Annotated in this window: 60 protein-coding genes (1 of these 60 cut by a window edge); 40 read left to right on the plus strand and 20 right to left on the minus strand. The window is 56.4% G+C overall.

Going from position 1 to position 56,071, the window contains the following annotated elements; all coding sequences use genetic code 11:
• Together HFD94_RS22940 and HFD94_RS21075 are read left to right on the plus strand one after the other, a co-directional pair.
• Positions 1-281, plus strand: a 281-nt coding sequence (locus HFD94_RS22940) for a hypothetical protein (RefSeq protein ID WP_207712425.1), incomplete at its 5' end; no start/stop codon positions are given.
• Positions 282-400: 119 nt separating this feature from the next.
• Positions 401-1,408 (plus strand): glycosyltransferase family 9 protein, encoded by a 1,008-nt coding sequence (locus HFD94_RS21075; RefSeq protein WP_158131796.1) that lies wholly within the window; start codon positions 401-403, stop codon positions 1,406-1,408.
• Here HFD94_RS21075 and HFD94_RS21080 read toward each other — a convergent pair.
• The 4 genes from HFD94_RS21080 to HFD94_RS21095 all read right to left on the minus strand — a co-directional run bounded on the left by HFD94_RS21080 (position 1,402) and on the right by HFD94_RS21095 (position 3,752).
• Positions 1,402-1,740 (minus strand): DUF1493 family protein, encoded by a 339-nt coding sequence (locus tag HFD94_RS21080; RefSeq protein WP_050680005.1) that lies wholly within the window; start codon positions 1,738-1,740, stop codon positions 1,402-1,404. The two genes, HFD94_RS21075 and HFD94_RS21080, sit on opposite strands and share 7 nt — an antisense overlap.
• Positions 1,740-2,801: a glycosyltransferase family 9 protein gene (locus HFD94_RS21085; RefSeq protein WP_050680006.1), complete on the minus strand. Its 1,062-nt coding sequence runs from the start codon at positions 2,799-2,801 to the stop codon at positions 1,740-1,742. The genes HFD94_RS21080 and HFD94_RS21085 overlap by 1 nt, the downstream gene beginning before the upstream one ends.
• Before the next feature lie 363 nt (positions 2,802-3,164).
• The gene (locus tag HFD94_RS21090; RefSeq protein ID WP_010246238.1) at positions 3,165-3,335 is read right to left on the minus strand and encodes a hypothetical protein; all 171 of its coding nucleotides are present in this window, start codon (positions 3,333-3,335) and stop codon (positions 3,165-3,167) included.
• Between the two features lie 168 nt (positions 3,336-3,503).
• Complete coding sequence (locus tag HFD94_RS21095; RefSeq protein WP_010246235.1) at positions 3,504-3,752, minus strand: YqjD family protein; 249 nt, start codon at positions 3,750-3,752, stop codon at positions 3,504-3,506.
• Between the two features lie 212 nt (positions 3,753-3,964).
• Between HFD94_RS21095 and HFD94_RS21100 the strand changes: the two genes are divergently transcribed.
• Positions 3,965-4,177, plus strand: a complete 213-nt coding sequence (locus tag HFD94_RS21100) for a DUF2767 family protein (RefSeq protein ID WP_010246232.1) — start codon at positions 3,965-3,967, stop codon at positions 4,175-4,177.
• 20 nt (positions 4,178-4,197) lie between these two features.
• On the opposite strand, the gene HFD94_RS21105 is transcribed toward HFD94_RS21100, so the two are convergent.
• The 3 genes from HFD94_RS21105 to HFD94_RS21115 all read right to left on the minus strand — a co-directional run bounded on the left by HFD94_RS21105 (position 4,198) and on the right by HFD94_RS21115 (position 6,180).
• Positions 4,198-5,208, minus strand: coding sequence for a Ppx/GppA phosphatase family protein (locus HFD94_RS21105; protein WP_167433526.1), 1,011 nt, complete (start codon positions 5,206-5,208; stop codon positions 4,198-4,200).
• Positions 5,209-5,231: 23 nt separating this feature from the next.
• Positions 5,232-5,789, minus strand: a complete 558-nt coding sequence (locus HFD94_RS21110; RefSeq protein WP_022625839.1) for a hypothetical protein — start codon at positions 5,787-5,789, stop codon at positions 5,232-5,234.
• A gap of 61 nt (positions 5,790-5,850) precedes the next feature.
• Positions 5,851-6,180 (minus strand): hypothetical protein, encoded by a 330-nt coding sequence (locus tag HFD94_RS21115; protein ID WP_167433527.1) that lies wholly within the window; start codon positions 6,178-6,180, stop codon positions 5,851-5,853.
• Between the two features lie 214 nt (positions 6,181-6,394).
• Here HFD94_RS21115 and HFD94_RS21120 point away from each other — a divergent pair, with 214 nt between their 5' ends.
• From HFD94_RS21120 to HFD94_RS21130, 3 genes are all read left to right on the plus strand, one after another.
• On the plus strand, positions 6,395-6,574 hold the full coding sequence (locus tag HFD94_RS21120) for a hypothetical protein (protein WP_010246220.1): 180 nt from the start codon (positions 6,395-6,397) through the stop codon (positions 6,572-6,574).
• Between the two features lie 184 nt (positions 6,575-6,758).
• The gene (locus tag HFD94_RS21125; RefSeq protein ID WP_010246217.1) at positions 6,759-7,142 is read left to right on the plus strand and encodes a hypothetical protein; all 384 of its coding nucleotides are present in this window, start codon (positions 6,759-6,761) and stop codon (positions 7,140-7,142) included.
• 14 nt (positions 7,143-7,156) lie between these two features.
• Positions 7,157-7,570, plus strand: a complete 414-nt coding sequence (locus HFD94_RS21130) for an N-acetyltransferase (RefSeq protein WP_010669877.1) — start codon at positions 7,157-7,159, stop codon at positions 7,568-7,570.
• On the opposite strand, the gene HFD94_RS21135 is transcribed toward HFD94_RS21130, so the two are convergent.
• On the minus strand, positions 7,571-8,233 hold the full coding sequence (locus tag HFD94_RS21135; protein ID WP_010246210.1) for an MBL fold metallo-hydrolase: 663 nt from the start codon (positions 8,231-8,233) through the stop codon (positions 7,571-7,573).
• Positions 8,234-8,255: 22 nt separating this feature from the next.
• Positions 8,256-9,179 (minus strand): muramoyltetrapeptide carboxypeptidase, encoded by a 924-nt coding sequence (ldcA, locus tag HFD94_RS21140; protein ID WP_010246207.1) that lies wholly within the window; start codon positions 9,177-9,179, stop codon positions 8,256-8,258.
• A 164-nt stretch (positions 9,180-9,343) separates the two neighbouring features.
• On the opposite strand from ldcA, the gene emtA reads away from it, so the two are divergent.
• Positions 9,344-9,973, plus strand: a complete 630-nt coding sequence (gene emtA / locus HFD94_RS21145; RefSeq protein ID WP_167433528.1) for a membrane-bound lytic murein transglycosylase EmtA — start codon at positions 9,344-9,346, stop codon at positions 9,971-9,973.
• On the opposite strand, the gene HFD94_RS21150 is transcribed toward emtA, so the two are convergent.
• Positions 9,966-10,940, minus strand: a complete 975-nt coding sequence (locus tag HFD94_RS21150) for a sugar-binding transcriptional regulator (RefSeq protein ID WP_010246202.1) — start codon at positions 10,938-10,940, stop codon at positions 9,966-9,968. The two genes, emtA and HFD94_RS21150, sit on opposite strands and share 8 nt — an antisense overlap.
• A 183-nt stretch (positions 10,941-11,123) precedes the next feature.
• On the opposite strand from HFD94_RS21150, the gene HFD94_RS21155 reads away from it, so the two are divergent.
• The 8 genes from HFD94_RS21155 (at position 11,124) to HFD94_RS21190 (ending at position 20,177) form a co-directional block, all read left to right on the plus strand.
• Entirely contained in the window at positions 11,124-12,065 is a 942-nt protein-coding gene (locus tag HFD94_RS21155) for a D-ribose ABC transporter substrate-binding protein (RefSeq protein ID WP_010246199.1), read from the plus strand.
• A gap of 2 nt (positions 12,066-12,067) precedes the next feature.
• A complete protein-coding gene (locus HFD94_RS21160) occupies positions 12,068-12,667 on the plus strand; it encodes a DUF2291 family protein (RefSeq protein ID WP_033771476.1) in 600 nt (199 codons plus the stop codon).
• On the plus strand, positions 12,667-14,181 hold the full coding sequence (locus HFD94_RS21165) for a sugar ABC transporter ATP-binding protein (RefSeq protein ID WP_033786046.1): 1,515 nt from the start codon (positions 12,667-12,669) through the stop codon (positions 14,179-14,181). The genes HFD94_RS21160 and HFD94_RS21165 overlap by 1 nt, the downstream gene beginning before the upstream one ends.
• A gap of 2 nt (positions 14,182-14,183) precedes the next feature.
• On the plus strand, positions 14,184-15,290 hold the full coding sequence (locus HFD94_RS21170; RefSeq protein ID WP_010246189.1) for an ABC transporter permease: 1,107 nt from the start codon (positions 14,184-14,186) through the stop codon (positions 15,288-15,290).
• Positions 15,291-15,480: 190 nt separating this feature from the next.
• Complete coding sequence (locus HFD94_RS21175; protein ID WP_010246187.1) at positions 15,481-16,311, plus strand: transketolase; 831 nt, start codon at positions 15,481-15,483, stop codon at positions 16,309-16,311.
• Entirely contained in the window at positions 16,304-17,248 is a 945-nt protein-coding gene (locus tag HFD94_RS21180) for a transketolase family protein (protein WP_010246183.1), read from the plus strand. The genes HFD94_RS21175 and HFD94_RS21180 overlap by 8 nt, the downstream gene beginning before the upstream one ends.
• 2 nt (positions 17,249-17,250) lie before the next feature.
• Entirely contained in the window at positions 17,251-18,738 is a 1,488-nt protein-coding gene (locus HFD94_RS21185) for an FGGY family carbohydrate kinase (RefSeq protein WP_167433529.1), read from the plus strand.
• A gap of 20 nt (positions 18,739-18,758) precedes the next feature.
• A complete protein-coding gene (locus HFD94_RS21190; RefSeq protein ID WP_167433530.1) occupies positions 18,759-20,177 on the plus strand; it encodes an L-fucose/L-arabinose isomerase family protein in 1,419 nt (472 codons plus the stop codon).
• A gap of 111 nt (positions 20,178-20,288) precedes the next feature.
• Here the strand turns inward: HFD94_RS21190 and HFD94_RS21195 are convergent, their stop codons facing one another.
• Both HFD94_RS21195 and HFD94_RS21200 read right to left on the minus strand, forming a co-directional pair.
• Positions 20,289-21,419 carry a mechanosensitive ion channel family protein gene (locus HFD94_RS21195; protein WP_031592912.1) on the minus strand — a complete coding sequence of 377 codons (1,131 nt, stop codon included), beginning with the start codon at positions 21,417-21,419 and terminating at the stop codon, positions 20,289-20,291.
• Positions 21,420-21,515: 96 nt separating this feature from the next.
• Complete coding sequence (locus HFD94_RS21200; RefSeq protein ID WP_167433531.1) at positions 21,516-22,250, minus strand: flagellar brake protein; 735 nt, start codon at positions 22,248-22,250, stop codon at positions 21,516-21,518.
• 208 nt (positions 22,251-22,458) lie between these two features.
• Between HFD94_RS21200 and HFD94_RS21205 the strand changes: the two genes are divergently transcribed.
• Complete coding sequence (locus HFD94_RS21205; RefSeq protein WP_010246168.1) at positions 22,459-22,707, plus strand: GlsB/YeaQ/YmgE family stress response membrane protein; 249 nt, start codon at positions 22,459-22,461, stop codon at positions 22,705-22,707.
• A 67-nt stretch (positions 22,708-22,774) separates the two neighbouring features.
• On the opposite strand, the gene HFD94_RS21210 is transcribed toward HFD94_RS21205, so the two are convergent.
• Together HFD94_RS21210 and treA are read right to left on the minus strand one after the other, a co-directional pair.
• Positions 22,775-24,874 (minus strand): TonB-dependent siderophore receptor, encoded by a 2,100-nt coding sequence (locus HFD94_RS21210; protein WP_167433532.1) that lies wholly within the window; start codon positions 24,872-24,874, stop codon positions 22,775-22,777.
• A gap of 191 nt (positions 24,875-25,065) precedes the next feature.
• Positions 25,066-26,751 (minus strand): alpha,alpha-trehalase TreA, encoded by a 1,686-nt coding sequence (gene treA / locus HFD94_RS21215; protein ID WP_010669886.1) that lies wholly within the window; start codon positions 26,749-26,751, stop codon positions 25,066-25,068.
• 210 nt (positions 26,752-26,961) lie between these two features.
• Between treA and ghrA the strand changes: the two genes are divergently transcribed.
• Genes ghrA through HFD94_RS21230 form a run of 3 tightly spaced genes read left to right on the plus strand, consistent with a single transcriptional unit; the run spans position 26,962 to position 29,274 of the window.
• The gene (gene ghrA, locus HFD94_RS21220; protein WP_010669887.1) at positions 26,962-27,903 is read left to right on the plus strand and encodes a glyoxylate/hydroxypyruvate reductase GhrA; all 942 of its coding nucleotides are present in this window, start codon (positions 26,962-26,964) and stop codon (positions 27,901-27,903) included.
• Between the two features lie 39 nt (positions 27,904-27,942).
• Positions 27,943-28,680, plus strand: a complete 738-nt coding sequence (locus HFD94_RS21225; protein WP_089414303.1) for a phosphatase — start codon at positions 27,943-27,945, stop codon at positions 28,678-28,680.
• Positions 28,681-28,707: 27 nt separating this feature from the next.
• A complete protein-coding gene (locus tag HFD94_RS21230; RefSeq protein ID WP_010246159.1) occupies positions 28,708-29,274 on the plus strand; it encodes a molecular chaperone in 567 nt (188 codons plus the stop codon).
• 124 nt (positions 29,275-29,398) lie between these two features.
• Here HFD94_RS21230 and HFD94_RS21235 read toward each other — a convergent pair whose 3' ends face one another.
• The 4 genes from HFD94_RS21235 to HFD94_RS21250 all read right to left on the minus strand — a co-directional run bounded on the left by HFD94_RS21235 (position 29,399) and on the right by HFD94_RS21250 (position 32,510).
• On the minus strand, positions 29,399-29,764 hold the full coding sequence (locus HFD94_RS21235) for a helix-turn-helix domain-containing protein (protein WP_010246157.1): 366 nt from the start codon (positions 29,762-29,764) through the stop codon (positions 29,399-29,401).
• 73 nt (positions 29,765-29,837) lie between these two features.
• Positions 29,838-30,098: a type II toxin-antitoxin system RelE/ParE family toxin gene (locus HFD94_RS21240; RefSeq protein WP_010246155.1), complete on the minus strand. Its 261-nt coding sequence runs from the start codon at positions 30,096-30,098 to the stop codon at positions 29,838-29,840.
• Positions 30,099-30,202: 104 nt separating this feature from the next.
• The gene (locus HFD94_RS21245; protein WP_122888995.1) at positions 30,203-31,579 is read right to left on the minus strand and encodes a CoA transferase; all 1,377 of its coding nucleotides are present in this window, start codon (positions 31,577-31,579) and stop codon (positions 30,203-30,205) included.
• Between the two features lie 46 nt (positions 31,580-31,625).
• On the minus strand, positions 31,626-32,510 hold the full coding sequence (locus HFD94_RS21250) for a DMT family transporter (protein WP_010669895.1): 885 nt from the start codon (positions 32,508-32,510) through the stop codon (positions 31,626-31,628).
• A gap of 173 nt (positions 32,511-32,683) precedes the next feature.
• On the opposite strand from HFD94_RS21250, the gene HFD94_RS21255 reads away from it, so the two are divergent.
• Positions 32,684-33,409 (plus strand): glutamine amidotransferase, encoded by a 726-nt coding sequence (locus HFD94_RS21255; protein ID WP_010246147.1) that lies wholly within the window; start codon positions 32,684-32,686, stop codon positions 33,407-33,409.
• Here HFD94_RS21255 and HFD94_RS21260 read toward each other — a convergent pair.
• Positions 33,397-33,960: a class I SAM-dependent methyltransferase gene (locus tag HFD94_RS21260; protein WP_122888994.1), complete on the minus strand. Its 564-nt coding sequence runs from the start codon at positions 33,958-33,960 to the stop codon at positions 33,397-33,399. The genes HFD94_RS21255 and HFD94_RS21260 overlap by 13 nt on opposite strands.
• Before the next feature lie 232 nt (positions 33,961-34,192).
• Here HFD94_RS21260 and HFD94_RS21265 point away from each other — a divergent pair, with 232 nt between their 5' ends.
• The 11 genes from HFD94_RS21265 to HFD94_RS21315 all read left to right on the plus strand — a co-directional run bounded on the left by HFD94_RS21265 (position 34,193) and on the right by HFD94_RS21315 (position 48,797).
• On the plus strand, positions 34,193-35,713 hold the full coding sequence (locus HFD94_RS21265) for an aldehyde dehydrogenase family protein (protein WP_010669897.1): 1,521 nt from the start codon (positions 34,193-34,195) through the stop codon (positions 35,711-35,713).
• A 1,069-nt stretch (positions 35,714-36,782) separates the two neighbouring features.
• The gene (locus HFD94_RS21270; RefSeq protein ID WP_010246138.1) at positions 36,783-37,379 is read left to right on the plus strand and encodes a hypothetical protein; all 597 of its coding nucleotides are present in this window, start codon (positions 36,783-36,785) and stop codon (positions 37,377-37,379) included.
• Positions 37,380-37,402: 23 nt separating this feature from the next.
• Positions 37,403-37,897 (plus strand): type VI secretion system lipoprotein TssJ, encoded by a 495-nt coding sequence (tssJ, locus tag HFD94_RS21275; protein WP_033786065.1) that lies wholly within the window; start codon positions 37,403-37,405, stop codon positions 37,895-37,897.
• A gap of 5 nt (positions 37,898-37,902) precedes the next feature.
• Positions 37,903-39,246: a type VI secretion system baseplate subunit TssK gene (tssK, locus tag HFD94_RS21280; RefSeq protein ID WP_010246132.1), complete on the plus strand. Its 1,344-nt coding sequence runs from the start codon at positions 37,903-37,905 to the stop codon at positions 39,244-39,246.
• Positions 39,247-39,260: 14 nt separating this feature from the next.
• Positions 39,261-40,499, plus strand: a complete 1,239-nt coding sequence (locus HFD94_RS21285) for a DotU family type VI secretion system protein (protein ID WP_010246128.1) — start codon at positions 39,261-39,263, stop codon at positions 40,497-40,499.
• A 3-nt stretch (positions 40,500-40,502) separates the two neighbouring features.
• The gene (gene tssM / locus HFD94_RS21290; RefSeq protein ID WP_122888993.1) at positions 40,503-44,132 is read left to right on the plus strand and encodes a type VI secretion system membrane subunit TssM; all 3,630 of its coding nucleotides are present in this window, start codon (positions 40,503-40,505) and stop codon (positions 44,130-44,132) included.
• 14 nt (positions 44,133-44,146) lie between these two features.
• A complete protein-coding gene (gene tagF, locus HFD94_RS21295) occupies positions 44,147-44,863 on the plus strand; it encodes a type VI secretion system-associated protein TagF (protein ID WP_167433533.1) in 717 nt (238 codons plus the stop codon).
• 16 nt (positions 44,864-44,879) lie between these two features.
• On the plus strand, positions 44,880-45,893 hold the full coding sequence (gene tssA, locus HFD94_RS21300) for a type VI secretion system protein TssA (RefSeq protein WP_010669900.1): 1,014 nt from the start codon (positions 44,880-44,882) through the stop codon (positions 45,891-45,893).
• Between the two features lie 81 nt (positions 45,894-45,974).
• Positions 45,975-46,508: a type VI secretion system contractile sheath small subunit gene (tssB, locus tag HFD94_RS21305; protein WP_010246114.1), complete on the plus strand. Its 534-nt coding sequence runs from the start codon at positions 45,975-45,977 to the stop codon at positions 46,506-46,508.
• A complete protein-coding gene (gene tssC / locus HFD94_RS21310) occupies positions 46,505-48,004 on the plus strand; it encodes a type VI secretion system contractile sheath large subunit (protein ID WP_010246111.1) in 1,500 nt (499 codons plus the stop codon). Before tssB ends, tssC begins: the two co-directional genes overlap by 4 nt.
• Before the next feature lie 133 nt (positions 48,005-48,137).
• A complete protein-coding gene (locus tag HFD94_RS21315; RefSeq protein WP_010246109.1) occupies positions 48,138-48,797 on the plus strand; it encodes a hypothetical protein in 660 nt (219 codons plus the stop codon).
• Between the two features lie 197 nt (positions 48,798-48,994).
• On the opposite strand, the gene HFD94_RS21320 is transcribed toward HFD94_RS21315, so the two are convergent.
• On the minus strand, positions 48,995-49,213 hold the full coding sequence (locus HFD94_RS21320; RefSeq protein ID WP_010246103.1) for a hypothetical protein: 219 nt from the start codon (positions 49,211-49,213) through the stop codon (positions 48,995-48,997).
• Positions 49,214-49,535: 322 nt separating this feature from the next.
• Between HFD94_RS21320 and HFD94_RS21325 the strand changes: the two genes are divergently transcribed.
• The 9 genes from HFD94_RS21325 to HFD94_RS21365 all read left to right on the plus strand — a co-directional run.
• Positions 49,536-50,018 carry a type VI secretion system tube protein Hcp gene (locus HFD94_RS21325; RefSeq protein ID WP_010246100.1) on the plus strand — a complete coding sequence of 161 codons (483 nt, stop codon included), beginning with the start codon at positions 49,536-49,538 and terminating at the stop codon, positions 50,016-50,018.
• 49 nt (positions 50,019-50,067) lie between these two features.
• Positions 50,068-50,559 (plus strand): type VI secretion system amidase effector protein Tae4, encoded by a 492-nt coding sequence (locus HFD94_RS21330; protein ID WP_010246097.1) that lies wholly within the window; start codon positions 50,068-50,070, stop codon positions 50,557-50,559.
• On the plus strand, positions 50,556-50,915 hold the full coding sequence (locus tag HFD94_RS21335; protein WP_010246094.1) for a T6SS amidase immunity protein Tai4 family protein: 360 nt from the start codon (positions 50,556-50,558) through the stop codon (positions 50,913-50,915). Before HFD94_RS21330 ends, HFD94_RS21335 begins: the two co-directional genes overlap by 4 nt.
• A gap of 149 nt (positions 50,916-51,064) precedes the next feature.
• Complete coding sequence (locus HFD94_RS21340) at positions 51,065-51,439, plus strand: hypothetical protein (protein ID WP_010246091.1); 375 nt, start codon at positions 51,065-51,067, stop codon at positions 51,437-51,439.
• A 79-nt stretch (positions 51,440-51,518) separates the two neighbouring features.
• A complete protein-coding gene (locus HFD94_RS21345; protein WP_064691204.1) occupies positions 51,519-51,917 on the plus strand; it encodes a lysozyme inhibitor LprI family protein in 399 nt (132 codons plus the stop codon).
• A gap of 23 nt (positions 51,918-51,940) precedes the next feature.
• The gene (locus HFD94_RS21350) at positions 51,941-52,339 is read left to right on the plus strand and encodes a lysozyme inhibitor LprI family protein (protein ID WP_029519559.1); all 399 of its coding nucleotides are present in this window, start codon (positions 51,941-51,943) and stop codon (positions 52,337-52,339) included.
• Positions 52,340-52,731: 392 nt separating this feature from the next.
• Complete coding sequence (gene tagH / locus HFD94_RS21355) at positions 52,732-54,603, plus strand: type VI secretion system-associated FHA domain protein TagH (protein ID WP_010669904.1); 1,872 nt, start codon at positions 52,732-52,734, stop codon at positions 54,601-54,603.
• Positions 54,600-55,391 carry a PP2C family serine/threonine-protein phosphatase gene (locus HFD94_RS21360; RefSeq protein ID WP_010246078.1) on the plus strand — a complete coding sequence of 264 codons (792 nt, stop codon included), beginning with the start codon at positions 54,600-54,602 and terminating at the stop codon, positions 55,389-55,391. The genes tagH and HFD94_RS21360 overlap by 4 nt, the downstream gene beginning before the upstream one ends.
• 10 nt (positions 55,392-55,401) lie before the next feature.
• On the plus strand, positions 55,402-56,071 hold the 5' portion of the coding sequence (locus tag HFD94_RS21365) for a hypothetical protein (RefSeq protein ID WP_122888991.1). The gene runs 305 nt beyond the window's last position; only the first 670 of its 975 coding nucleotides appear in the window; its start codon is at positions 55,402-55,404; its stop codon lies beyond the right edge, outside the window.

The following is a 56,071-nucleotide window of genomic DNA, read 5'->3' on the forward strand; positions in this document are numbered from 1 at the left end:
GTGAGCGGCGCGAGGACGGCCCGGCAGCAGCAGAGGTGCGCTGGCCCGCACTGCGGCTCGCTCGCCCGGAAAAAAAGCTGCCCCGTTTGACCGTGACAGCCTTTACAAATCTAATCTTAACTGACCAGTATTACGCCATGGGCGGCCTTTTCCTTCCTATACGCTGGCCCGGCATGGCCGACGCCGTAAAAATAATAATCCGGTTAATAATTCAGGCCTGTCTCTGGCCTGTCGTGCTGGCCTCATATTTTAACAATATCGCAACTATGGAACCAATCTGACACTGCGCTGACTAATTTGCTGACTATACCGTTACGTTACCGTTTTCAGAACGTTAACCGGGCGAGTCTTACTTTTATTCAGCCAGAACGGCGTAGCCTTTGCGCAGAGGATGTCAGACATGCGGTTTTTAATTATTTGTCGGGATAATATTGGCGACACCTTACTGACCACGCCGCTGATCAGTGCGCTGGCGCAGTCGGGGCAGCATCAGGTCGACGTGCTGACTAACAATTACGCTGCGCCAGTGTTGCAGCATAATCCCGATATCCGGCAGCTCTTCTATTACACCAAACTGCATCACCGTGAGGCAGGGCAGGGACGACTGGCCTGTCTCTTACAGCGACTGAAGCTGATGCTGACGCTGAAAAAACAGCGTTACGATGTGGTGATTCTGGCAAAAAGCCGCTGGGATCAGCATGGCCTGAAGTGGGTTAAAACAGTGCGTCCCGCCAGAGTGATTGCCCTGGGCCATCCCCATCCGCTGATTACCGATCTGCTGCCGCCACCCAGCCAGTCGCCGTGTCATATTAGTGAAACCCTGTTTAGCCTGGGGCGGCCTTTCAATCTCAGCGCCACAGCGCCAGGCAAACTGACGCTGCTGCCGGATGCGGCAATCGCGGCCAGCCTGCGTGACAGCTGTGCGATTGATCCCGCTGTTCCGGTCTATGCATTGCAAATCAGCGCCCGCAAGCCGAGCCAGCAGTGGGAAGCCGCGCGGTTTGCCGGGCTGGCTGAAAAAATCGCGGCGCGTCATCCCTGCCAGATAATGCTGCTCTGGTCACCCGGCAGCCGTGATAATCCGCGTCATCCGGGAGATGATGAAAAAGCGCGTGAAATTATGGCGCTCTGCCCGCATCTGCCGATCAAAGCGGTGGCAACCACCAGCCTGCCGCAGTTGATTGCAGCAATGTCGTTGTGTCAGGGGCTGGTGAGCAGTGATGGCGGGGCAATGCACATTGGTGCGGCGCTGGGATTGCCGGTCGTCGCGCTGTTTGGCGACAGCGATCCGGCGTGCTGGCATCCGTGGCAGGTTAACTATCAGGTGCTGCAACCGGCGTCACGTGAGGTCAATGCGCTGAGCAGCAGCGAGGTCTACGACGCCTTCGCCCATACCATTACTCAGTAATCCTCTTCAGGCCAGCGTCCCAGTCTGGCCGCTTCACACAGCATGGCGACCGTCAGTGGACGATAAGGCTGTGCTGTGCCCGCAGTAAACCAGTTTGCCACTGCAAAGCGCCGTCGGCGCGGCTCCGGAAAATAGCGGGCGTCATCATAGTGGCCTGAACAGACGCCGAAAGTGATAAAAAAATCACTCATCAGAATGGCAAAGTCCACTTCACTCAGCGGTAACTGCTGCAGATGAAATCCCGCCCGATCCACTTTCCGGAACCAGCCCAGTGCGGTTGGCTGATTGTGGTGCTCAATCAGCGCAATGATGGATTGAGAAAGGTCGTTCATTACCCCACCAGTTTCGCCACGGCCTGCCCGACCTCATCGGCCTTGATCGTTGCCATCGGATGCTGTGAGGCGGTTTTATCCGGACGGTGGATAATGATGTGGCGATCGCTGTCCTGGCAGGGACCGGTATAACGCGGATTGGCGGTGGAGAACAGGCTGACCGTCGGCGTTTGCGCGGCCACGGCGATGTGCAGTGGACCGGTGTCCCCGGTAACCAGCACATCCAGCGTGCGAATCAGGCTAATCAGGCCGCTGAGATTCGTTTTACCCGCCATCGGGGTCACACGCTGACGGTAGTGCAGGGGCAGGCTTTCAATAAATTCCTGCTCAAGAGGCTGCTCAGCGGCGGTGCCGGTAACGATAATTTCCGTGTCAGGCCAGCGTTCAAGCAAGGCTGTCGCCAGCTGGCTGAAGGAGGCCAGCGGCCAGCGGCGAATATCTTTTGATGCCCCTAACTGAAAACCGATACGGCGATGGTCAGTCTTTGCAGTCGGACTGTTGTTCAGTGACGGAAGGTGCATCCGGGTCTGCTCTGTCTCTGCGCCAAGGACTTCAATCAGTTTCAGCTTACGCTTGATGGTATGGTCATCAAAATAGCCTGAATAGTGATCGAGATATTTATTTAGCAGAGGCGACTCGCGGCCGTAATGATCGCGCACAATTACCTTACTGCCGGTCAGTACCGAGCTCATAATATCGTAGGGGAAATGGGCGTGTAATATTACTGACAGGTCAGGTTTCTGACGGCGCAGTTTGAAAAAAAGCGGCAGGAAATTCGCCAGTTTGTTATCCCAGATATAGATCTTATCAAACCAGTTATAACGGCTGACGAGATCCTTATTTTTCTTGCTGGAAACCAGAATAAACTTGCTGGCGGGAAAGCGATTTTTCAGGCTCCAGATAGCCGGCGTATTCATCAGAAAGTCGCCCAGTGCCGTGGTGGAGTAAATCACCACTGTTTGTGGGGCCAGGTCGTGCAAGGCCTGTGGTTTTGTTCTGCTGGAAAATCGAGAATAGAGCGTTAAAAGTCGGTCTATCAGATAAATCTTTTTTTTCTTCACGTCTGAATTCTCTTAAACGTATCAATAATATTTAACAAAAGGTGTTGTGAGTTATTAGAGAATATTTCTGCGACTAAAGTTCATTATTAAGGTTTATTTTTTCGCTGCCGTAGAAATTTCGTTTAAATTGTTTCCACAATTTTAATGTTGTTTATTCTGGGTATATATACAGAATTGTGTAAAAGAAGTAAGAGATTATTAAAAAGAGATGGGATGATTCTTATAAAAAGGAAAGTATGGAAAATACTCTGATTTCGGCCATAACTAATAGCAGGTTAATTATTAGCGGAATTATTCTATGACTTCTATCTATTAAAAAACATGCGATAAAACAAACCCCGGCACGTGTGCCAGGGCAGGGTATTACGACTGTGGCTGACCCACCGGGCCTGAACCCAGCGTACCGCCCGGTGACGACTGACCGCTTGGTGCATGAGGGCGGCCATCATCTTTAATTGCGTCGCTCTTCTGCGAGCAGCCCGCCAGAGAGGTTAAGGTCGCTGCAACCAGCAGCAGGGCAGGAATTGTTTTCATAAGGTCACCTTGATGTTGTCAGAAAGAGACGAAACCAGACTAAGCATAGATACTTACCGCATTCTGGCCTGAAAAGGCTTATCTTTCAGATGTTTCTCAGCCGGCGGAGAGAGTCCAGGCAAAAAAAACGGAAGCCAGTGGCTCCCGTTCTGTTGACGTTCAGCGCGATTACTTGCGGCCCAGCAGGAAGCCGATAAATACGCCAACGCCTGCAGCAACGGCCAGACCTGCAACAGGATTGGATTGAACCTGATCCTTGATACAGTCAGCAGCATCGCGGGCAGCATAGCTTGCCTGGTTGGTGTAACGGCGTGCTGCGCCTTTAGCCTGATGCTCAGATGAACCGGTTGCTGCACCCCATTGTTCCTGAACTGCGCCAGCGGCTTCTTTTACTTTATCTTCGATTTTTCCTGACATTTATTGCTCCTTGGTTTTGAGTGAGACCCTCAAAGCGTAGCAAAGATAGTGAATTCTGCTCCTCCAGCGGAGGAAAATGGGCTAAAAAATCATTTCTGGCTGTTAATGGCGCTGCGTTTGCGGGTAAGGGATTTACTGTCTAGCCTTTGGAAAGAGAGGCGCACTCAGGCGCTGCCACAGCCATAGCCAAAGCTACAGCCGGAGGATAAGCAATGAAACGTGATGCACTGAATGATGACGACTATGACGAAGTTTGCCGGGTCATTGGCGATGCGGTCATTGTGCTGTCGGAGCGCGGCCATGACACCCGCCGTGGCGAAATCTACGACCTGCTTAAACGTATACGTCAGCAGCGGGCCCACAGTGAACGGGATGAGCAGCGGATGCTGGATCATGCTATCCGGCTGATTAAGCCTGAGGTATAGCATAGTGCGGAAACGCTGCGCTACTGCAGCAGCACGCCCTGAATCAGACTGGCCTCAACAATCGTAACCTCATTAATTTTCAGCGCCTGCATATAACCTTCAACCAGTAAGAGATTGCTGACATCAGTGGCCCGGTAGTCGCCCGGGAGTTCACTGTCGCCTTTCCAGACCTGCTGCTGCGACAGCTGACTTAATGTCGTCAGGCTGTAACGATGGGGTTTGCCCGGTAACTGATTGCGGATTGAAAAACCATGGACGCCGCCGATGCCAATGACCCGACGGCTCGCCAGATCCTGTTTAATCTGCGGACTGACCTCATTAGCGGCATAAAATTGCACAAAGCGCAGCACCGACTGCCGCCAGGAGCCAATCGGATTAGGGGATTTGGCCTCCGGGCTGTTCTTCAGCACCGTCAGAATAAAGTTTTTCAGCGTCACCGAGGCCAGTTTGCCCTGATAGATATCTGCAACCGGCTGACCCGCCTGCTGTCGCCAGGCAGTCATCTGCATCGATCCCCCACCAATATCCCAGACCAGCAGCTGCTCATCACGGATCGCCGGATCGTTAAGCGCGGCTTTAGCGGAGAGGAAACCGAGTTTCGCTTCCTGCTGCTGCGAGATGATGCTGATTTGCGCACCGGTCTGGCGCTGCAACTGATCGATGACCGCCTGACCGTTGCTGGCGTTGCGGAACACCGCCGTGGCAACGCCGCTGATGCGCTGTGGATGAAAGCGCCGTGCCTGCGTTAAAAGCTGCTGCAGGGCAGCGGCACCTTCATGAGTCATCGCCGGGCCGAGCTGATTATCTGTTGAATGCGCTAAGGCCTCGTTCCAGGCCACGGCGCGCTGATCCTGATACAGCATCTTTTCGATGCGCAGCTGGCAGACATTGACACGGGCTACCGCAATTTTGGTGGTGCCGGAACCGATATCCAGACCGGCGCGAATTTGCTGGCAACGATCGGCCTGGACAGCAGCGGCAAAAAACAGTGAGCAGAACAGCGTGACAGCAGACAGCGCAGCAGAACGCATAGCGACTCCGGGTGCAATGAGGATCAGAGTGAACGGGCGGCGACGCAGGCCGGATAGACGCTCACCAGGAAGTGACGCAGATGATCAAAACACCATTCGGCGTCATCCGCCTGCGGGCAATAGAACTGAATAGTGATCTTTTCATAATCGCGCTGACGCTGGCGCAGCGGCGACCAGCTCCAGTCGAGTACCGAGCGGGCATAATTGACCAGCGTCTCCGCGGGCATCTGATGTTGCTGCTCCTGCCCGGTCAGGTAGCGATAAAAGTTCGCTTCCAGCTGCAGCGCTTCCTCAAAGCCGTGTTGCGGCAGGTCGGGACGAAAAGCCACATCGATAAAGCCACAGACCGCATCTGCCTGCTGCTGCCAGTCGCAGGCCAGGGTCATAAACAGCCCCTCCTGCAGATTGATCTCCTCGACCAGGCGCCGCAGATTCACTGAATGGTTCAGCACCGCGATCTCCTCAAGGCGACCGGTTTCCAGCGTCAGATCAAAGCCACAGGGATTCACGGAGCCATCCGCATTGCGGGTGGCGGGGAAGGGGAAGTCGATATAACCGTTGTTATCCAGACGCTTTTCCATCGGGGAGACCTGCTGCTTGACGTTTCCTGACAATAAACCATCTGGCAGCAGGATTCATCCCTTATGGACAGGTCCAGGTGATTTGGATGTCCTGGTAAGGGTTGATCAGGCGGAACTGCTTATCTGACAGGCGCTGCGCGTAATAGCCCTCAGGCGTGACGGCGGAGGGAACATATTTAAAGCGATCCAGCGACTGCAGCGGGCCACTCTTAACGCTGACCTTATCCCGGGTCACGGTGAAGCTATTAACCAGATCAAAAATCACGCCCTGGGTATGCCCCATCGACTGACCATAAATTGTCGAGACCTCACCCGGACATTCCACCCCTTTCGGGCCAGATGAACATCCAGTCACCATCGCGATGAGGATAAAAATGCTGAGACGCATCATGATTTTCTACCTGCTTCAATCCCTGGGAGTTTCGTGGCGCAGAGTCTATCCTGCTGCGTCACTGATTACTTAATCATAGCAGTTTACGCTGCGCTTCCTGTTTGTGATTTGTTTAATCGTTAAGCAACAGGAATGTAAAAGGGTGACTTTGCTTATCAATAAACGTTATTCTTGGCTCCTTTGCGCACCACTTAGGCAAATTCAGGGATAAATGATGAACGAAGAAGAAGCAAGTCTAATGATTATTCGCCATGCGATTGACCAGTTAGAAGCCGATAAGAAGCAACAGGTGATCGCATGTTCAGCGGATATACGTGCAGCAATGCAGGCTTATGATAGCGAGAATGCCGGGCTGGCACTGATGTTAGTGGCCGCCGAGGTAGCAGCCGAATAATCATATCCGGTCAGTGTGGCAGCCTGTTACGCTGGCCGGATTACTTTATTTTTTCTCAACTTTCAGATTTCTTCGCACGCCGATTCTATCTTTCAATGGTCTTGCTGCGGGTTGCCCCGCGTCCCTTCTCCGTCCTGTGATGTGTTAAGCTAAAAAATCTCAATAAAATCAGCGGAGAAACAGCATGAAGGCAGCATTAATTGCCCTGGGCCTGCTGGCCTGTCACATCGCACCCGCCTGGAGCGAGACGGAATTTCAGCTTAACTGTCCCGGCCGGACAACCATGACCGTTTCGCGTGCCGAATATGGGTTAACCACGTTAATGTGGCCGCCGGGGCATTTCCAGATTGCTGCCGGTCAGCAGCGTACCCGTTTAGAGGCGGGTGATAAGGTGGCGATTACCCGCTTTCGCAATGGCGATCAGCTGATTGTGAACCAGCGCAGCCAGGCGACCTTTTTTGTCTACCGCGACAGCGATAAACTGCTGCCCTGCAGCCGCAGCGAAAAACGCGATGTTGATGCGTTGAGCCTGGAGCGCTACGACGATCGTCAGCACTCCGACACTTAACCCACGGAGCCACTATGCAACCCGAGATTACCGACAAGGTCACGACGCAGGATCTGGATGAAGTCAGGCTGGGTCTGACTGCGTTCAACAGCAAATATATTAATATTGATGAGATCAGATCGATCGGCGTGTTTATTCGTGATGACCAGGGCAGAAAGCTGGCCGGACTGACCGGATCAACCGCCGGAAACTGGCTGCGGATCGATATGCTGTGGGTGAGTGAGGCGCTACGCGGGCAGGGGGCGGGCAGTAAGCTGATGCAGGCGGCAGAGCAGGAGGCGCGGGATCGCGGCTGCCGCTTTGCCCAGGTGGATACCGCCAGTTTTCAGGCGCGACCGTTTTATGAAAAGCTCGGCTATACGCTGCGCTTTAGCCTGGATAACTATCCGCGGCATCATCAGCGCCACTATCTGACGAAAGCCCTGTAATCAGAATAATGGTTGCTGACGCAAATCCAGCGGATGCTGTTCTGCTTCATCAATCGCGGCCAGCCAGCTCTGCAGCGTAACTTTTTTCCAGGAGAGATGCCCGCGCGTGGTACTCATCAGCACCACGTCGGGACGCAGGGAGCGGTAAAATTCCAGCGTCTGGCTCAGCTCAGCCGGATTACTGTCCGGCACCAGCACCGTGATCCAGCGGTCATGCGAACGCGTCACGGTATCGCCAACAAACAGATAGGTCAGCCCCAGCGGCGAGGTGTAGAGATAGCTGCAACTGCCCGGTGTGTGTCCTGGCGTTGGCAGCAGATGGAAATCCCCGAAGTGCGTCTCCTGCTGCGAAAAGGTGTCATCAGGCTCAGCAAAACGGCTGATGGGGCCCAGCGATCGGCTATGGCAGTAAAGTGCGCTGCTGAAGCGCTGCTGGATCAGTGCCGCACCGGGCGCGGATTCATGCCAGTGGGTGAGGTAGTGGCGGATCACGCCGCCGGTATCGGCCATGACTTCATGATCGAGCGGATTTTCTACGCGGCCAATCAACAGATTGCCGCGCGGGTGACGCAGCATAAAGCCATGCATCATCAGGTCATTAACGGCATCTTCCACCGGAAATTCCGGGGTTGAGATCCACAAATCGTCATACAACGGCTTCAATGTCGATCTCCTGAAACAAACGCTATTCCCGCAGGACGGGATGCCCGGTCGCCTGCAAACGGGCGTGGCCCTGGCTGACCGCTAATCGTGCGCTGGCACCCAAAGGCAGTGTTACGGTGTCAGCGGCATGACCAAAATCTAATCCACAAATCAGCGGCAGGCCGGTGGTGTCACGCAGTCGCTGCCAGACGGTGCTGAAGTCAAACCCGTTGTCATATTCCGTCAGGGCTGTACTGGTGAAGCTGCCGGTAACGATCGCCCGCTGTCGCGCCAGAATACCGCTCTGCTGCAGCTGAATCAGCATGCGTTCAATGCGGAACGGATGCTCATTCACATCCTCAATCACCAGAATGCCGTTCTCAAACTGCGGCATCCACGGCGTGCCAATCAGTGAGCAGATCATCGCCAGATTCCCGCCCCACAGCGTACCCTGCCATTCGCCCTCGTCAGGCGTTTCGCTTTGCCATGTCTCCTCTACTGTAGGTGAAGTCAGTGCCTGCCAGAAGTGGTGAAGGGTAAATTCAGATAAGGTCGCGGCGCCGAAGTTACCGGCCAGCATCGGTGCGCTGAAGGTAATCAGGCCGACCTGCGCCAGCAGTGCCAGCTGAATCGCGGTGAAGTCGCTGTGGCCGCACAGCGCGAGCGGCTGATTCAGCAGACGGCGTTGCAGGCCGATGTAGTCGATGGACTCCAGTAACCGGCTGGCACCATAACCGCCACGCACCGCCAGCACCACATCGGGCAGCGTGCTGAGACTGGCAAGCTGGTTGATATCCGCCAGGCGCTCCGCGTCCGTACCGGCGAAGCGCTGAAAACGGCGGGTGATCACCTGCTCGTTCTCTACCTGATGGCCGGCCGCACGCAGTCGTGCAATGCCCTGCAGCGCCGCAGGCTGATTGTGACAGTAACCGGAGGGGGAGATAAGACGAACTGAACGTGAAATCATCATACTTTCCTGCTGTTAGCGCCTGACTGACGGCGATGATGGCGAAAAGCGCCGCTGAAGTCACGGTACGCGCCGCATTTTCATGCATTTAGGATAAACGGTAATTTTGCTCTCAGGCTGCCTGGGTATGATAGCATTCGCCACAACAGCTACGAGATGAAAAATTGCTGAAAATCCGACACCTTATACTCTCAGCGTTACTCCTGACCGGCTGTGCCAGCGAGCCACCGCACCATGCCGTTAAGCAGCGCAACACGCCATTAACTCAGGCACCGCCGTCCAGCGTCAATGGCACCTGGGCGATGTTTACCGAAGATGCCGCCAGTCATTATGACGTTGATGAGAAGTTGATCAGCGCCATTATCAGTGTCGAGTCGGGTGGAAATCCGGGCGTGGTGAGCCGTTCAAATGCGGTGGGGCTGATGCAGATTAAAGCTTCGACCGCCGGGCGCGAAGTCTATCGCACGCTGGGCCGTCGTGGTCAGCCGTCGAATGCCGAGTTGCGCGATCCGGCCAAAAATATTGATATCGGCACCGCCTATATCCGCATTCTGCAGAACTCCGCGCTGTCGGGCATCCGCGATCCGCTGACCCTGCGCTATGCCACCATCGTCTCTTATGCCAACGGCGCAGGAGCGTTATTGCGGACTTTCTCCAGCGATCGCGATCGGGCCATTGCGATGATCAATGCGATGTCACCGGATGAGTTCTATCAGCATGTGCAGAACAAGCATCCGGCGGCGCAGGCCCCGCGCTATCTGTGGAAAGTCACCACGGCTTACCGCACTATCTGACCGGTTGTGATGAATCCTGCGGCGTGAGTAGTAGCCGCGCCGTGGGATAGTCGATGATCAGCACCTTGATGTAGCCGCCCAGCAGCGCACCGCGAATCGCCTGCGCTTTCTCTCTTCCGCCTGCCAGCCCGACCACCTGTGGACACTGTTTCACCTGCGCCAGCTCCATACCAATCACCGGATCTTCTTCTGCTTTCAGCACCGGCTGTCCGCAGGCGTCGAAATAGTGCAGACAGATATCGCCTACCGCACCGCGCGCCGCCAGCGTTTGCAGCATCCTGCCATCGTAGTAGTTGCCCGAATTACGTAACAGCGCCGACGGCTCCAGATCGCCAATGCCGACAATCGCCAGGTCGACCTGCTCAAATTTACTCAGCACCTCGGCGACCTCTGCGTTGGCAGAGAGCCGCTGGCGATCGCTGACCGAATGCTCAATCGACTGCGATGGCAGCAGCCAGGCGGGGCAGTTCAGCAGCGCCGCCAGATTTTGCGTCAGAATCGTGGCCTGCACATTGCCGTTAGCCCCGACGCCACCCAGCAGCTGGATCACCCCTTTGCAGGCGCTGTTGAGCGGATGCAGCGCATCAACCATCGCCCGGATCGTGCCGCTCCATGACGAAATACCAATCAGCTCATCGTTTCGCAATCGGGTCTCCAGATAGTGAGCGGCCGCCGATCCAATCGCCTGCTTAATCTGCAGCGACGACGCCTGGTCCGGCACATCCACCACAATCGCCTGCGGCAGGTTATAGGTCTGCTCAATGGCCTTTTCCAGCTCAGGGTAGACGTTGGCTGGTGGCACCACGCTGATCTTGACCACACCTTCTTTCACGCTGCGATTAAGAATGCGTGAGACAAACGACTGCGATAAGGTCAGTGACTGCGCAATCTCTGACTGCTTCAACCCTTCGACATAGTAAAGGGTGGCAATTTTCACCATCAGTCGCTGTTCATCCTGTTTTGCCATCGGTTTTTCCCTCTCTGATTCTGCCCGGTATTGTTAACCAGGATGATCAAAATCACAACGCAGGCTAATTTGTGATCGTTTTCGCTTTTTGACGATCGCGCATTGGACGGCACGTCAGCGCGGGCGCATAGTCATTATGCATATAAAATCGCGTGTGAATATATATTCAAGCGGAGAAAAATAATGACTCGTCCTCTGATCAAACTGACCCTGCTCGCATCGATGCTTGCCTTTTCAGCGACCGCGCTGGCGGCAGAGCAAGGCCTGCTGGCGATTATCACCCCATCCCATGACAACCCGTTCTTTAAAGCCGAGGCGGAAGGGGCCTTAGCGAAAGCCAAAGAGCTGGGTTACGCCACGCTGGTGGCGTCGCACGATGATGACGTAAACAAGCAAAACCAGCTGATTGAGACCGCGATTGCGCGCAAAGCCAAAGCGATCATTCTTGATAACGCTGGTGCCGACGCCACCGTCGGGCCGGTGCAGAAAGCCAAAGATGCCGGGATCCCGACCTTCCTGATTGACCGGGAGATCAACAAAACCGGCATCGCGGTGGCGCAGATCGTCTCTAACAACTATCAGGGGGCGCAGCTGGGCGCGGAGAAATTTGCGAAATTGCTGGGCGGCAAAGGGGACTATGTAGAGCTGCTGGGCAAAGAGTCTGATACCAACGCGGGCGTGCGGTCGCAGGGCTATCACGATGTGCTGGATGACTACAGCGACATGAAAATGGTGGCTCAGCAGAGCGCCAACTGGAGCCAGACCGAAGCCTTCAGCCGCATGGAAACCCTGCTGCAGAAACACCCCAACATCGTGGGCGTCATCTCCGGTAACGACACCATGGCGCTGGGTGCCGAAGCCGCGCTGAAAGCCGCCGGGAAAACATCGGTGATCGTGGTGGGCTTTGATGGCAGCGACTACACCCGGGATTCGATCCTCAACAAAGGCAATATTAAAGCGACGGTGCTGCAGCCGGGCTGGGATCAGGCGCAGATGGCGGTCACGCAGGCGGATTACTACCTGAAGAACGGCAAAGCGCAGAAACAGGAGAAGCAGCTGATGGACTGCGTGCTGATTGACGACAGCAACGCCGCTAAGCTGAAAAACTTCAACCTGGCGAAATAACCATGAAACGGATGCTGGCGGTATTGACCGGTATGGCGCTGCTCAGCGCCTGCACCGTGGTGGATCTGGACGCGGACGGTAAGCCGATTCTGCCGAAGGATCCGCACGCGAAACCCAGCTATACCACCCAGACACCGCAGCAGATTGCGGAAGAGACCTGGCAGCCGCGCGTGATGACCACCGCGAACAGCCATGCGCTGAGCTGGGCCGACATGGAGGCGAAAAGTCAGACGGTCAAACCCGGCGGGCGCGAAAGCGTCTTCGTGCGAGCCGGGGGGACAGCCAGCGCCTTTGATGAGAGTAACCCGCGTGAACGCACGCTGACGCTGATGATTAACGGCAAGCCGGTGGCGGTCAGTGTCGGGCCGGTGCTGCGCAGTAACGCTATCCGGGATGCCGCCGGTTTCCGTTTCGAAGAGTTTACCAATCAGGTGCAGTACGCCCAGCTGACGCGGGCGCTGAACCGTCACGCGGTGAAGCAACTGCCACCGCTGGATGCCAGCTGGGTCAACCAGCCGGTGCAGGCGCTGCTGGCCGTAACCATCGGGCAGAACAGCGTTGAAGATGTGGTAGCGGTTGAGCTGAAGCGGGGGACGCCCTGATGGACGATGAGATCATTCTGCGGGCCGAACAGATATCGATGCTGTTTCCCGGCACGCTGGCGCTGGATCGCGTCGATTATCGGGTCTGGCGCGGCAAAGTTAACGTCATCATCGGTGAGAATGGGGCGGGAAAATCGACCCTGATGAAAATTCTGGCCGGGGTACAGCAGCCCACGGCCGGTTCGCTGTTCCTGAATGGCGAGCCGCTGACGCTGAGCAGCACCCGCGACGCCGCCCGGCACGGCATCGGCATGGTGCACCAGGAGCTGAATCTGTTTGAGAACCTGACGGTGGCTGAAAACCTGTTTCTGGGCCGGGAGATCCAGCGCGGTCTGGCCCCGATCAACGAGGCGGAGCAGGCACGCCGCACCGCCGCGCTGATGGCGCGCCTGGATCAGCCGATTTCACCCCATGAGCGGGTCGGTAATCTCAAAGTGGGTCAGCAGCAGCTGGTCGAGATTGCCAAAGCGCTGGCGGAAGATGCGGACATCCTGATCCTCGACGAGCCGACCTCGGCGCTAAGCAAAACCGAAGTGGAGATCCTGTTCCGGGTGATCCGCGACCTGACGCAGCAGGGCGTTACCGTGATTTACATCTCCCACCGGCTGGAAGAGCTGATGGCGATTGGCGACGTGATCACCATTCTGCGCGACGGGCGCTTTCAGGCCGAAGCGCCGGTCAGCAGCATCGATGTGCCGTGGATCGTGCGTGAGATGCTGGGCAGTGAACCGGTCACCACCTTCCTGCCGGAAGCGCGTGAGTTTGGCGCGCCGGTGCTGGAGGCGCAGCACATTACCTGCGTCAGCCCCAATGGTAATACCCTGGTGGATGACGTCAGTTTTCAGGTGCGGGCCGGGGAAATTGTCGGGATTTACGGGCTGATGGGCGCAGGCCGCACCGAGCTGTTTGAGTGTCTGCTTGGCAGTCAGCGTCACTATCTGGGCAAGCTGTGGCTCGACAGCAAACCGCTGCCGACCCGTCTGGCCACCGCTGACCGTATTCGCATGGGCATGAGTCTGGTGCCGGAAGATCGCAAACGTGCCGGGATTTTCCCGGTCTCATCGGTTGCCAGTAATCTCACCATCGCCAGCCTGTGGCGGCGTCTGTCACATCGCTTTGCCATTGCCCACCAGGCGGAGCAGCAGGCGGTGAGCCAGACGGTGGGCAACCTGGCGATCAAAATCTCCTCGCCGGACGTGGCCATTAGCGCGCTGAGTGGTGGCAACCAGCAGAAAGTGGTGATTGGCCGCGCGCTGCTGACCAATCCGCGTCTGCTGCTGCTGGATGAGCCGAGTCGCGGCATTGATGTCGGTGCAAAAGCAGAGGTGTTTCGCATGATGGTGGCGCTATCGCAGCAGGGCATTGCAGTACTGTTCTCCACCTCGGACCTGAAAGAGATTATGGCGGTAGCCGATCGCATCCTGGTGATGTCGGGCGGCAAACTTACGGCTGATCTTCCCCGCGACCAGGCGGAAGAGGCAGCGCTGGTGAAAGCAAGTGCGCAGGGGTTCTGAGCATGAAAAGCAATGACAGCGTCGCGCTGACCACACTTCCGGCTAAGGCGTTCAGTTCACGTGAAAGCATTCTGCTGCTGCTTCTGAAGCTGCGCACTTTTATTGCGCTGATTCTGATCGTCGGCTTCTTCGCCATCACCGTGCCGGACTTTCTCGCCACCGGCAGCCTGGTGATCATGGTGAAACATATCGCCATCAACGCCTTTCTGGCGCTGGGCATTACCTTTGTCATTATCACCGCGGGAATTGACCTGTCGATTGGGGCAACGCTGGGACTGTGCGGCATGATCGCCGGCTGGCTGATTACCAAAGGCATTGTGCTGCCGATGTTTGGCATCGCCATCTTCCCCAGCGTCTGGGTGATAGTGCCGGTGGTGCTGCTGATCGGCGCGCTGATTGGCGCGGGCAACGGCTGGATCATTACCCGCTACAACGTGGCCCCCTTTATCTGCACCCTCGGCACCATGTACATCCTGCGCGGCGCGGCGATGCTTACCTCCGGTGGCGAGACCTTTCCCGGTCTGCAGGGGAATCCGCTACTGGGCAATACCGGTTTCGATCGGATTGGTGCCGGAACCTTTCTCGGGCTGCCCTACGCCATCTGGATGATGGTGGTGCTGGCGCTGGTGATCGCCTACATCGCCCGTCGCCTGCCGTTTGGCCGTCAGGTCTATGCCATCGGAGACAATGAACGTGCCGCTGAACTGTCGGGTGTGAAAACCCGGCAGGTAAAAATTCTGGTCTACACCCTGTCAGGATTCTGCGCGGCGATTGCTGGCATCGTGGTCTCATCGCAACTGGTCGCCAGCCATCCGGCTAACGGCACCGCGTTTGAGATGAATGCCATTGCCGCCGTGGTGCTGGGTGGCACGTCGCTGGCGGGCGGACGCGGCACCATCCTCGGCACGCTGATTGGTGCGTTCGTCATCGGCTTTCTGGCGGATGGCCTGATCATGATGGGTGTCAGTGAATTCTGGCAGATGGTGATCAAAGGCATCGTGATTATCATCGCGGTGATCATCGACCAGACCCAGAGCCGGATGCAGCAGAAGGCGGCCGTGGTGGCTCAGAAAGCGTTAATCGAGGAGGGGACACCGGCAAAACCCTGACGGGGAAGTGCGTGAAACCTGACAGGAGGTGCCGCTGAGTGATTCATGGCAGCGGACGGCCTGCCCGGTTTAACGGGCAGAATAGCGAACAAAGGGCGGTTCACTTTATTAGCCCCTTTTTTTCAGGCACAAAATTTTTTAACCGACGTGAATATATATTCATAACCGATTTAAAATTCAGAGGTAGTGTATGAATCCTTTCAATCTTCCGGTCGATGACCTTGAGCGCCGGGCGCGGGCAATCCGCCGCCGCATCATCCAGCTTAACGCGGGCAGCCCGGCAGGCGGTCATACCGGCGCTGACCTGTCACAGGTAGAGATCCTCACCGCGCTCTACTTCCGCATTCTGAACTGCGCACCGGATCGTACAGACGACGATCAGCGTGACATCTATATCCAGTCCAAAGGGCATGCGGTGGGGGGCTATTACTGCGTGCTGGCGGAAGCGGGCTACTTCCCGACCGACTGGCTGGCAACCTACCAGCATGCCGACTCGCATCTGCCCGGCCATCCGGTACGGCAGAAAACGCCGGGTGTTGAGCTGAACACCGGCGCGCTGGGTCACGGCCTGCCGGTGGCGGTGGGCATCGCTATCGCGGCGAAAAAAGATAACAGCCCGCGCCGCATCTTTGTGGTGACCGGCGATGGTGAGCTAGCTGAAGGCAGCAACTGGGAGGCGGCGCTGGTGGCGGCGCATTACGGCCTCGACAACCTGATCATCATCAATGACAAAAACAAGCTGCAACTGGCGGGCGCGACCCGCGACATCATGAACACCGATCCGCTGCCGGAAAAATGGCGCGCCTTCGGGCTGGAGGTCACCGAATGCAACGGCAATGATATGGCGGCGGTGGTCGACACCATTGAAAACCTGCCGAAGAACGGCAAACCGCAGGTGATTGTGGCGCATACCGAGAAGGGATTTGGCGTCTCATTTATCCAGAGCAAGGCGGAATGGCATCACCGGGTGCCGAAAGGCGAAGAGATCGCACTGGCACTGGAGGAACTGAAAGATGAGTAATGCACAACATTTAGCAAGCGTCATGGTCACGGCCTTTATCGACGCGGTGAATCGCGGTGTGGATCTGGTGCCGGTGGTAGCCGACTCCACGTCGACGGCCAAAATCGCCCCCTTTATCAAGGCGTTTCCCGACCGGCTGATTAACGTCGGCATCGCTGAACAGACTCTGGTGGGCACGGCGGCCGGTCTGGCGCTGGGCGGCAAGGTCGCAGTGACCTGTAATGCTGCGCCGTTTCTGGTGTCACGCGCCAATGAGCAGGTAAAAGTCGACGTCTGCTACAACAACACCAACGTCAAACTGTTCGGGCTGAATGCCGGGACCAGCTATGGCCCGTTAGCCAGTACCCATCACAGCATTGATGACATTGCGGTGATGCGCGGTTTCGGCAACATCGAGATCTATGCGCCGTCCTGTCCGCTGGAGTGCCGTCAGATCATCGATTACGCCCTTGAGCATGTCGGGCCGGTCTATATCCGTCTGGATGGCAAAGATCTGCCGCAGCTGCACGCGGAAAGCTATCAGTTCAGGCCGGGCGCGATCGACCTGTTGCGTGAAGGCAGCGACATCGCACTGGTGGCGATGGGCTCAACGGTTCACGAGGTGGTTCACGCTGCTGAGCAACTGGCTGAGCAGGGCATTTCAGCCGGTGTGATCGCGGTTCCATCGATTCGACCTTGTGATACCCAACAGCTGCGCAACCTGTTAAATCACTACCCAGCGGTGATTACCGTAGAGGAGCATAACGTTAATGGCGGTGTCGGCAGCCTGGTGGCCGAAGTGCTGGCGGAAGGCGGCTGCGGCATCCCGCTGTTGCGGCTCGGCATTGCAGATGGGGAATATGCAATTGCCGGCGATCGCGCCTCTACCCGTGCCCATCATGGCATTGATGCCAGTAGCGTGGTGAACAGTGCAGCGCGCATCTGCGCAGGAGCATAAACATGGTGGGACCCCTGATTCTGGCGATCGACGAAGGCACCACCAATGCTAAAGCGATTGCGGTTGATCGCGATGGCCGCGTGGTGGCACGCGGCAGCCAGAGCTTAACCCTGCAACACCCGCAACCAGGACTAGCTGAGCAGGACCCTGTGGCGATCTGGCAGGCGGTAAAAGAGGCCATTACCCATTGCCTGGCAGCCTGTGGTGGCGCGCCTGTCGCGGCAGTGGCGATCAGTAATCAGCGCGAGTCGGTGCTGATCTGGCAGCGGCGTGACGGCAAGCCGCTGACGCCGCTGGTGAGCTGGCAGGATCGACGATCCGAGTCACTCTGTCGCGACCTGCGTCAGGCGGGCAAAGCACCTCGTATCACCGGTTTGACCGGCCTGGCCGTTGACCCGATGTTTCCGGCCGCCAAGCTGACCGGGATGCTGGCCGCCATTCCCGACGGCGCGGCGCGGGCGGCGGCGGGTGAGCTCTGTATCGGCACGGTCGACAGCTGGCTCAGCTGGCAGCTCAGCGCGGGCGGGGTATTTATTACCGATCATGCTAACGCCTCCCGTACTCAACTCTACAGCCTGCATCTTAATGACTGGGACGACGAGCTGCTGACGCTGTTTCAGCTTCCGCGCGCCGCGCTGCCGCGCATCACCGCCTCAGCCAGTGAACAGGGCGTGGTCGCGGTGAGTGATATTCCCGGCTTAGCGCCAGGCACGCCGATTCTGGCGCGCATCGGCGACTCTCATGCCGCCTTACAGGCGCAGCGGCGCGGCGAGTCTGAAGTGGTGAAAGCCACCTACGGCACCGGATCTTCCCTGATGATGTCCATGGCAACGCCGCTGCTGACGGAAAATGGCCTCAGTACCACCGTGGCCTGGCACGACGGCACGCTGCGTTATGCCTTTGAAGGCAACATTACCCACACCGGTTCCGGTGCCGCCTGGCTGGGCAGAATGCTCGGCGTGCAGGAGCCGCGCGAGCTCACCGCGATGGCGCAGCGCTGCGACGATAATCAGGGCATCTATTTTGTCCCGGCGCTCTCTGGCCTGGGCGCGCCCTGGTGGGATCTGCAGGCGCGCGGCATGGTGTGCGGACTGACGGATGCCGCCACACCCGCCGTGCTGGCGCGGGTGGCGCTGGAGTCGATCGTCTGGCAAATCGCCGACGTCTTTTTTGCCATGGAGCAGGCCAGCGGCCAGCAGCTTCCGGCGCTCTGTGTGGATGGCAGCGCCACCGAAAATAGCTGGCTGATGCAGTTACAGGCGGATGTGTTACAGCGGCCGTTGCAGCGGGTGCCTACCGCCGAGGTCTCCGCGCTGGGCGCGGCACTGCTGGCAGGCAAAGTGCTGGGATGGTGGCAGCAGGGCAGTGATATGCAGGCGCTGCAGGGCGGCAGCGTCATCATGCCGCGTGAAGAGCACGCGCAGTGTATGCAGGAAAACTATAAAGGCTGGATTGACGCCGTTGCACGCTGTCGTTATCAGCCACATTAATCCTTATCCGGAGCAGAGCCATGTCAACACTTCCTCAACAGTTAACCTTCGGCGTCATTATTGGCAACCGGGGTTTTTTTCCCAGCTATCTGGTGGGCGAGGCGCGCCAGCAGGCGGTCGCGCTGTTTGAAAAGATGAACATTAATACGGTGATGCTGGATGAGACCCAGACCAATCTGGGCGGCGTCGAGACGCGTCAGGAGGCGAAAACCTGTGCCGCGCTGTTTCGTCAGCACCGCGAAGCGATTCACGGCATTGTGGTGTTGCTGCCAAACTTTGGTGATGAAAAAGCCATCGCGGAAGCGCTGCGTCTCGCCGGGCTGAACGTGCCGGTGCTGGTGCAGGCCGAAGAGGACAATCTGGATAAAATGGGACTGGCGACCCGCCGCGATAGCTTCTGCGGCAAAATTTCGCTCTGCAACAACCTGCGGCAATATGGCATCCCGTTTACGCTGACCCGCCAGCACGTCTGCGCACTGAGAGGCGACGTGTTTATGCAGGATCTGCAGCGGTTCAGCCAGCTCTGTCGGGTGGTGAATGCCATGCGCCGGGTACGCGTCGGGGCAATTGGTGCCCGGCCCGCCGGATTCAACACCGTGCGCTACAGCGAAAAGCTGCTGGAGAAGATGGGCATCGCGGTGGAGACCCTGGATTTATCGGAGATCTTTACCCGCACCAACCGGCTGCGCGATGACGATATCCGCGTGGCAGAGAAGCGTGAAATACTGGAGGCCAACGCCGATGCGCGGGGGATTCCGGGTGACAAACTGGTGACCATGGCCAAACTGTTTGTGGTGATCAGCGAGTGGATCAGCGACAACGATATCGATACCACCGCCATTCAGTGCTGGACGTCGTTGCAGGAGAACCTGGGCATTAACGTCTGCTCAATCATGAGCGTGATGTCGGGCCAGCTGATGCCCAGCGCCTGCGAAGTGGATGTGATGGGGGCGCTGTCGATGTATGCGCTCGCCAGCTGTTCGCTCAACCCCGCCTCGCTGGCAGACTGGAACAACAACTTTGGCGACGAGCGGGACAAATGTGTGCTGTTTCACTGCGGTAATTTCGCCAGCGCCAGCCTGGAGTCAGCGACCATGGGCACGGCGGATATCATCGGCACCACCGTGGGCAAAGAGAACACCTGTGGCGCAGTGCATGGCCGCATGAAGCAGGGCGATCTGACCTATTTCCGCCTCTCTACCGACGACTTCAGCGGCGAAATCAAAGCCTATGTGGGAGAGGGAATGTCGGTCACCGATCCGCTGGACACGGTAGGTTGCCGTGCGGTGATCCAGGTGCCGCAGCTGGAGACACTGCTGGCGTGGATCTGCCGTAACGGCTTTGAGCATCATGTGGCGATGAACCACTCTGCCACGGCTGGTGTGTTGCAGGAAGCGTTCAGTGAGTATCTCGGCGTGAGCTGCTACCGGCATCAGTAAGCGGTAAGGCGGAACGGCTGAATGCAAGGGGTGAAGCAGCCGATGCGGTCACGATTCCGCCCGCACCGGCCTGTATGCCCGCCACGCCTGAAAAGGAAGGCGGGCTCTGACTTAGCGCGCCATTCTGCGCACCTCGTCATCGTCATTCTGCACCGCAACCAGATCCACCGGTGGCAGATTGCCGCCGCTGAACTCCACCTGACGAATCGGGAAGGCGAAGCGGATATTTCGCTCTTCCAGTGCTGCCATCAGCTGCAGGTTAATCTCCTGCTGAATATCCATGTACTTGTTGTAATCCGCATCCAGCACAAAATAGACCACTTCGAAGGTCAGTTTTGAATCCTCAAAGGCCAGGAAGTGGGCACGGTCAAAACGGGTGGTCTCAACGCCCTGGATAATCTCTTTCACCAGCGGGCTGATCTCCCGGACCTGCTCTGACGGCGTGGCGTAGCTGATACCAAACTTAAAGACGATGCGGCGCTGCTGCATGCGCTTGTAGTTATGGATCGTCTGCTGCAACAGAATGGTATTTGAGCAGACAATCTGCTCGCCACTCAGGCTGCGCAGTCGGGTGGTTTTCAGGCCGATATGCTCGATGGAACCGGCAATGTCACCAAAGACAATAAAATCGCCATGCTCAAACGGCTTATCAAAGCCTATCGCCAGTGAAGCAAACACATCGCTCAGTACCGTCTGAATCGCCAGCGCAATCGCGATGCCCCCGACCCCGAGACTGGCGACCAGTGCGGTAATGTTGATGCCCATGTTCGACAGAATGGCCAGGAACATCATAATCCAGACCACTACCCGCAGCAGAATACCGAGGATCACCGTAGTGACCGGGTTGCGCACGTGCAGCGGGTCACGCAGCAGGCTTTTCAGCCATAGCCGGATGCCACAGTCGAGCCACAGAGCGAGCTGTACAATCAGCGCCAGGAACCAGCCGTGCGCGATGGTTACACTCCACGACGCGGGCAGATCGACAAACTTCAGGGCAATCAGTAGCGAAAAGATCAGCAGCAGGGTCTGGCTGGTACTGCGCAATATCTCCACCAGAATCGCAGTGGCGCGAACATGACGATGTTCGCTGTAAAGGGCAATCCGGTTGGAGATAAAGCGAATCAGAGTACGTAATATCCAGTAAATCACCAGCGTGGATACCACCACGATGGCGCTGTTTAGCCAGAGTTCCTGATTAAAAAAGAGGGAGTGAAAACGACGTGAAGAGAGCCAGTTTTCCATTGGGGAGGGTCTCCTTGCTGGGTTCCGGTTTAAAAGAAAACAAGCAAGAAGCATAGCCTGGATGCGGCCCACCTGTGCGGCGCATCCGTAAAGTGGTTACTGGAATCGGGTCGATTTATCGCGAGCCAGGCGCTCAAGGGCAAAAATAATCTGCTGAAGCTGCCGCTCCTGCGCCGGGTTCAGCATGGCAAAACGAAAGCTCAGTCGCGGTGTGATGCGGGTTTCATTTTTGCCGGTCACCACGCTGCGCTCGCCAATGCTCAGCAGCTTTACCGGTACGTCAAAATGTCCATACTCGCCCAGCTCGACCCGGAACGGGTTGAAACTGTCACCGTCCTGCAACCCGTCCGGCAGCGCTTCATCGACCAGCACGCCGATACCGCCCAGCGACAGATCCTGCAGACGCAGGCGCGTTTTCCTGCCATCGGGCCACACGGTATGACACCAGAACTGCGGCTCCAGCGGGGCGCAGACACGGAAAAACTCACGTCGCTGGATCTGCCACAGCAGGCCTGGCAGCGGCGCGCTGAAAGCGGGTAACCCTTCAAACTCCACGATTTCCAGCGCGGCGAGGCTGAATTCCACCTTAGCGCCGTAGGTTTCCGCAGTGATACTGAGATCGTCGCTGGTCAGGGCATAATCGTTATCCAGATTATTACTGCCGAGGTCAAACAGCAGGTGATCTTCATCGGCAGCCAGCATCCGGCTGATAAACTGCCCACGCGGAAAGCGCACCAGTAATGGCGTCTGCAATCGCAGCAGATCTTTCATAACGCCAAGAACCGCCAGCGTGCCACGTTTTAGATATTGTTCCTGGTCGGCTTCTTTCACGTCCTGCTCCACAAGGGGGTTACTTTATTGATGCGGTTTTTTGCCTCGTCTCGGTTATCGGCGCGGCTAAAAAAAGCTTTAGCATGCTATTCATCAATAATAACTGTGAGCAGGCAGGCATTTTTTGAAAAGCTGGTTATACTTATCGCGGTAAACCGCTTGATTAATCAGGCGTTCACGATTTAATCAAAAAAGGAAGGAGCAACAGATGGGTATTATTTCCTGGGTCGTCTTTGGCTTAATCGCAGGTATTCTGGCGAAGTGGATTATGCCGGGTAAAGACGGTGGCGGTTTCATTCTGACTATCGTTCTGGGTATTATCGGTGCAGTAGTGGGTGGCTGGATCAGTACGCTGTTTGGCTTCGGCCGCGTCGATGGGTTTAACTTCGGAAGTTTTGTGGTCGCTGTTATCGGTGCCATCGTGGTGCTGTTTATCTACCGCAAAGTACGCAGTTGACCGTAAAGGTTTAAAAGAAAAAGGGGACGAAGCGATTCGTCCCCTTTTTTTATCTCTTATTTTGCTATCAGAAGTCGTAACCGACTGTCGCCATCACGCTGCGTTCCGCGCCCCAGTAGCAGAAGCCCGTACCGTAACAGCCTGCCACATAGGTGCGGTCGGTCAGATTATTGGCGTTGACCTGCGCCCAGGCACCTTTCAGGCTGCTGTTCCAGACGCCGAGATCGGCCCGCACTGACGCATCAAACAACGTCACAGACGGCACACGGGTGGTGTTTTCATTGTCCGCCCACTGTTTGCCGATGTAACGCACGCCCGCACCCGCACTCAGACCGTAATCAAACTGATAGTGACCCCAGAGTGCAGCCATGCTGTTGGGTGTGACATATGGCGTATGTCCGTCGTTGCCATCCACCGACTCTTTAAAGCGCAGATGATTCAGCGTATAGCTCGCCACGGTGCTCAGACGCGGGGTTAACTGATTACGCGCTTCCAGCTCAATGCCCTGTGAATGCACTTTGCCCGAAGGGGTAAAGAACGGCGTCGGTGCTTCCCGGTTCGCCACATCTTTCTGCGTCAGGTCATAGACCGCAACGCTATAGAGATCGCGGGTGCCGACCGGCTGATATTTCACCCCGGCTTCATACTGCTCCGCGGTGGTGGGCTTCAGCAGGTTATTGTTGGAATCGGTGAGCGCGGTCGGGGTAATTGCCTGGCTCCAGCTCACATAAGGCGAGATGCCGTTGTCGAAGGCATAGAGCAGCGCAGCGCGTCCGCTGATGTGATCATCCTGACGACGCTCATTGCCGCTGTTATTGGCGACGATGCGGTCATAACGACCGGAGAGATCCAGATGCCAGCGATCCAGCTTCATCTCATCCTGCAGATAGAGGCCGGTCTGATAGTAGCGACGGGTTTTATCGGCCCAGGTGTAATCCGGCATGTCGCCTACCTGCTCGCCGGTCAGGGCATTGAGCTGACTGGCTGAACCGCCCGCCGCGTTGATCTCATTTTTGTAACGATGATACTCGGCACCCAGGGTGACGCGGTGCTCCAGTTCACCGGTGTCGAACTCCGCCTGTAAGCGGTTATCGGTGGACCAGGCCGAGAGCGACGAGCGCTCGCCAGAGTAGTAGCGGTTCAGCAGATCGGGATTCACGCTGTCCCAGCCAATCTGATAGACCTGATCGAGATCGACATTCGAGTGGCTGTAGCTGCCGGTCGAGGAGAATGACCAGACGTCGTTAAAGCGATGGGCGAAATCGAAGCTGTAGATCTGCTCGCGACGCTTGAACTGATCGAGATCGCTGTTGCCCTCATAAAAGCCGTTGCTCAGCTTGTAGCCGTTGTGTTCGGTGAGGCTGCCGTCACCCGGTACCGAACCGTGATAGCCGCCCGACGGATCCTTCTGCAGATAGGCTTTCAGGATCAGATGCGTATCTTCATCCGGCTGCCACATCAGCTGCGGCATCAGCGCATATTTCTCTTCGCGGGTGTGATCGTACTGGGTATCGCTGTTGCGGGTCACGCCGGTCAGGCGAAACGCCCACTGATCGTTGATGGCATTGGTGTAGTCAAACATCGTGCCGGTGGTGGCGTTGCTGCCCGCCTGCAACTGGATGTGACCCTCTTCGCTGAACTGAGGACGCTTGGTGACCATGTTCACCAGTCCGCCCGGCACGGTCTGACCATAGAGCGCAGAAGAGGGGCCTTTGATCACGTCGATGCGTTCAAGGAAGGCGTTATCCACCTGCAGGCCGTTGAAACTGCCGCCGTCGCTCATCAGCCGCATGCCGTCGAGGAAGGTGTTATCGACATCGCCGCCATGGAAGCCACGCAGGGCAATGGTGTCGTAACGGGTCGCGGCACCGCCGAAGTTGGTGAAGACGCCGGAACTATAGCCCAGCGCCTGGTTCAGGGTCAGCGCGCCCTGATCCTGCATCTGCTGGCGGGTAACCACGGAAATCGATTGCGGCGTGGTGATGAGCGGACGATCGCTTTTGGTCGCGCCCTGGCTGGTCGTCGCCAGATAGCCCTGGGTCGGCGAGGTCGAATCTTCCTGCGGTTGCGCGGTTACCACCATATCGGCAGCATAACTCAGAGCAGGCGCGGTCAGCGCCAGGGTGCATAGGGGAACATAACCTTTCAGCGACAATGACAGTTTCATCAAAATTCCTTTCTTGGCAAAGGTTCAGGCAGGTGAATAAAAGCTTTGATAGGCAATCTCATTATCATAATGAGAATTATTACCTTTTGTAAATTGGCTGCAATTTTGCCTGTTGATGAAAGAAGGTCAAGTAAAATTCGCGGAAATGAAGTGGGGATACCCCCGGCAAGGCCAGAGGTATCCAGAGTGGATTAAGGTTGTGAGGCAGACGCCTGCGGAATATCGTGGGCGCTGTTACAGGTTTTATCTTTCGGGCAGTACTTATCCAGCAGTTTCAGCGTGACGCCGTTGGTCCAGCCGAAGCCATCCTGCAGCGGATATTCACCGCCACCGCCGCCGCCGAGATTTTTGCCATCAACGACATATTTCTCCACCAGCTTATGCTCACGGTCATAGGTGTTCTGAACGTTTTGCAGGAAGCGTAATCCCACCTCTTTCGCCAGTTTTGGCTGGTTGTAATGCTCCAGACCTTCCACAGCAACCCACTGCAGCGGTGCCCAGCCATTGGGTGCATCCCACTGCTGACCGTTGTTCACGGTGGTGGTCACCAGACCACCAGGTTTCAGCAGCTGTTTTTCAACCGCGCTGGCGGTGCTTTCAGCCTGCTTATCGCTGGCGACCTGCAGATAGAGCGGGAACAGCGCGGCAGCAGTCAGCTGAGGATGGACCTGCTTTTTCTGCCAGTCATAATCGGCGTACCAGTTCTGTTTGCTGTCCCACAGATAGCGGTTAATCGCCGCCTGGCGCTTCTCCGCGCGATCGGCAAACTGCTTCGCCAGATCGCTCTGCTTGTTCATCTGATAGCCTTTCGACAGGGTCTGCTCCAGATGGAACAGCAGGCTGTTGAGGTCAACCGGGGCCAGCTGCGTGGTACGAATTGTCGACAGGTTATGCGCATCGGTAAACCAGCGCGAACTGAAATCCCAGCCCGACGCCGCACCGGAACGTAGCTCACGGTAGAGTTCAGCTTTATTCCTCTGCGGCGCTTTCTGCGCGGTGGCAATGTCATCCATCCAGGATTCGGTGCGTGGCACGTCGCGCGCATCCCAGTAGCGGTTGAGCAGGCTGCCGTCCGCCAGCTTAATCACGCGCTTGCTGGCAGCGCCCGCCGCGACTTTATCGCTGTCTGCCATCCAGTAGTCATACTCTTTCTGCAGTTGCGGCAGATAACGGGTATAGGCTTTGCCGTTATCGTGCGTCGCCAGCAGATCGACCATCAGGCTGAAGAACGGCGGCTGTGACCGGCTCAGATAGTAGCTGCGGTTGCCGTTGGGAATGTGGCCATAGCGGTCGAGCAGCGAGGCGAAGTTATCCACCATATCCTGCACTTTATCCCAGTGCCCGCTCTCGGCCAGCCCCAGCATGGTGAAGTAGCTGTCCCAGTAATAGACTTCGCGGAAGCGCCCGCCTGGCACCACATAGGGTTTGGGCAACGGCAGCAGCGAGTCATACTGACCGGCGCTGCTGGTGGTGCGCGTCAGCACCGGCCACAGGCCATCAATGTGGTCACGCAGGTTTTGTCCGGCTGGCGGCACATATTTGTCACCGGCCGCGGGCAGGGTAAAGTTGGCATCCACAAAACGCTTAAGATCGAAATTGCGCTGTTTCTTCTGCATCTGCCAGTCGGCAAGAATTGAGGCGGGATCGAATTTCGGCACCGCATCCGCAAAGGTCTTTTGATCGGGATAGAACTTCGCCTGTTGCACGGCATTAAACAGCGGTCCTAAACGAACGTCAGGCGGCTGCGGCTGATTATTCAGCATGCGACTGTTGTCGTCGGCCTGGGCAGTGAAGGCGGGTACGCTCAGCAGCAACGTGAGCAGAAAGGGCGCATAACGCTGACGCCGTGGAGCGGCGTTTACCTCAATTTTTGTCATCGGTTTTTCTCCTTGTCCGAAACGCGGCCGCGCGTAACGCATTGACCACAGGACCAACTTTAGACCTTATCTGACCACTTCACCCTGAAGCGAGCCGGAAATGTGAAGCCACGGGAATTATTTTTATGGAAAAAACCGCTTTATTACGCTGGTTTTTTCTTGCTCTCACCCTACTTTTCCCTGACGCTGAAAGAAAAAAAGGAGAGCAGGATGGAGATCATCTGGTATCACCCGTCGCAGTCTGCAGCGGCCTGGATTAACGGTTTACAACAGCGGCTGCCCCAGGCGCGGGTGCGTGCCTGGCAGCCAGGCGATAATGGTCCGGCTGATTACGCGCTGGTCCGTTCGCCCCCCACAGAAATGCTACAGGGACGCGCCACCCTGCGCGGCGTCTTTGCGCTGGGGGCAGGCGTGGACGAGATTCTGAAACAGCTGCAGCAGAACCCTGAGATGCTGCCCGACAGCGTGCCACTGTACCGGCTGGAAGATACCGGCATGGCGCGGCAGATGCAGGAGTATGCGGTTCACAGCGTACTGAGCTGGTTCCGTCGTTTTGACGACTACCGTCTCCAGCAGCAGCAACAGTGCTGGCAGCCGCTCCCCGCTTACACGCGTGAAAACTTTACTATCGGCATCCTGGGGGCGGGCGTGCTGGGGCAGAGTGTGGCGGAAAGCCTTAAACCCTGGGGATTCCCGTTACGCGTCTGGAGCCGCTCACCCAAAGAAATTGATGGCGTGACCAGCTTTGCCGGTCGCGATGCATTGCCTGCCTTTCTGCAGGAGACGCGGGTGGTGATCAACCTGCTGCCGAGCACGCACGAGACCATTAATCTTATCGACCACCACTTTTTACAGCAGCTGCCGCACGGCGCTTTCTTCCTCAACATCGCGCGTGGCGCGCAGGTGGTGGAAGAAGATCTGCTGGCCGCGCTCAATAGCGGGCAGCTGAAAGCGGCGGCGCTGGATGTCTTTCAGGTTGAACCGCTGCCGGAAGCGCATCCGCTCTGGTCACATCCGCGCGTCACGATCACGCCCCATAATGCGGCGGTAACCTTGATCGACGAAGCTATCGACTACATCGCCCGCGCCATCACCCAGGACCAGGCAGGCGAGCCGCCGCAGGGCAGGGTGGATCGTCAGCGCGGCTATTAATGAACCGGCCCCGTCAGGGGCAATCAGCAGGAGAAGAGGATGTATCCGGTAGATCTGCATATGCACACCATCGCCAGCACCCATGCTTACAGCACGCTGCACGACTACGTGACTCAGGCGAAGCAAACCGGCATGAAACTGTTTGCCATTACCGATCACGGCCCCGACATGGCCGACGCGCCGCACTACTGGCACTTCATTAATATGCGCGTCTGGCCGCGCGTGATCGATGGCGTGGGTATTCTGCGCGGTATCGAAGCCAATATTAAAAATCAGCAGGGTGAAATCGACTGTTCCGGCCCGATGCTCGATGCGCTGGATTTGATCGTCGCCGGTTTTCACGAGCCGGTTTATGCGCCGCGCGACCGGAAACATCACACGGATGCGATGATCGCTGCGATGGCGGGCGGGCTGGTCCATATCATCAGTCATCCAGGCAACCCGAAATTCCCGGTCGATATCCCGGCTATCGCCGAGGCAGCCGCGCACTACGATGTGGCGCTGGAGCTGAACAACTCCTCCTTTACCCATTCGCGTCCGGGCAGTGAACCGAACTGTCGGGCTATCGCCGCCGCCGTGCGCGATGCCGGTGGACGTCTGGCATTTGGCTCCGATTCCCACACCGCGTTTACGCTCGGAAATTTTGAACATTGCCTGCGCATCGCCCGCGAGGTGGATTTTCCTGAGGATCGGGTGTTAAATGTCACGCCGCGTCGCCTGCTCGACTTTCTGGAGCTGCGCAGCGGCAAACATATTGCTGAACTGGCTGACTTTTAATTTACTTGCCTCAAGGAAATCTGACTCATGAATGAGTTTTCCATTCTGTGCCGCGTGATTGGCTCACTGTTTAATCGTCAGCCGCAGGATCCGCTGCTGGTGCCGCTGTTTACGCTGCTGCGTGAAGGCAAACTGCAGTCGCAGTGGCCGCTGGAGCAGGATGAGCTGCTGACCCGTCTGCAACAGAACAGCGATCCCCAGGCGCTGGCCGCCGATTACAACGCGCTGTTTGTTGGCAGCGATTGCAACGTGCCGCCGTACGCCTCACAGTGGCCGGAAGGCAAAACGGAGCCAGAAGTGCGTGCATTCCTGACCTCACGCGGAATGCCGCTGAGCGATGCGCCTGCTGATCATTTTGGTGTGCTGATGCTGGCTGCGTCATGGCTGGAAGATCAGTCAGCGGAAGATGAGAGCGCGGCGCAGATGGCGCTGTTTGAAGAGTATCTGCTGCCGTGGTGCGGTGCTTTCCTGGGTAAAGTGGAAGCGCACGCGACCACGGCCTTTTATCGTACTCTTGCCATGCTGAGCCGCGAAGCGATCCAGGCGATGTACAACGAACTGCTGGATAGCAGCGAAGAGACGCCTGACGCCTGATTCACCACGTCGCCGGGTGCGTACCCGGCGCACAGTGCTGAATCATCTTTCTCAATGGGTTCTGGGGGGGGATTCTCTGGATACGGCGTGCTTTTTTTCGGGCACCTGAACCCTCTCAATCGGCTTACAGGATTAACTGCCCGGGTCGGCAACCATACAGTTTTGCGAGACGTTCACGCGTCTTTTTCTGCGGCTTACTTTCAATACGCTCCAGTTGAGAGATCGCACTTTGGGTGGTTCCCAACTGCTGAGCCACATCATGCTGGCTGAGCCCCCGCCAGATGCGCCAGGCCGCCTGAAGACTCACTTCCTGCTCAATCATGATCCCTGCAACGTCGTGCGGGATCGTCTCATCGTCGTGCTCGTCAGCCTCCACAGGAATAGTCTCCCATTCGCCATCGCTGGCCGAGAGCAGCCTTTCATATTCCGCCACCGGCAAGACCACAAACTGGGGTTTGCCTGCTTCATCATAGATGTACTGTTTTGACATAGTTTATCCGGGGTAATTGTGTGTCGCAGCAGAGGTCGTGAGTGCGTAAGGCTATGCAGGTATCCCAAAAGCTTTAGTAAGTGACGGATGTTCTTCTTGCTACCTCTGTAATTTCCAGAATCACCGGTTCGCCCCCGGTTAACGTAAAAAGGACCCGGTAGTTGCCAACCCGCAGCCGGTAGTGATTATCGCTGCCCTGCAATTTTTTAATGTCCAGTGTGACGACCGGGAAACAGACTAACTCACCCACCTTCTGGTAAATGATTTTCTGGTAACGTTTGTCGATCTTCATAAGGTGCTTCAATGCCCGCCTGGACCAGTCTACCCTGACCATTCTGCACCCCGTTTCAATGAACTTCGTCCCTGAGTCATGTGTAAATAATAAGATGGAAATCTAATGTCATCAACATTATTTTTCTAATTATCTAATTCCTTGCTTCACCACGTCGCCGGGTGCGTACCCGGCGCGCAGCCTGGCGTCGCACAGAGCTGTGGGGTGCCGGGCAGCCAGGCGGCTGCTCGCAGCCTCACTCCAAACCCCCACGGCGTTAATTCGTAACAGGGCAGGTTATCCTTAACCTGCGGCGCAATGCCGGAGCCTGTGCGCTGATCGGTGGGATGCTGCTGCAACAGCCACGCGGTGCGCGCCAGCGACAGCCGGACCTGGCTGCCGTGGCCCTCAGTAATGCGTCGCCGTAATCCCTCCAGCACCGCCGCCGCCAGCAGATAGCCGCTGGCATGATCCAGCGCCTGCACCGGCAGCGGAACCGGTTTGTCGCTCTGCTGCCACTGCATGCCTCTTTCAGCAATGCCGCACCCCATCTGCACCAGACTGTCAAAACCCCGGCGATTGCGCCACGGACCCTGCCAGCCCCAGGCATTCAGGCCGGCATCAACCAGACCGGGTGAGAGTGACTGAAGGGTCTCCGCGTCAAACCCGAGCCGTTCCAGCGCATCTGCACGATAGCCATGTACCAGCACGTCCGCTTCACGCAGCAAGTGGATAAACTGCTCGCGATCGGCGGGCTGAGTCAGATCCAGCACCGCTCGTCGCTTGCCGCAGCTCATCTCTTCATCCAGCGTCGGCTCCTGCCAGCCGGGCGGATCGATGCGCAGCACGCTGGCTCCCAGGCTGGCAAGAAAACGGGTAGCGACCGGCCCGGCAATAATCCGCGTCAGATCCAGTACTTTAATGCCCATTAAAGGACGGGCTTCGACCAGCGGCCACGCCGGCGCCGCTGCCTGTTGTGTGGTCTGCCAGCTAAATAGTGGTTCGCGCTGCACGGCCTGGCCCTGCGGATGCTGCTGCCAGGCGGCGGCACTGCGCATCTCTGCGGCACAGCCACCCGCATCAATAACGGCCTGCTCCAGTTCGCTGGCCTGCCACTGTTGCACCTGCTGCGCCAGTGCTGCGCGATCGGCGTGCGCGCCCAGCACCCGCTCCATCGCCAGCCGGTGATGTGCGGCGTTGGTGTGCAGACGGATCCAGCCATCCTGACTGCGATAGTCACCGGCAAACGCATCCCACATCGCGGGTGCCGCGCGATTCAGCGGATGGAAGCTCTGCTGAAACCAGCGTGACGCCAGCCGGACGTTAACGGTGACGGGCGGAGAGAGTTCAGGGCGGGATGTGGCGATAAGCGCAGCAGCAGCCTGCGTTGCCAGACCGATACTGGTGGCCGCCAGTTCACTGACGGCAAAGGCAGAAGAGAAGGTGGCGCGATCAACGAAGGCGGGGAGAGGCCAGGCGGCGTCGCGACCTCGCAATCCCTGCTGCATCTGCTGCCAGAGAGAGGCGGCAAGCGGTGAGTCCATGTTGTGCTTCCTGAGAGAGGTGATTTCTCAAGCATAGCACGCGGGATTAACGCCGCCGCAGGCGCGGGAAGCGGGCATGCATCCGCAGGCTACGCAGGTTGATTACGGCAATAGCGGTGCCAAGGATCACCAGCGACGCACCGATAATCTTGAAGCTGTTGAGGCTGTCGCCCAACACCACAATCCCCATCAGCACGGATAATACCGGCGTCAGCAGTGAGTAGGGCATGATCAGGTTAACGTTATATTTCTTCAGCAGCATATACCACAGCGTATAGGCGACAATCGACGAGGCGATAGCGCTGTAAAGAATGGCAAACCAGCCGTGCCAGCCCGCATTTTGCAGGGCGTAGAGCTGATGTGATTCCATCAACAGACTGGATGCGCCGACGACAGGAATGGCCAGAAACGCAATCCAGCCGGTCATGGTCAGCGGTTTAATCGGCGGTGACTTTTTCACAATCAGGTTGCTGACAGCCCAGCCGGTGGCGCTGCACAACAACAGACAAAGCACCCACCACGACGGAATCGTCGGGCTGCCGGACAGCACGACGACGCCGCTCAGCGAGATCATAATGCCCATCAGCTGCACCAGCTTCAGCTTCTCTTTCAGCACCACCATCGCCAGCAGCATGGCAATGGGTGTACCGAGCTGAACCACAATCGCGCCGGTACCGGCATCGGTATAGCGCAGGCCGACAAACAGCAGCGAAAAGTGCATAAAACCGAACGTGAAAGCCAGCAGCAACAGCCAGGGTAACTGCTGACGGTTAATCCGGCAAAACGGTACCAGTACGATGGCGACGACCACAAAGCGCATAAACGTCAGGAAAAGTGGCGGAAGCTCCAGCAGGCCCCATTTCACCGCAACGTTGTTGAAGGCCCAGATTGAAACCACCATCAGAATCAGAAAAAAATGCCGCACAGCCACGATAATATCCTTTCGATGTTTTTTTGCTTAGCCCGCTAATGATGGCACGAACTGCGGCATTGCAGCCAATCGCAGGGAGAAATTTTCTGCGATTGCGGCGCAGCCTGATGAGACTTTCGGGCGCGTTGCTGGCAGACTGATTTGAAACGACTTCTTAAAGGAACTGATTCGGTATGACCTACACGTCCGCCTTACCCCTTGCGTTAATTCAGCTTGAAGTCCCACCTGCAAACGTTGTCTCAGAGATTGGTGAACAGCCGCGCTGGTTCATCGACGCGTTAAACCTGCAACCCGATGAATACCTGATTGTACGGCCCCATCTGGGCGAGGCGCTACCCGCTTTCGACCAGATTTCCGGGGCGATCCTCAGCGGTTCCTGGGCGATGGTCACCGATCACGCTGAATGGAGCGAACGCAGCGCCGTATGGATTCGCGCAGCGATGGATCACGGCTTGCCGCTGCTGGGGGTCTGCTACGGTCACCAGCTGATGGCCTATGCGCTGGGTGGCGAGGTGGCGGACAATCCCAATGGATGGGAACGCGGGCTGTTACCAATCAACTGTATGCCGGAGGCGCAGCGCGATCCGCTACTGAAGAAATTGCCACAGGACTTCAGCGTCTGGCTGTCACATCGCCAGTCGGTGATCAGCGCGCCACAACAGGCGCAGGTGCTGGCCGCCTCTGCGCGCGATGGCTGTCAGATTGTCCGTTATTCGCCGCAGGCGCTATCGGTGCAGTTTCATCCTGAATTTTCACGGCACATCATGAACGTTTGTATGCCCAAAGGCTGTGCAGAAGATGGGGCAAACGAGATGGAGGGGAAAGACTGGGCGCGTGAGTTGCTGGTGGCGTTCTGGCAACAAACGCGCCCTGCAATGGCGCAAGCTCAGGGTGCGTAGTGACGCGTGCAGCGATAGACCCAGGCGGGTGGCACGTTTTTCATCACCCGCTGGCGCTCCCAGGTGAAGTAGCGCGACAGGTCTGGCTGAGTCAGCGAGGTATACTGGAACTGTACAAAGACGCCGTTGGGCCCGAGGGCGTTATACACCGCACGCAGAATCGCCTCACGCAATTCAGTGGGTAATGAGAGCAGTGGCAGGCCTGAGAAGATCACGTCATATTCTCCGCTCAGGTACTCTGCTGAACAGGTGCGCACTGTCATGCGCGGATCGTCCAGCGCATTAAGCTTATCGGCCAGCGTGCTGCTGATCTCAAAGGCATCCAGCGTGGCATCGGGTGACATCTGCGCCAGTATCTGCCGCGTCAGTACACCGTCGCCCGCGCCGAGTTCGGCGATACGTAACTTTTCAGGCCATTCCACCGACGCAATCATGGTGCGGCACAGCGCCTCTGACGAGGGCGTAATGCTGCCCATCTTGCGCGGGTTGCGGATAAACTGATGCACGAAATTGGCTTTAGCGCGCATCAGGGTAAAAGCTGAAGCCAGCATGCTCATCTCCAGAATGAATTCATCCTCACGTTGACCCCTTTGTGCCGCACAAGTTTCTCTCTGACCAGCCTTTTGGGTAAAAGTCGGAATTATCTAAAGACGAAGCGTAAACACCCATTCCTCCGGGGCGGTCACAGTTTCCGGTTAACAGAACTGACAGGCTCTTGATGATGCTTCATGTTAATAACAAGTTTCATCATTGTTACATCAGTCACCTGTCAGGAGAATGATCATGCGTTATGCCGCCCCCGGAGAACAGGGTTCTCTGATTACCCTACAAAAGAATTATGGCAACTTCATTAATGGTGAATTCGTCGCGCCGGTGAACGGCAACTACTTCACCAATACCTCCCCGGTGAACGGCTCTGCGGCCGGTGAGTTTCCGCGCTCAGACGTTGCCGATGTTGATAACGCTGTGGCTGCTGCGGCGGCGGCGGCGGAAGCCTGGGGCAAGACCTCGCCGCAACAACGCTCGCTGCTGTTACTGAAAATCGCCGATCGGCTGGAACAGCATCTGGAGACGATGGCGGTCTATGAAACCTGGGATAACGGTAAACCGGTTCGCGAAACCCTGGCGGCCGATATGCCGCTGGCCGTCGATCACTTCCGTTACTTTGCCGGTTGTGTCCGGGCGCAGGAGGGCAGTGCCGCCGAGATTGATGAGTTCACCGCCGCCTATCATTTCCATGAGCCGCTGGGCGTGGTGGCGCAGATCATTCCATGGAACTTTCCGCTATTAATGGCGGCGTGGAAACTGGCTCCGGCACTGGGCGCGGGTAACTGTGTGGTGCTGAAACCGGCTGAGCAGACCCCGCTGTCGATCACCGTTTTTGTCGATCTGATTAAAGATCTGCTGCCGCCGGGTGTGCTGAACGTGGTGCATGGGTTCGGCAAAGAGGCGGGTGAAGCGCTCGCCTCCCATTCCGGCATCGCCAAGGTAGCCTTCACCGGCTCTACCGCAACCGGCGGTCATATTCTGGAGCTGGCAGCAAAAAGCCTGATCCCCTCGACCGTCGAGCTGGGCGGTAAATCACCTAACATCTTCTTTGAAGACATCATGCAGGCGGAGGAGAGCTTTATAGAGAAAGCCGCCGAAGGCGTGGTGCTGGGCTTCCTGAATCAGGGCGAAGTCTGTACCTGTCCGTCGCGGGCGCTGGTACAGGAGTCGATCTACGAACCTTTTATGGCAGCCGTGATGAAGCGGGTAAAAACCATCAAACGTGGCGATCCGCTGGATACCGAAACCATGGTGGGCGCGCAGGCGTCGCAGCAGCAGTTCGATAAAATTCTCTCTTATCTTGAGGTTGCCCGACAGGAGGGCGCGGAAGTGCTGGTGGGCGGTGGTGTAGAGAAGCTGGATGACTCACTTAACAGCGGCTACTACATTCAGCCGACACTGCTGAAAGGCAACAACAGCATGCGCGTTTTCCAGGAGGAGATCTTTGGCCCGGTCATTGGCATCACCACCTTTAAAGATGAGGCAGAAGCAATCAGTATCGCCAACGACTCCATCTATGGGTTAGGTGCTGGCGTCTGGACCCGCGATATCAACCGTGCTTACCGTGTGGGCAGGGCGATTAAAGCCGGGCGCGTCTGGACCAACTGTTATCACCTCTATCCGGCGCACGCCGCCTTTGGCGGTTATAAGAAGTCGGGTATCGGGCGTGAGACCCACAAAATGATGCTGGATCACTATCAGCAGACTAAAAACCTGCTGGTCAGCTACAGTATCGAGCCGCTGGGCTTCTTCTAGTTCTGGCCCGCAACCTGCCAGGTTAACTCTGCACTCTTTTCCCAGAACCACGCTACGGCGTGGTTTTTTTTGCTCCACGTAGCCGGGCGCGCTGAGAAGCATCAGAAGCATGGCGATGGCTGCAATGCCGATAAAGAACAATTAATCAGTCCTTTCTTAAAGCGACGCCGGGCCGTTTTGCGCTTCGCTTATCTCGCTTCACGACCACCTTATCCTCAGCCCTTTATGAACCGTCCCATAATGAATCAACTTGCTGATTTGTAACCATTATCTCACTGTTTTTTACGCTAAAAACTGCCACGTATTACGGTCACCTCGCCGTTAACCTTCATTACGGCCTGGTGAAACAGCGCCATTTTATACATGAGTTTTTTTAATGCTGACTACAGGGGTGTCTGGTTTCTGTGTAAGAATACTTCATAGTTGCTCATCTTGTTAAGAATAATCCTAAGCGAGTGATTAAAAGTAACACATATTTGCACTAAGTAAATTACTTAAACTTTACTTAAGTAAAATCTTATGAAAGTGGCCCGTTGAAATTTTGTCAATCTTCTGTAAACTCGCAGCTTATGTTTACAAAGGAATTGTGATTTCATACCTACGGGCAGGATATACCTGGCTCGTGCGGTAGCTATGAGCTTATACACATCTTGTAACTTACTGAATGTGATCGTAAAAACAGGAAAATCAGTCTATGCGCTGCGCTTTTTTCTTTTGTCAGCGAATAGCGTCACAACTGTAAATCTGAGTCAATATGTCCGTTTTTCGGCCAGGGATGGCATAAGTAAAGCTTGGGTTTTGCCTTCTTCATCCAATCTGACGCAAAAAAATAGATCATGTTTATGATCATTTCTTGCCAGCTCAGATTTCTCGCTGCACCTGTCCCGGTCGCCATAGTTGCTTTTTAATAGTTAACGTTAGTTGATCTTTTAAAGTGCCTCGCCATGGCACTTTAACGCTATTTGCTTAAGGTTTTTCTTTTAGGCTGGCACTAAGTGGCGCTCTATCAGCACCACATTCCCGATTTTCATTACTGACAACCGGCCTCTGGCCACTCTCCAGGATATGAATGGAACACAACATGAAAAAAATGGTGAAGCTCCGTATTGCGTTAGGCCTGATGTTTGTTTTTTCTGTCGCGGGTTGTAAAACGCCGCCAAAAATGACGGATGACACGCTGGTCACCAGCACCGTGGATGGCGTGGTGATCAGTCACCGTTATGCGGTTAAACCGCCTGCGCAGTTCAGCCCGGTCAATGAAACCTACCGTGCGCTCTATCCCGCTTCGGTGATGAGCCATCCGAGTTTTGGCGGCAAGGTGGTGGAGACGCTGAAAACCGGCGAAAGCTACACCGTGATTGGTCAGGTAGAGAACAACTGGCTGGCGCTGGGTGAACCCGCTCAGGCGTCAGCAGAACCTGAACCGGGTAAAGCCAGCAGTGCCGTTAAAGAGTCAACGCCCTCCGCAGCACCGCAGGCAACTGTTCAGCTGACCGGCTATGTGCCGTTTCGCGCCGTGGTGAAAAGCGAGCTTTACGATCAGACGATTAAGGCTGACCAGCCGAAGCGCCGGGTGCGCAGCAGCAAGAAGAAAACCTGTGTTGCGGTAAACGGTGACAGCACCGCCTGCCAGAACAGCACTAACGGAACCTGGATTATTAACTAATCGCACTAAGCAGGGAGGGCGGGATGATGACAACAACGCAATGGCGTGGGGCGCTGATAGTGCTGCTGACGTGGCTGATGACCGCGTGCAGCAGTACTCCACAGCCCGTTGCCTGGTACAACCTGGACGTTCAGGCGCAAAACCAGGTTAACGGCGGTGCGCCGCTGAAAATCCGGGTGGTATTACTGACCTCCGATGCGGAATTTATGTCGGCTGACTTCTACTCCCTGCAAAACCAGTCCGCTAGCGCGCTGGGTAATGCGCAACTCAATACGCAACAGTTCTTCCTGACTTCCACTCAGCCCCATAAAACGCTGCGGATTAAGAGTCTGCCCGAGGCGCGCTTCATCGGCATCATGGCGGAATATCAGGCGCTGGATGGCAAGGTCTGGCGACTGTCGCTGCCGGTTCCCGAAGGCGAATCACCCTCATTCTGGGCGTTCTGGAAGCGTGACGATGGTGAGCTGAATGCGCGCATCGTGGCGGGGATTAACGGCCTTCGCGTGGAAAAACAGTGATGTCTATGAACAGAGCCGAAAAGGTGGTCTGGACCGAGGGGATGTTTCTGCGTCCTCACCATTTCCAGCAGTCAGAAAATTATCTTCTCAGCACCCTGCGTGAGTGGGGCCAGTCGCAGCGCGCCTATACCTGGGGTTTTTACGATCTGGAATTCGATGAAGCGCTGCTGCGCCAGGGGAAACTGGCGCTGAGCGCCGCCAGCGGTTGTCTGCCTGACGGCACGTTTTTTGCCTTCAGCCAGCCACAGCACGGTCCGGCCCCGCTTGATCTGCCTGCCTCCGTTGACCGCAGCAAAGTGGTGCTGGCCATTCCGGCACGCCGCAATGGCCGCGAAGCGGTGGCCTTTCAGGAGTCGCAGGATTCTCTGGCGCGCTACCTCGCCTGGGAAGCGGAAGTGGAAGATGACAATGCCCAGGCCGTGGGCAGCGCCACGGTGCAGTTCGGCAAGCTGCGTCTGCGGCTGATGCTGGAACAGGATCTTACCGCCGAGTGGACCGCCATGGGCGTGGCTCAGGTGATTGAAAAACGCAGCGACAACCATATCCGGCTCGACAGCGACTACATCCCGCCGATGCTGACGCTTAACAGCAGCCGTCCGCTGCAAAACATGTTCAACGATCTGCACGGGCTGATCCAGCAACGCAGCCAGCAGCTGAGTCAGCGTGCGCCGGGCACCGGTCGTTTCAACAGCGCGGATATGGTCGATTTTATGCTGCTGGCGCTGCTCAATCGTCAGCTTGGCCTGCACACTCATCTGCAACATCTGCCGCTGCTGCATCCTGAAACGCTCTACAGCCACTGGCTGCAACTGGCGGCGGAGCTCAGTACCTGGACGCCAGCCCGCGCGCCCGATGGCCTGCCGCTCTACGATCATGACGATCTGCACAGCTGTTTTAGCCGCCTGTCACTGCTGCTGCGTCAGGGGCTGTCCCAGGTGATGGAAGAGAGCGCGATTCAGCTGCCGCTGATTCAGCGCTCGCACGGTCTTAACGTCGCGACCGTGCCGGAGAGCAGTATGGTGCATGAGTTTGGCTTTGTGCTGGCGGTGAAAGCCAGCGTGCCAGCCGACACCCTCAAAACCCACTTCCCGGCGCAGATGAAAGTCGCCCCGGTCAGCAAAATTCGCGATCTGGTGCAGTTGCAATTGCCCGGTCTGGCACTTCGGGCGATGCCCGGCGCGCCGCCGCAGATCCCGTGGCATGCCGGATACAGCTATTTCGAACTGGATAAGAACAGCGAGCTATGGAAAGAGATGGAGCGCTCGGGCGCTTTTGCGCTGCATCTTGCCGGTGAGTTTCCAGGTCTGAACATGGAGTTCTGGGCCATTCGTAGTCAGTCAGAATCATAAACTGAGCACGCAGCATGATGCAGGAACAACAAAAATCACACAGCGATCTTGCGCCGGAGGCCAGCCATCAGAATGTGCTGGTCGCGGCGGCCAACCCCCTGATTAACGCCATTCCTCAGATCCGTCACTCGGTATCACATGAAGACCCGGCGCAGCTGCGTCAGCAGCTGATCGATCAGATTCGGCGCTTCGAGCTGAGCTGCCAGCAGTCAGGCCTGGGCTATGAAGTGATCATCGGCGCGCGATACTGTCTCTGTACCGCGCTGGATGAGGCGGCGGCGCTGACGCCGTGGGGCAGCCGCGGCGTCTGGACCAGCAATGGTCTGCTGGTCACCTTTCACAATGAAACCTGGGGCGGCGAAAAGTTTTTTCAGCTGCTGGCTAAGCTGTCGCAGAACCCAAGACGCCACATTCTGATGCTGGAGTTGATCTACTTCTGCCTGCTGCTGGGGTTCGAAGGACGCTACCGGGTGCTGGACAACGGTCGCTCGCAGCTGGAGACCATCAAACAGCGCCTGCTGCAGATGATCAAAAGCGTGCGTGGCAATTATGCAGCGGCGCTGTCTCCGCATCCCACCGATCAGCCGGTCCTGCGCAAATTGTGGCGGCCAATGATCCCGCTGTGGGCCTGTGCGGCGGTGGCGGGGCTGGCGGCCTGTCTGTTCTACATCGTGCTCAACTGGCGTCTCGGCGATTACACCTCGCCGGTACTGGCCCGTATCTATCAGACGGCGCTGCCGGAAGTGAAGATCGGCAACCCTGCGCCACCACCGCCCGCCACGCTGAACCTGCGCGCTTTCCTGAAACCGGAAATTGATGCCGGGCTGGTAGCGGTGCGTGACGAAGCGGACCGCAGCGTGGTGACGCTTAAAGGGGACGGACTGTTTGCCTCGGCGGCCACCGAGGTGCGCGGACGTTACACCGACGTAATCCAGCGCATCGCTGCTGCCATGAACAATGTCAGCGGCCAGATTCAGGTGATTGGCTACAGCGATAACGTGCCGATCCGCAGTGCCCGCTTCGCCTCCAACTTTGAGCTTTCGCTGGCACGTGCCCGGTCAGTACAGACCCTGTTGCAACAGCAGCTGGCGCAGCCGTCACGGGTGAAAGCGGAAGGGCGCGGTGAAAGCAATCCGCTGGTGCCTAATAACAGCGCAGAAAATCGCGCACGTAATCGTCGTGTTGAAATTACCCTGCTGGTAGCACCGGATGCGACGCATGCCGAACTCAACGGCCTGGCGAGAGGGAACTGATCCATGCTGAATATTCTGTTTGCGGTGCTGACCAGCCGCCTCGCGTGGGGCTTTGTCGGCATTACCGCGCTCTCTTTTATCATCTGGGTAATTGGCCCGGTGTTCTCAATCGTCGATTCGCGGCCGCTTGAGCCGGAGCAGAACCGCATTATCAGTATCGCGCTGCTCTATCTGGTGTGGGGCCTGGGCCAGGCGATTCCGCGGCTCTATAACATCTGGCTCAATCGCAAGCTGATGTCGAGCCTCGAAACCGGCAAAAGCGATGCGCCGGAAGCCGATCGTCAGCGCCTGACCAGTGAAGAGCAGGTGCTGGCAGGGCGTTTCTCCGAAGCCACTGACATGCTGAAAAAGGCGCACTTCCAGCGCCACAGCAGCAAGGGCACGCCGTTCTGGGCACAGCGCTTTGGCCGTCAGTATCTCTATCAACTGCCGTGGTACATGATCATTGGCGCGCCCGGTGCCGGTAAAACCACCGCGCTGGTCAACTCGGGGCTGCAGTTTCCGCTGGCAGATAAATTCGGCAAGTCGGCGCTGCGCGGCATTGGCGGCACCCGCAACTGCGACTGGTGGTTCACCAATGACGCGGTGCTGCTCGATACCGCCGGGCGCTACAGTACCCAGGAGAGTCAGCAGGAGCGTGATGCCAGCGAATGGCATCATTTTCTCGACCTGCTGCGTAAATATCGCGGACGTCAGCCGATCAACGGCGTCATCGTCACGCTGAGCGTTTCCGACCTGCTGTCGCAGTCGCCCGAGGCGCTGCGTAATCAGGCGTTGGCACTGCGTCAGCGGCTGATGGAGTTGCACGATCGCCTTGGCATCCGTTTCCCGGTCTATGTGCTGGTCACCAAAGCGGATCTGCTCAAAGGCTTCCGCAGCTACTTTGCCTCGCTGGATAAAGCGCAGCGTGAACAAATCTGGGGATTCACCTTTCCCTGGGCGAAAGCGTCCGCCGCCGATTTCGAACTTAATAACCAGTTCCAGCAGGAGTACTCCCTGCTGCAACAGCGTCTGGATGCCGGACTGGCCGATCGGCTGCTGACGGAAAGCGACGCGCAGGCGCGGGCAGAGAGCTATCTCTTCCCGCAGGAGTTTGCGGCGCTGCGACCGTTGCTGGCAGACGCGCTGGATACGCTGTTTGCCCGATCCGATTTTGAAACCCAGTTCGCGCCGCGCGGTATCTACTTTGCCAGCGGCACCCAGGAGGGACTGCCGTTTGACCGGGTGATGGGCGAGCTGAACCGCGCACTGAATCTGCCGGGGCAGCAGGCTGGCGAGTCAGGAAGCTGGGATAAGGTCGATAAAGAGTCGCCTATCCCGCAGAACAAAGGGCAGAGCTTCTTCCTGAAAGGGGTACTGGAAAATGTGATTTTCCTGGAGTCCGGTCTGGCGGGCAGCAACCGCTGGTGGGAGCTGCGCAACCGCGCCGGACTCTGGTCGGGTTATCTGGCGCTGCTGCTGATATTGCTGGTGGCCGGGGCGCTGTGGCTCACCAGCTACAGTAAAAACAAAGCCTATCTGCAGGAGATGGCCGCTAAAGCGCCGCAGGTTGAACAACTGGGCGATCAGCTTCAGCAGCAGGTCAATGGCGACCTCTTTGCGCTGGTGCCTTATCTCAACACTCTGTTGCACCTGCCGGAGAGCGCCGACTTCTCGCTGGAAGCACCGCCGCTGACGCGCCGCATGGGGCTTTATCGCGGCACCGAGGTCAGCGATGCCACCCGTGCGCTCTACGACAAGGCACTGAAACAGCTGCTGTTGCCGCAGGTGGCGCAGAACATCACCCGCTGGCTGCGTAATGACAACGGCAGTGATGCTGACTACAGCTATGAAGCGCTGAAAGCGTATCAGATGCTCTACCAGCCAAAGCACTATGATGGCAAATTCCTGCAGGCGTGGCTGATGCTCAACCTGTCACGCGAACTGCCGCAGAACGTTACCCAGCAGCAGGTGAAACAGCTGGCGTGGCACCTGCAACAGTTGCTGGAGACGCAGATTCACTCGTCGCCGTATGCGAAGGATGAAGCGCTGGTAAAGCGCGAGCAGGCGCTGATTAATCAGATGCCGCTGTCACAGCGCGTCTATGGACGGCTGAAGCGCCTGCTGCAACGCGATGACAGCCTGCAGCCGGTGACGCTGGCGGCGCTGGGTGGTCCCCAGAGCGAGCTGGTGTTTTCCCGCAAAAGCGGTAAATCGGTCAATGACGGTGTGGCGGGTCTCTATACGCCGGATGGCTACTGGCAGCACGTGGATAAGCAGATTGCCCCGGTGACCCAGGCGTTGTATCAGGACGATCTCTGGGTGCTGGGCGGCGCGGCGCCGCAGCAGAAAAGTGAGCAGACGGATCTTGCGGTGCGCCAGCTCTACGTGCAGGACTATATCCGGCAGTGGGAGCAGTTCCTCAGCGACATTCAGCTCAACAGCAGTGCCGATCTCTCGCAACGCATCAACACCGCCCGTTTGCTGTCGGGCAACCATTCGCCGCTGCGCCAGCTGGTGATCAACCTCGGTGGTCTGCTGACGCTGAATCGGGCGCAGCCGGATGAGAAAACCGCGCAGGCAGCAAAGCCGTCGGATAACAGCGCCACCCGCACCCTTGAAGCGCTATTTACCTCGCCCGAGGCCAGTGCCGCGCGCGGACAGGCCGCTACTCAGGCATCCCCGGAGCAGGCCGTCGCGCTGCACTTTGCGCCGGTTCTGGAGCTGGCCCAGCCGCTGCAGCAGGGCAGTAAGGTGCTGGCGGTGGATGACTTCCTGCATCAGATTGACGATCTCTATCGCTACCTCACCGCCGTGCAGGATGCGGCGAACAGCGGGATGCCGCCACCGGCCAGCGATGCCATCAGTCGTCTGCAGGCCAGTGCCGGCCGTCTGCCGGGTTCATTGCAGAACATGGTTTCCAGCATGGCGGTGGGTGCCAGCAGCGACGCACAGCGCCGCGATATGGATAACGTCCGCAAGCGCATCACCATGGAAGTGGGCAGTTTCTGCCGCCAGGCGATCGCGGGTCGCTATCCGCTGGTTCGCTCTGCGCGCAGTGAGGTCACACCAGACGATCTGGCGCGGATGTTTGCACCCGGCAGCGGCATGATGGACAGCTTCTTCCGCGACAACCTGGCCAGCAAAGTCGACACCACCAACGCGGCGTGGCGCTTTACGCCGGGCATTGACGGTAAAACCCTGCCGGGGGGCGAAGCCCTGCTGCGGCCTTTCCAGCAGGCGCAGTCAATCCGCGATGCCTTCTTTGCCAACGGTGCGACCACGCCCGGCTTCCGCGTCACGCTGCGTACGGTAAAAATGGATAACGACATCCTTAACCTGACGCTGGATGTGGATGGGCAGATTTTACGCTACAGCCACGGACCGCAGGCGGTACAGATGGTCAGCTGGCCCGGCCCCGGCGGCACCAGCCAGGTGCGGATGCAGCTGGGTCTGACCAACGGCACCACCTCCACGCTGGTCACCAGCGGTCCCTGGGCGCTCAATCGCTTCTTTGACCGCGCCCGACTGACAGCGGCAGGCGGCCTGACCCGCGAAGCGAGTTTCAGCGTGGACGGTCATCAGGTCACGCTGTCGTTCACCCCTGGCAGCATTCGTAACCCGTTCCAGCTTCCCGGCTTTAGCTGCCCCTGAAACAGGACCCGACAATGACTCATTACGCTGCACCCTGCTGGTACGGCAAAGTGCCCAGCGCGGGTGACTTTGTGAAGCGCCGCTTCCCGGACGTGCTCTATCGCCAATGGTCCAGCTGGTTTCAGGTGGGCCTGCATCACTGGCAGAGCAGTCAGGAGAGTGATAACGCCCCGTCGCGCCCGTTCCTCAACGCGCCGGTCTGGAATTTTGTGGTGCCGCCGATGCTGGGCAGCCAGCTGATTCAGATGGGCTGCCTGATTGCCGCGCGTGACAGCGTGGGCCGTAACTACCCACTCTGCGCACTGCGCCACTTCACGCCCGGCGAGTGGTCGCCAGCCCTGCTGGCGCGCTCCGGCGAGTGGTATCAGCAGGTGGGCAACACGCTGCTGCGGGTGGTGCAGGGCGGCGGGTCACCGGAGCAGCTGGATCAGGCGCTGATCAGCATTCCTCAGCCGCAGCCGCCGCAGGAGTCGGACGAGACGTCAGACATTCTCAACGTCATCGGGCATGGCGATACCCCTTCGACACTGAACTGGACACTGCCGGGCGAGAACTTCGACCCGCAGTTCTACACCAGTTTCTGGTGGACCAATCAAAGCGACGGTTTTCCGCTTTATACCCAGGTTCACAGCGGTAATTTTACCGCCCAGCTCTTTTCATTGCTGTTTGATCCGGCCGGTGGGGCAAAGCCGGGACGAAACGGACTTTATCCCCCGATGTTTGAATCCTGAGGCGACACGCATGACGATGAATACAGAGGCTCTGCTGGCTCCGGTCAGCGAGGACAATCCCGGCGGCGATAACCTGGAGTATCACGCCGATTTTCAGGCGATGGAGCAGGCCAGCGCCGGTAAAGCGGAGCAGCAGTTTGGCAATACCATCATTCCGGCAGAACCGGCCGACTGGAACAGAGTCGAGAAGCTGGCGATAGCGCTGCTGGCGCGCAGCAAAGATTTGCGGGTAATGCTGGCGCTGACCCACGCCTGGACCGAACTGAAAGGGCTGCCGGGCTATGCCCAGGGCCTGAAGCTGATTGAACAGGCGTTGTTGCTCTACTGGGAGCCGCTGTGGCCCCGGCTGGAGGAGTTCGGCGAGCAGGATCCCTTCTACCGCATTAATGCGCTGGCGTTGCTGGGTGACAAAACTGATCTGAGCGGCGCGGTGCGTCAGTGCTGGCTGCTGCGCTATCCCTCTGACGGCATCACGCTGCGCGATGCGGCCGCCCTGTGCGACGGCAGTAAAACCGAAGTCGCGGACTATCCTGGCGGCCTGCCGCGTCTGATCGACGAACTGGCGCGCGGCGACCAGCCCGGTATTGAGGCGGTGCTGCAGATTCATGAGCGGCTGCAGACCATCTGCGAAACCGTGACCGAACGACTGGGCGAAGCCGCGGTGCCGGAACTCACACAGCTGCGCAGACAGATTGCGCTGATCGCTGAACGTTGCCAGGCCACAGATATCAATGCGCTGATCCCCACAGCCGCCGTGGAACAGCCCGCAGAAACCGCGGCATCGCCTGCACCGGCCAACCCGCGCGCTGCCGCTGACTGGCGCACGGTGCAGATCAGTTCCCGCGCCGACGCGCAGCTGATGCTGGAGAAAGTGAAGCTCTACTTCACCCAGCATGAGCCGAGTCATCCGGCCCCACTGATGATCGACCGTGTACAGCGCTTAATCGAGCGCGACTTTCTGGAGATCATCCGCGAACTGGCACCCGACGGCGTACATCAGCTGGAAACCATTTTCGGACGTCGCGATTAAGCAGGCGTGACGCACACACACTCAGCGGGACCTGCGCGCCTGCTGTGACACTTTATCCGCGCATCATGTATGGAGAAAACCATGGCAACAAGCAAATCCAGTGGGCAGAAGTTCATTGCCCGCAATCGCGCGCCTCGCGTTCAGATTGAATATGACGTGGAAATTTATGGCGCGGAACGCAAAATCCAGCTCCCGTTTGTAATGGGCGTGCTGGCGGATCTGGTGGGTAAACCGCTGGAGCCACAGCCAGGCATTGATGACCGTAAATTCATGGAAATCGACATCGACAACTTCGATGAGCGCATGAAAGCACTGAAGCCGCGCGCCGCGTTCCAGGTAGACAATACCCTGAATGGCGAAGGCAAGCTGAACATCGATCTGACCTTTGACAGCATGGATGACTTTTCGCCGGACGCGGTGGCCCGCAACGTTGAGCCGCTGAGCAAGCTGCTGGAAGCGCGAACCCAGCTGGCGAACCTGCTGACCTATATGGATGGCAAAAACGGCGCGGAAGAGCTGATTGGTAAGGTGCTGCAGGATCCTACGCTGCTGCAGGCCCTGACCCATCTGCCAAAGCAGGATGAGGCCACTGAAGGTAAGGAGCCGCAGGCATGACGCAGACTTCACAACAACCGCAGTCGCAGGGCGCAGCCAGTTTCAGTCAGGATGAGTTCAGCGCGCTGCTGAATAAAGAGTTCCGGCCAAAAAGCGATCAGGCACGTGCTGCGGTCGAAAGCGCGGTGAAAACCCTGGCGCAGCAGGCGCTGGAGAACACCGTTACCGTCTCCAGCGATGCCTATCGCACCATTCAGGCGCTGATCGCGGAGATCGACGAAAAGCTATCGCAGCAGGTGAACCAGATTATTCACCATCCGGAGTTTCAGTCGCTGGAAAGCGCCTGGCGCGGCCTGAGCTATCTGGTGAACAACACTGAAACTGACGAGATGCTCAAAATCCGCTTTATGAGCATCTCCAAGCAGGAGCTGGGTCGTACTCTGAAGCGTTACAAGGGTGCCGGCTGGGATCAGAGTCCGCTGTTCAAGAAAATTTATGAACAAGAGTATGGTCAGTTCGGTGGCGAGCCGTTTGGCTGCCTGGTGGGCGACTACTACTTTGACCACAGCCCGCAGGATGTTGAGCTGCTGGGTGAGATGGCACGTATCGGCTCAGCCGCGCACTGTCCGTTTATCACCGGCACCGCGCCCGAAGTGATGCAGATGGAGTCCTGGCAGGAGCTGGCGAATCCACGCGATCTGACCAAAATCTTCCAGAACACTGAGTATGCTGCCTGGCGCAGCCTGCGTGAATCGGAAGATGCACGCTATCTGGGCCTGGTGATGCCGCGCTTCCTGGCGCGTCTGCCTTACGGTATCCGTACTAATCCGGTTGACAGCTTTGACTTCGAAGAGCAGACCGATGGTTCCGATCATGGCAACTATACGTGGAGCAATGCGGCTTACGCGATGGCCGCCAACATCAACCGCTCCTTCAAAGAGTATGGCTGGTGCACCGCAATCCGCGGCGTGGAGTCGGGTGGGGCAGTGGAAAATCTGCCGTGCCACACCTTCCCGAGCGATGACGGCGGCGTGGATATGAAGTGCCCGACCGAAATCGCCATCAGCGATCGTCGTGAAGCCGAACTGGCGAAAAATGGCTTTATGCCGCTGGTACATCGCAAAAACTCTGACTTCGCTGCCTTTATTGGTGCGCAGTCACTGCAGAAGCCGATGGAGTATCACGACGCTGATGCTACCGCCAATGCCCGTCTGGCCGCGCGTCTTCCTTACCTGTTCGCCTGCTGCCGTTTCGCGCACTACCTTAAGTGCATCGTGCGCGACAAGATCGGCTCTTTCCGGGAGCGTGATGAAATGGAACGCTGGCTGAACGACTGGGTAATGAACTATGTCGATGGCGATCCGGCTAACTCCTCGCAGGAGACCAAGTCACGCAAGCCACTGGCGGCTGCCGAGGTGAATGTGGAAGAGCAGGAGGATAATCCTGGCTATTACTCCGCGAAATTCTTCCTGCGTCCGCACTACCAGCTGGAAGGTCTGACGGTTTCTCTGCGTCTGGTCTCTAAGCTGCCGTCGCTGAAAAATGATAATGCGTAAGGGTTGAAAGGGAGGCGTGATGCCTGGGATAACCGGGCATCACGTTTCCCTTGAGTCACAGAGTTAACCGGGACAAAGGGTTTTACGCTCCCGGTTTACGGGAAAGATTGCTGCATAAAAAAGGATGTGGGACATGGATTCACCGAAAAATATCGCCGATGGCATGCTGGGCCTGTTCAATACCAAAAAGAAATCAGGCGTTGAGACGTTTATGGTGAGTGCAATAAGTGGATTTACCTCTATTCCGGGTGATCTCTATGCGCTGACCAAAGACTTTTTAGATAGCGATCATCGCTGGGATAACGAGACGGATCGTATTCGATTGCTCACCTTACTGAAAAAAGGGGCGACCAGTGACGATCTCAGGAAACTAATTAAGCTGGTGGTTGAGCAATATATTAAACGCCTTAATGAACAGCAGTTAGAAAAAATGCTGGTCAAAATGGGCGGAAGCGCTGCAGGCTCTTTTACGTTTAAATACCTTTTTGTGGATGCGATCGTCTCACGATTTTTTAGTCGGGTCATACCTAAGTTTCTTTTTAGCGCGGGGATGACAGGGATCATCACAATTGGCGCATCAGTTTCAAGATCGATCTATACCTCCAGAGATTTGATGAAAAAGAACAAGGAGGTGTACGCATTGCTGCGCGGAGCGGGCGATCTTGATTTACTCTATTTCCTGCTGGAGGACAACATTGATCCCTGGCTGGATGCAATTGCATTGCAACAGAATAACTCCCCGCTCGCCAATGAGGTCTTTACTAACTTTGTGGAAGGAATGCATGATGTTTAAAAAGGCCGCTCTCTTTTTAATGAGTTATCTGCTGACCTTTTTTTCTGCCCTGATATTAATTACCTGCTCGGGTTATTATATTCTGTTTTTTGACTGGGACATATCAGTAATGGGTAAGGTTATTAACGCAGTCCTGATTATTATTTCAATAACTGCGTCAATATCGCTTTATGCCGTGGCGCAAAAGTTGAAGCAAATTAATTAACCAGTTTTCTGCGTGATATCTTAATTAAAATAAAAATAAAGGCCACGCAGACGGCGGTGAAGAGAATTTTACCAGCAATAATCCCGGAGGAAGAAAGAGTAAAGTTTTCATAGCGAGCAACCAGATATATCGAACCAATAATATCAGCGATGGCATAGAGAGAGAGCAGCGACAACACGACTATCAGGAAAAGTGAGATGATCTTTTTCATATTCATTCCTTCTGTGAACTTTATAAGCGCCTGCTTACTATAAACGATCTGCCAGGATGCTGTCTATGAAATGACCGCCTGGGCATGAGGTCTATGGCAGGGCATCAGATTATCTGCTGTTGTTCTCGCCATGAAAATGCATACCGATTTTTGTCCGGTTAAATAACCGGCAATACGACGTCTGGAATATGGTTTATAACGATATTTCAGAAGCAAGGCAAAGGTAAAATATGGACTGTTTTATTCAGCCCCATGCTTTTCTTTTTGCCATATCCTTGCTTTTTTGAAAGCAATAATCTTAACCAATAAAGAGTGAAAGATAATGGCTATTGATATGTTTATGAAGGTTGACGGAGTCACCGGCGAGTCTAAAGACTCAAACCACACTGGCTGGACTGATATCACCTCTTTCTCATGGGGTGCTTCTCAGCCAGGCAACATGTCTGTTGGCGGCGGCGGCGGTGCGGGTAAGGTTAACTTCAACGACCTGCACGTTAATGCACTGATCGACAAATCGACCACGGCGTTGCTGAAGAACTGCGCAAGCGGTAAACATCTCGCTAAAGTCGAACTCTCTATCTGTAAAGCGGGTGGCTCTCAGGTTGAGTATGCACGCATTACCCTGGAAGATGTTCTGGTTACCGCTGTAAATTACAATGGTTCCGACAACGGCGATACCCTGGGAATGACCTACTCCTTCCAGGCTTCTAAAGTGAAGCAGCAGTACTGGGAGCAGAGCTCTTCCGGCGGCAAAGGCGCAGAGAGCAGCGCCGGCTGGGACATCAAAGGCAACAAAGAAGCGTAATTCTGGTCAGCAGCCTCCCCTCAGGGGGAGGCTATAAAGGAGTTTTGCGATGGTACATTTAAGACCTCAATTTTCGGCCGCCTGGAACCGCTTCTCAGAAGTTAATGTTCCCGTTGAGAAGGTTGGGGAAATATTGGGTGGTAAAGTAGAAGCGAATATCTCCTCCGGAATTTTCGAGAATGCCTGTCCCATCAGAATGAGCTATGTCCTTAATTACACTGGTGTTCCCATACCCGCCAACAGTCGTTATGCAACCGTGACGGGAAAAGACAAAAAGCGTTATATGTTTCGCGTCAACGATATGATGGACTTTTTAGTCGGCGCCTTCGGTCAGCCAGACCTGAACGTGACGTCACCAAAACCCGGTTCATTTAACGGTAAACAGGGAATTATTGTTTTTCAGGGCAGTGGCTGGAGCAATGCCCGCGGACACGTGACACTCTGGAATGGCAACATCTGTTCTGATACCTGTCACTTCCTGGGTGGCGCAGAAAATGGTAGTTTTGTTCCTGATGTTGCCTCCCTGTGGATACTAAAATGAAAAAATTCCTGATGTTATTTGCCCTGACGTTATCTCCAGCCGCGCTGGCGATATCGCCACCGGCGCCTGACTCATTCAGGCAACCGCAGATTTTCAGCAACTGGCTTCTGAACCGTTGTGCAGGTAAAGCTGCCACTGACAAGGCTTTTACCGATGATGCCTTTAAAAGCGCATCAGCCTGGTTAGAGGTAAGCCATCTCCCTGTTGAAGCTTTCAGCGAAGGCGATAAGTTAATCAATGCCTATCTGAAGATGAACCTGACTGGCTCGGTCACAGGAAACTTCAACATGATGAAATGCACGTTGCTTTCGCAAAGCCAGGATGCTGAGGCGCTTTACAATAAGTATAAGAAATAGCGTTTATTTTTAAGGGAATTAAAAGTTGAGGCAGCGCTAAACATCAGCAGCGAATTTTCAAAAGAGAATATGTTTAGTTAAATGAAGCCGATAATTAATCCTGAAGTTGAGCAGTGTAGTGTAAATTACTCTTATACGGAACTTGCCACATGATGAACAAAGTAAGTCATTTGATTATGATGGTGCTTATAGTTTCACCTTCATTTGCTTTGGCGAAGTCAGTTTCACACTTTGAAGGGAAAATATTCAAAGCGGATATTGAATATGGTTGTGATGAAGGAAACGTCACCTGTGATGACGTTTCGCTTAAGTCAACCAGAGTAAAAGACAATTCATCGATATTTCTTAAAGGTGAAACGATAAATTCAAATTGTCCTGACGTCTGCGACTTCCGGGGTTATCGCTTTACTAACGGCCAGTATGATTATTCTTTTTATCCAAGCCAGAAGGGCAACGGCCTCTGGGATTATATCGTAACCTTTAAAAGTAAAGTTATTGCTCGGGATCTTGGGGTGATTAAATAACATCGCTTATAAAAATTCTTGCATATTGAGTCTGCACTTGCTCTCAGACATAGGTGTGTTATTACAGGTGATATTTTTAATGAGAACTTATTTTTCTTTGTTGCTGTGTGTCACAGTTTTTTATGTTTCCCCCGTCTACGCAACCAGTGATTGTTCAAGCGGCAATAATGATCAGGAAGTTTATACCTGTGCCCAGAAAAACAGGAACGAAACTGAGCTTGATTTAAACAAAGAATATAAGCTGGCTAAGATCAGAGTTGAAACGCTTTTTAAAGGTGACAACAAAGAGTTAAGCCAGTATATGGATGCGTTTACTGAAGCACAACGAGCCTGGCTGAAGTATAGAGAGAATGATTGTAAACTGGCTTCTTATGCTGCAGATAAGGGAAGTGATTTAAGTAACGCTAATATTAATATGTGTACTTCTGAACTTAACGAGCAAAGAATTAAAAAACTTAAGTTAATTCCTTATCATTGATGGTACAGACTGCTGAGAAAAATATGAAGAGACTGCATAAATTGGCTTTAATCACTGTGTCTCTTTGCATCAGCGCTTCAGCGCTCGCTGAAGATACCTGTGCAAAACAGCCTTCAGACGGTGCGCTATTTCAGTGTACTGTTCAGCAGAAGAAGTTGGCGGAAGATGACCTCAACAAAGAATACCAGACGGCTAAAAAACGCATTGTAAAGATGTACGGCACGCAGAAAAAACTGGCTGATGACTATGTCGCCACGCTGGTGGATACCCAGCGTAACTGGCTGAAGTATCGTGATGGTCAGTGCAAGCTGGAAGCCTTTGCCGCTGAAGAAGGCAGCAATGCGAATGCGGTTGCCACCAACCTCTGTGTTATCCGCATCGACAAAGAACGCACTGCTATTCTGAAGCAACTGCCTTACTGATTATGTCGTCGTGCTCAGGGTTTACAGGCTGGGCACGATATTCTCTATGAATATCACTCTCTGCATTACGCTGTAATCCCGTTTTTTCAATGCCGGTAAATAATTCTGTATAAATGATATTTCAGCAGCGTGGTTTCTGGTGATTGTAATGCAATCATATTTGCAACTATTTTAATGTTTACCCTGTATGTTAATTAAAGACAAGCCGTTAACGCAGCTTCATCTTCTTAAATAAATATAATTTTTCTCTGTTTAAAGAATTGAATTAATCCAGTGGCACAGTATTTAAATAGACAACTCCCAAAATTAAATCCCCCTGCTCTCTATACCCCGCGCCTTTCCCCGAGAGGTGCGCGGTATAGATGCCGAACCGCTAACCGCAGGAATCCGTTATGCGCTTTACGATAATAACGACTAAACCCGGCCAACAGCCGCCGCAAACTCATTGTGATTTCTTTCCGCCTGGCGGCACCATTGGTCGTGGTGTGGATAATAATCTGGTGCTGCCGGATGACGATCGCACACTCTCCCGCCTGCAGGCGATTGTACACATCACGGCAAATGGCGAATGTCGCCTGACCAACCGTGGCAATGTGACGCGCGTGTTACTCAACGATATTCCGCTGGAACGCGGACGTCAGGTTGAGCTGCAGGATGGAGACATACTGGGCATCGATGATTACCAATTGCTGGTCAGCGATCTCAACAGTGCACAGCAACCGCAGAGTGAAAGAGCTGTTCCGCGTCCTGAGCCGGTGCAGCCCGTAGCACCCGCTCGCGAACCGGCAGCGGAAAAAGCCAGCACCACCGCCGCCATTCCCAGCGAAATCTGGGACAGCCTGGCGAAAGAGTTTTCGATTTCGGACGATCTCTCTAAACGTAAAGCTGCGCCAGAGATGCCTGAGGCCCACCCGCTGACCGCGCCCGCTCGTCCTGATCGAAATCCGGAAGATCCGCTGGCTCAGCTGATTAACGACGCGCCGCTGGATTATGGGCAGCAGCCAAAAAACAGCAGCCTGTTTGATGAAGGCGATGCGCTGTTTGGGCAGCAGAGTATTTTTGACGACCGGACGCCAAGCACGCTGTCTGCTCAGCAGAACACAGCGCCACCGCAGGCTGAAACGCCTGCCGCTGAACTTGATCCGCTAAGCCTGTTTGACGGCGAGAGCAGCACGGATGCGCGCAACCATGATGATCCGCTGGGTCTGATGATGGGCAACGCGGTGCCGCTGGCCCAGCCGGAGCTGACGACGCCGAAACCGGCCACGTTGCATGTGCCACCTCAACCGGTGGCAAAAACTGAGCCGATGGCCGCACGTTCATCGGAGCAGGATCCCGCCAGCCTGACCGACATGGATCACTCACCGCTGTTCAGCTTCGACGAATCACAGCATGAGACTCACAGCCAGCCTCACTCTGAGGCACAGCAGCAGTCGCCGCTGATTGACGAGGCGCTGCCCGGCCAGTCTGACGCGGTAAATCCACAGATCGATTACGGCGGAATTACGCTGCCCACGCCGCAGGCGGTACAGCGTACGCCATCCCCGACGCCGAAAGGGCGGTTGCGCATCGATCCCGTAGCTTCCGGTCGCCATCATGCCGCCGCTGCGCACCCGACGACACCCAGCGAAAGCAGCGGTGATGCCCTCAAGGGCGAACTACTGGATGCGTTGCTGGAGGGAATGGGTCTGCGCGACCTGCAACCGACGCCGCAATTTGACCGTGAGCAGATGCTGCAATTCGGACAGATGCTGAGCATGTTTTCTCAGGGTACGGTGGCGCTGCTCTCTTCGCGTTCGATCCTCAAGCGCGGGGTGAAGGCAGACATGACGGTGATCCTCGACGACGCCAACAACCCGTTCAAGCTACTGCCTTCGGGCAAAACCGTCTTAATGCAGATGTTTGGCAGCCGGATGCCGGGCTTTATGCCGCCGCGTCAGGCTGTGCGTGATGCGCTGATCGATCTGCAGGCGCACCAGCTGGGCATGATCGCCGGTATCCGCGCCATCATCGCCTCAATGCTGCAATCCTTTAATCCGGAGCAGCTGGAGGAGGAAGCGCGTCAGGCGGGATCGGTGTCACGTATCGGCCTGCCGGGCAGCCGTAAAGCGGCGCTCTGGGAGCATTTTGTTGAGCGCTACGGCGAGACGGCGGGCGAGATCGAAGACGATTTCCACACACTGTTCGGCGAAGCGTTCCTGCACGCCTATGACCTGGAAGTTAATCAGTACAAAGACTCACAAACCCACACGGATGACGCATGAATATCACTATTGCCTCGACGTCGAATCAGGGCGATCGCGCCAGTAACCAGGATCAGATCGGTGATGTCATCGGTAAGCGCTCGGCCTGCTTTGTGGTCTGCGACGGTGTGGCCGGGTTTCCCGGCGGGGACATCGCGGCATCGATTGCCCGCAGCAGCCTGCTGCAGTCGTTTGATGGCGATGCGCATCTCAATGCGCAGTCGATTCGTAACTACGTCAATCAGGCGAATCACGCCATCCGTCAGCAGCAGAAAGCCAGCAGCGAACACAGCCGGATGGGCACTACGCTGGTCAGCCTGTTCATTGACCGCGACTACCATCTGGCCTGCTGGGCCCATGCAGGCGACAGCCGCCTCTATCTGTTCCGTCGCGGCTATCTCTATCTCGTGACCACCGACCACAGCCTGGTGCAGCAGATGAAAGATGCCGGACATCGCACCGAAGGCATCAACAGCAATCTGCTCTATTTTGCGCTGGGGATGGGCGATGAGCAGCGCGACGCCAGCTACAGCGAGGTGGTCGGGATTGAAGATGGCGACGCCTTTTTACTCTGCACCGATGGTTTCTGGCACGGCGTGACGCTGGAACAGATGCAGCAGTCGCTGCACATGGTGAATACGCCGGAAGAGTGGCTGACGCTGATGCAGCAAATCATCAGGAACGATCAGCCGGATCAGGGGCAGCAGGATAATTTCAGCGCGCTGGCCGTCTGGATTGGATCACCTCAGGACACCACCTTGCTGCACTCGCTCTCTGAAGCGGCGCAGTTCTTCCCTCTGCGAGATTGAGAACGCCAACATGAAATATGGATTACTGGGTCTGGCTGCGCTGCTGCTCAGCACGCAGGCTTATGCTGAAAACTATCGCATCGTACAGTCCCCGGCACAGAAACTGGATGTCTGGATTGATGACGTAAAAAACAATCAGCTGTCGAGCTGGTGTAACAGCACCATTAACCTGCGCATCGTAACCCTGGGCGAAAAAAACGCCGCGGTTCTGAAAGATTTTCTGCCGCGCGTTGCCGGACTGATGGCGTCGCAGTGTAAACCGCTGCAACAGTTGCACTGGCAACTGACCGATGCGCAGGGGAGTGAAATCGCTACTGGCAGCGCCGCCCGTGCGCAGCAGTGGAAAACCGTGGTGACGCCGCCCGCGACTCAACCGGTCCAGCCGACGGCTACGGCGGTCCCCGCAGACGTACTGCGCAACGCTGCTCAGGCCGACACGTCGCCGTGGCTGCAATTCAGTCTGCTGGACGGCTGCCATTTCCGCACCTGGTGGCAGCACCCGGCACAGGGCAGCGCGCTGTTTGTTCCGGCAAATCAGGGGCTGATCTGTGGTTCTGATGGCTGGCTAAGTGGACACAGCCGACTGACGCAACAGGGTAACGGCGCACCTGCGGCAGTCGGCGTGACCTTCCTGCAGGGTTTTCCGGTGATGGGGTTGAGCAATCAGTCGCCCACTGCCG

The sequence above is a fragment of the Pantoea sp. EKM20T genome (assembly GCF_011800485.1).
Taxonomy (GTDB): domain Bacteria; phylum Pseudomonadota; class Gammaproteobacteria; order Enterobacterales; family Enterobacteriaceae; genus Pantoea; species Pantoea agglomerans.

Coding starts and splice junctions, on each gene's coding strand:
- HFD94_RS21270 (WP_010246138.1), top strand. CDS start 36,783: ATGGAACACAACATGAAAAAAATGGTGAAGCTCCGTATTGCGTTAGGC.
- HFD94_RS21155 (WP_010246199.1), top strand. CDS start 11,124: ATGACTCGTCCTCTGATCAAACTGACCCTGCTCGCATCGATGCTTGCC.
- tssM (WP_122888993.1), top strand. CDS start 40,503: ATGCTGAATATTCTGTTTGCGGTGCTGACCAGCCGCCTCGCGTGGGGC.
- HFD94_RS21080 (WP_050680005.1), bottom strand. CDS start 1,740: ATGAACGACCTTTCTCAATCCATCATTGCGCTGATTGAGCACCACAAT.
- tssK (WP_010246132.1), top strand. CDS start 37,903: ATGAACAGAGCCGAAAAGGTGGTCTGGACCGAGGGGATGTTTCTGCGT.
- ldcA (WP_010246207.1), bottom strand. CDS start 9,179: ATGATTTCACGTTCAGTTCGTCTTATCTCCCCCTCCGGTTACTGTCAC.
- HFD94_RS21120 (WP_010246220.1), top strand. CDS start 6,395: ATGAACGAAGAAGAAGCAAGTCTAATGATTATTCGCCATGCGATTGAC.
- HFD94_RS21235 (WP_010246157.1), bottom strand. CDS start 29,764: ATGTCAAAACAGTACATCTATGATGAAGCAGGCAAACCCCAGTTTGTG.
- HFD94_RS21165 (WP_033786046.1), top strand. CDS start 12,667: ATGGACGATGAGATCATTCTGCGGGCCGAACAGATATCGATGCTGTTT.
- HFD94_RS21320 (WP_010246103.1), bottom strand. CDS start 49,213: ATGAAAAAGATCATCTCACTTTTCCTGATAGTCGTGTTGTCGCTGCTC.
- ghrA (WP_010669887.1), top strand. CDS start 26,962: ATGGAGATCATCTGGTATCACCCGTCGCAGTCTGCAGCGGCCTGGATT.
- HFD94_RS21110 (WP_022625839.1), bottom strand. CDS start 5,789: ATGGAAAAGCGTCTGGATAACAACGGTTATATCGACTTCCCCTTCCCC.
- treA (WP_010669886.1), bottom strand. CDS start 26,751: ATGACAAAAATTGAGGTAAACGCCGCTCCACGGCGTCAGCGTTATGCG.
- HFD94_RS21160 (WP_033771476.1), top strand. CDS start 12,068: ATGAAACGGATGCTGGCGGTATTGACCGGTATGGCGCTGCTCAGCGCC.
- HFD94_RS21350 (WP_029519559.1), top strand. CDS start 51,941: ATGAAGAGACTGCATAAATTGGCTTTAATCACTGTGTCTCTTTGCATC.
- tssJ (WP_033786065.1), top strand. CDS start 37,403: ATGATGACAACAACGCAATGGCGTGGGGCGCTGATAGTGCTGCTGACG.
- HFD94_RS21240 (WP_010246155.1), bottom strand. CDS start 30,098: ATGGTCAGGGTAGACTGGTCCAGGCGGGCATTGAAGCACCTTATGAAG.
- HFD94_RS21125 (WP_010246217.1), top strand. CDS start 6,759: ATGAAGGCAGCATTAATTGCCCTGGGCCTGCTGGCCTGTCACATCGCA.
- HFD94_RS21195 (WP_031592912.1), bottom strand. CDS start 21,419: ATGGAAAACTGGCTCTCTTCACGTCGTTTTCACTCCCTCTTTTTTAAT.
- HFD94_RS21315 (WP_010246109.1), top strand. CDS start 48,138: ATGGATTCACCGAAAAATATCGCCGATGGCATGCTGGGCCTGTTCAAT.
- HFD94_RS21255 (WP_010246147.1), top strand. CDS start 32,684: ATGACCTACACGTCCGCCTTACCCCTTGCGTTAATTCAGCTTGAAGTC.
- HFD94_RS21115 (WP_167433527.1), bottom strand. CDS start 6,180: ATGATGCGTCTCAGCATTTTTATCCTCATCGCGATGGTGACTGGATGT.
- tssA (WP_010669900.1), top strand. CDS start 44,880: ATGAATACAGAGGCTCTGCTGGCTCCGGTCAGCGAGGACAATCCCGGC.
- HFD94_RS21265 (WP_010669897.1), top strand. CDS start 34,193: ATGCGTTATGCCGCCCCCGGAGAACAGGGTTCTCTGATTACCCTACAA.
- HFD94_RS21190 (WP_167433530.1), top strand. CDS start 18,759: ATGTCAACACTTCCTCAACAGTTAACCTTCGGCGTCATTATTGGCAAC.
- HFD94_RS21170 (WP_010246189.1), top strand. CDS start 14,184: ATGAAAAGCAATGACAGCGTCGCGCTGACCACACTTCCGGCTAAGGCG.
- tagH (WP_010669904.1), top strand. CDS start 52,732: ATGCGCTTTACGATAATAACGACTAAACCCGGCCAACAGCCGCCGCAA.
- HFD94_RS21325 (WP_010246100.1), top strand. CDS start 49,536: ATGGCTATTGATATGTTTATGAAGGTTGACGGAGTCACCGGCGAGTCT.
- HFD94_RS21130 (WP_010669877.1), top strand. CDS start 7,157: ATGCAACCCGAGATTACCGACAAGGTCACGACGCAGGATCTGGATGAA.
- HFD94_RS21285 (WP_010246128.1), top strand. CDS start 39,261: ATGATGCAGGAACAACAAAAATCACACAGCGATCTTGCGCCGGAGGCC.
- HFD94_RS21075 (WP_158131796.1), top strand. CDS start 401: ATGCGGTTTTTAATTATTTGTCGGGATAATATTGGCGACACCTTACTG.
- HFD94_RS21090 (WP_010246238.1), bottom strand. CDS start 3,335: ATGAAAACAATTCCTGCCCTGCTGCTGGTTGCAGCGACCTTAACCTCT.
- HFD94_RS21180 (WP_010246183.1), top strand. CDS start 16,304: ATGAGTAATGCACAACATTTAGCAAGCGTCATGGTCACGGCCTTTATC.
- tagF (WP_167433533.1), top strand. CDS start 44,147: ATGACTCATTACGCTGCACCCTGCTGGTACGGCAAAGTGCCCAGCGCG.
- HFD94_RS21210 (WP_167433532.1), bottom strand. CDS start 24,874: ATGAAACTGTCATTGTCGCTGAAAGGTTATGTTCCCCTATGCACCCTG.
- HFD94_RS21335 (WP_010246094.1), top strand. CDS start 50,556: ATGAAAAAATTCCTGATGTTATTTGCCCTGACGTTATCTCCAGCCGCG.
- HFD94_RS21150 (WP_010246202.1), bottom strand. CDS start 10,940: ATGGCAAAACAGGATGAACAGCGACTGATGGTGAAAATTGCCACCCTT.
- HFD94_RS21105 (WP_167433526.1), bottom strand. CDS start 5,208: ATGCGTTCTGCTGCGCTGTCTGCTGTCACGCTGTTCTGCTCACTGTTT.
- HFD94_RS21340 (WP_010246091.1), top strand. CDS start 51,065: ATGATGAACAAAGTAAGTCATTTGATTATGATGGTGCTTATAGTTTCA.
- HFD94_RS21100 (WP_010246232.1), top strand. CDS start 3,965: ATGAAACGTGATGCACTGAATGATGACGACTATGACGAAGTTTGCCGG.
- tssC (WP_010246111.1), top strand. CDS start 46,505: ATGACGCAGACTTCACAACAACCGCAGTCGCAGGGCGCAGCCAGTTTC.
- HFD94_RS21330 (WP_010246097.1), top strand. CDS start 50,068: ATGGTACATTTAAGACCTCAATTTTCGGCCGCCTGGAACCGCTTCTCA.
- HFD94_RS21175 (WP_010246187.1), top strand. CDS start 15,481: ATGAATCCTTTCAATCTTCCGGTCGATGACCTTGAGCGCCGGGCGCGG.
- HFD94_RS21230 (WP_010246159.1), top strand. CDS start 28,708: ATGAATGAGTTTTCCATTCTGTGCCGCGTGATTGGCTCACTGTTTAAT.
- HFD94_RS21225 (WP_089414303.1), top strand. CDS start 27,943: ATGTATCCGGTAGATCTGCATATGCACACCATCGCCAGCACCCATGCT.
- HFD94_RS21260 (WP_122888994.1), bottom strand. CDS start 33,960: ATGCTGGCTTCAGCTTTTACCCTGATGCGCGCTAAAGCCAATTTCGTG.
- HFD94_RS21185 (WP_167433529.1), top strand. CDS start 17,251: ATGGTGGGACCCCTGATTCTGGCGATCGACGAAGGCACCACCAATGCT.
- HFD94_RS21245 (WP_122888995.1), bottom strand. CDS start 31,579: ATGGACTCACCGCTTGCCGCCTCTCTCTGGCAGCAGATGCAGCAGGGA.
- HFD94_RS21205 (WP_010246168.1), top strand. CDS start 22,459: ATGGGTATTATTTCCTGGGTCGTCTTTGGCTTAATCGCAGGTATTCTG.
- HFD94_RS21360 (WP_010246078.1), top strand. CDS start 54,600: ATGAATATCACTATTGCCTCGACGTCGAATCAGGGCGATCGCGCCAGT.
- HFD94_RS21095 (WP_010246235.1), bottom strand. CDS start 3,752: ATGTCAGGAAAAATCGAAGATAAAGTAAAAGAAGCCGCTGGCGCAGTT.
- tssB (WP_010246114.1), top strand. CDS start 45,975: ATGGCAACAAGCAAATCCAGTGGGCAGAAGTTCATTGCCCGCAATCGC.
- HFD94_RS21345 (WP_064691204.1), top strand. CDS start 51,519: ATGAGAACTTATTTTTCTTTGTTGCTGTGTGTCACAGTTTTTTATGTT.